The following is a 57,671-nucleotide window of genomic DNA, read 5'->3' on the forward strand; positions in this document are numbered from 1 at the left end:
TATACCGGGATTGTTCTGATATGATTGTACTAATATGTTGTTTGGAGTTGTGCTGTAATTCTTAATAAGATATAATATTGCCCAGGCAAAAGTAGGAGCTCCGGAAACCGCACCATTATCAAATTGTGTAGAGCCATAGAACATATAATATCCGCTGGTGGGTGCTGTAAATTTTCCATTTGTAGTATTGAGTACGTTTCCGGTGTTAATTACCGTTCCGTTAGGATAATTGATTTCTGATACAACATAAGGTCCTGTGGTAGCGGCAAGTGTTTGTCTGGATGTAGTACTCACTGTAGAAAATGGAAAAGTAGATGCCGCTGCCGGTAAACTGTCTGAGCTTGAAAGTAAAACCAGTTCCCATGTTGTTCCCGTGATCGTTCCTTTGCTGATGAAAAAAGCATAATAGCTGGGAGGGACATTAACTGATGCTATTCCTGCACCGCTATGATTATCTATTAATTCACCGGAACTGGCGGCTATTGAAAGCGTAGCCGTTCCTGTATTTTTGAAATGATAGGTCCTTCCCATAAAGTTACCCGAACCATTTACTGCTGCAGGCAGGGTTAAAGTTCCGTTACTGTTACCAGTATATGCTAAGTAATAATCATCAGCATTTACTATTCCACCAGCAGTAACCGATCTGTATGTTGCTGAAAACGAACCATTTACAGTAAGGTTACTGCCTGGGTTTGACGTATTGATCCCAATATTTCCAGCCTGTGAATAGGCTAGGACACAGGTTAAAGTTGTTATTAAACTGAGAAAAGTTGAATGTATATTCATATCAATGTTTTATAGAATTGTTAAATGAACTGATGGATTTATGAGAATTGATAAATCGCTATTTTCAAGGTTTATGAATAGATGATGTACATATTAATTTTGAAATTTCACGAAATCCAGATAAAAAACAGGATTTCCTGCATTAAAACTAACCGGAATTATGCCATTGGTTTTGCCGGCCAGTACAGTGTAGCTTCCTGGTGACGCGAAATATAATACCCGGTTCTGATCCCGGGGAAACATATATGCTGCAGTATTGGATCCGCAGTAACTTCGCCATACATCGCCAATTCCGTTAATATAAAAGAAGTAATCATTACAATCAGAATTAATAGCAACACCACTGCGGATAAAATACCATCCTTTTGCAGGAATAGTAAGTGAAATTCCTGTAGCCAGGCCGCCGCCGCTTGTAGGCGCTGTGAAGGGATTGGTTAAGGTACCTGTATAAGGTGTCCAGTTATTGGCAAAAGCAGTGGTTACCGTAGATGACCAGCTGGCCAGTCCATTAGCATCACTGGTTAGCACATATCCTAATTGCTGAGAACCGTCCCTAATTTGCAAAGCACCATTAGTTGTGCCATTGTCAATAACCATCTTAGCGCTTGCAGCTCCTGTTGGGACGGTATTTGTCCCTACCAATACTTTTCCTGTCCCGTTGACGCTTAGATTATTTCCAGCTGTAGAAATATTTGTCGCCTGGGAAAGTGTGCCCCCAAGGTTTATATTATTACCTGAGATCGTAAGACCATTATTTGCTGTTAAGGACGAACCTGATGAAACCAGTTCCCAGGTAGAACCAGAACCTGTATTCCCAGTACTGATAATCTGCATACTTTGATTGGCCGGTATTGAGACACTCGGATTTCCATTGATTGTTTCTGAAGCTGCAGGATTAAGTGTTATGGTAAAATTGGTGTTATTTTTAATGATGTATATACGTCCCTTAAAATTTCCGGCACCGCTTACAGCAGAGGGAAGATTAAATACAGCATTTGCGAAACCATTATACGAAACATGAAAATCAGTTGCTGCCAAAGTATAAAGCGTGGTATTTACTGAGTTGTAATTTGCAGCCAGGGATCCGTTAATATCTATTGTTGATCCGGGATTTGCTGTATTGATTCCTATATTTCCTGTCTGTGCAAAAGCAATAGAAGCAGCTAGCAATCCTACTACTTGTAATAATGTTGTAAAATGTTTGTGCATTTATTATTTTTTAAGTTGTTTGATAATCTATTAATCCTCTGTTTATAGTATATAGGACATATAAGTATGGTGTAAAATTATAGAAATACTTCTACAGGAAAATTTACAGCATGTAGAATAAAAGAAAGAGCCATGTAGAAAATTTTCTACATGGCTCTTTGTAATTTGATCTTGATCGTACCCTATTTTATTACTATATTAAAGCGGTTTGTTTTAATAATGTAATGAAAAGTTCTATCCATCTGATTTTCAATATCAGGATATATAGGTCTGATAAAGTTTAATAAGCGTTGCCAGATTATTTGTTTTCAATTTATTATGGATTCTTTTTTTATACGTGCTAATCGTGGTCATTTGGATATTCATTGCATTTGAAATTTCTAAATTACCATATCCTTTCACCATCAAAATGAAAATTTCATATTCTCTTTCTGAAAGATTTTTTATGGAATCCAGGGGAGAGTCCTGTAAAAGTTGGTTTACAATAGCTGATGGATAATAATAGCCCTCGGAGAATATTTTTTTTACCGCTTCTGAGATTTCATCAACCTTACTGAGCTTACTGAGATATCCATTGGCGCCTTCTTTTATATATTGAACGGCTATTTCTTCTTCATAAGCAGAAAATATCAGGATTTTTATATCAGGATCAAGCTCTTTAATTTCGGAGATCATTTTTTTATTTTTGCTCTCGGGCATATTGATATCTAAAATAACAAGGTCGTATTTTTGTTTTGAAATTTTATCTATAGCTTCCGGATAATCTTCGGCCTGATGAATAATTATATCTTGTATTCTGGATTCTAAAATTAAACTTGTTCCCGCCAGTACAATATCATGATCATCGGCTATAAGAATATATTTAGTCATTTTTTCTATTTGTTAAAATTAGTTTGAAAGAAGTTCCTTGTTTTGTGTTTTTTTGAAAGACAATTTTACTTTCAATCATCTGGAGTAGCTGGAGTACAAGATGCAGCCCCATACCATATTTTTGAAGCAATAATTTTTCGCTTTCGATATTGTCCTGAAGTCTTGTGTAATATTCTATCTTTTGCTCATCCATGCCAATGCCGGTATCTGTAATCAGCAGAATAATATTTTCATTTTCAATGGTGCTATGTATTGTGATGGTGCCATTTTTCGTGTATTTTACGGAGTTATCCAATAGATTATGAAGAATGGCGGCAAGTATGTTTTTACTGATGCGTGTACATAAATAAGTGTCTACATTATTGATGATTGCTGTATTATTATTATCTGCAATAGGATTAAAAAGTATTATTTTTTCTTCAATAAGCTTGTATAAAGAATAGGATTCGGTTGTATCGGAACGATGACTGTAGATATCTGCATATTCTTTCAAAGTGATGGTAAAATTATACAACTGATCGGATGACTTATAGATAGAAGTAAGTATCTTTTCTGCCCGGTGCTGGCTGAAATCTTTATTTTCCAGCACTTCTTTTGCGGTCAGAGCAATGAATTTTATCGGAGTCGTAATATCATGGCTAATGGTACCTATGAGTTTTTTTTGCTGTTCGATCTCGTTATGGAGCTGTATTTTTGTTGCTTCTAATTTTTCTACCGTGTCGGAAAGGTTCTTTGTGCGAAGGTTAATAATCCCTTCCAGTTCGTAATTTTTCTTTTTAAGAAAGCTTATTCGCCATCTGATCAGAAAATTTAACACCAATAAGAGGGTAGTTATAGCTAATACCTTGAACCACAACGTCTGATAAAAATAAGGCGGAATAATAATATTTATTTTTTTATAGATAAATTTTCCCTCGTCATTAACGAGTATTCTTACCATGAAAGTATAATTTCCGTATCCGAGATTGGAGATATAGAATTTCCTGTCTTTACCTATAAATTGCCATTTTTTTTGAGAAGTATCGTTTAATTTTGCCTCTATAGTAACATTATCAGGGTTTGCATAATAGGGAACATCAATGAATATTTCAGCATGATCTGATTTCTGGTCTACATATAAATTGTTTTTAAAATAAACCTCACGATTATCAATCAGAGCTCTTTCAAGGTATATATTTTTTGGATAATAACTTTTAACTTTAAGCGGATTAAAAAATACCAAACCATTTAGGGAAGGAATGACAAATTCACCATTTTTTAACTTATTGCCGGATACATTACCTCCACCATTGAATTCGTTAGTATTAAAACCAGAATCCTTCGAGTAGCAATAATAATTTACTTTATATTGTTGATCATCAGCATATTTTAAAAGTTGATATTCCAATATTTTATAGAGTCCATTATTGGTAGGGATCCAGAAAAAACCATTCGCATCTTCCAAAATGGTATGCGACGAAGAAATATTGCCATTAATATCGTATGGCATTTTTATCAGTCGGTTATCTCTAAGCAGATAGAAGCCTTTTCCTATGGTTGTTATCCAAAAATGACCGTTTTTTGATTTTATGATATTACGGATGGATAGGTCATTTTTGATCGTTAAATTATATATTTTGTTTGTTTTGAGTGATACTTTGTACAGTCCTTTTATAGTACCAACCAAAATATTATTTGGATCAAGGAAAATAAATTTTGTAGGCTCATCATTAAAAATAATTTTTTTATATATTGAAGAAAATGACTTTCCGTTATATATTGCGAGTATTCCGTAGTATTGATTGGTATTGTTTTTTTTGGGTTTTACAATGAGGGCATAATATTTATTTTCATCGAAAAAAAAATCGGTTAAAAAAAAATCCTTTATCGGGATAGAAGTAGTTTTGGTGTATGAATTTTCTTTTTTATACATTATAGCATCTCCTTCTTTTCGAACGATGATATTTCCTTTTTCATCATACCCCATAAAAAATGAAATAACGTCTTTAAAATGATAGTTTTTCACAAATCCATTTCTGTTGTAAATTTCTCCAAGAGGCGTAATTACCGAAGAGCTGTCATAGGGTAGTGTGGAATAAAATACGGACGGAGATTTAGATGCATAGTTTTTGGAGGTCATGAATTCTGGAAAACTGATAATTTGGAGTCCTTCTGTACTGCTTCCCAAATAAAGTTTCTTGTAAAATTCATCATAATAGATGCTGCTAAGGTTATCCTTCTTTATATGCCCATTCATCTGAATGAGCTTACTTATTTTCAGCTGTCCGTTTTTATAATGGCAGGTATAAAGCGTATTTTCATTAATAATAAAGACCTGGTTATTGATTTGGCTCCAAAAAATTTTACTTTTATGGTCGGTAAGTAATGGAATGTTATAATGATTGACAATTTTTCCTTTTTCTATCTGATTTACTTTCTGATTTTTAAAATCTAAATGAAATAGAGATTCATCAATTACGAAGATCCTGATAATATTATTATAAAATGCGTTTATTGCAAGGGTTTCCTTTTTTTGGGTTTGGGACGGCTTGTATACCAAAGAATTTTCTTTTATATAATACATGCCATGCTGTAGATTCATATAATAGTTGATACCCGGAGCAGCCCCATAGTTGTAATTTGAACAGTATAACAGATAATCAGTATTATTATGGGAAATAAAAATTTTATTGTTTTTGTTATTCTTAAATATTACAGGCTTTTTTTCATGCAAAAGGATGGTATTGCCATAGTCACCATTCGTGAAAATACTGTCCTTTTTAGGAGAACCATAAAAATAGGTGAAACGCTGGCTGTTTAATGGGAAATTCTTATACACTAGAAAATTTACTCCATCATATCTTACCATTCCATTTTCGGTAGTCAACCAAATAAAACCATATTTATCTTTTATAATATCCTTTACACTATTCTGTGGAAGCCCATTATCAGTATTGTATAGCTCCATAATAGGCCTCTGGCTTTGTAAGGTATAAAAAGGGAGTAATAAGAATAATAAAAATATATTTTTATACAAATCTATCAATTTAGCAATACTGCAAAGATATTATGGAATAAATTAAAATTAAAGAGTTATAAATGAATTTTTGTTTTTATTTTTAATTTTTTCTTATAAAATTTTTCTTTCTGTTCAGTGGTTTTTTCACCGTTTCCTTGCCAGAAATGGGATAAGTATTTTATTATAAGTCATTTGAATACAAGATGATGTGCCTGCAATTTATAATATCCCTACTTAATTATTCGCAATTGAAAAATATCGTTGCAAGATCCAATTGGATCAAAATGTAATACAACTGAAGCAAGGAATTGGTAATTAATAATTATACACTCGGTAAAATATACCACAAAAATCACAATTTAATGATTTAGATAGGGGTATGGCATAAAGTTTGAAACCTAAGTTTTACCATCACTAATAATATATTTCATTCTAAAATTTACAATACCTCTCATTACCCCGAGAGGTATTGTTATGTAAATTAGGCGTTCTTAAAAAAATAATATCTTTATCATAAGAAACAAATTTGAACAAACCAACCATTCAATGACCAATGCAAAACAGACGGAAGTATATTCCAATTTATCAATTAAGACGCATCGACTCATTCTCAGACCCATTCATGAGAATGATATTGATGATATTAATAATAATTTTACTCCAAAAGTGACAGAATTTATGCCCTTCAATCCGACTGGTGATAAAAACGAAGTCATTCATTTTGTAGAAAGCTCAAAAAAAGGACTCATTATGAAAACTGATATAGTTTTTGTAATTCTGGATCATAAAGAGCAATTTATAGGATGTTGTGGAATACATAATATAAATCCGGTATCTGTTGAGGTAGGATTATGGCTGAAAGAAGATTCCCAAAGTCAGGGTTTTGGATCAGAGGTCATTATTAGCTTAATTGCATTCATTGAACGATATTTTAGTATTGAATACATCATGTACCCTGTCGACAAAGAGAATGTCAGAAGCAGGAAGATTCCTGAAAAACTTGGTTTTACAGCATTTAAAACTTACACCAAACAAAGAAATGAATCAGCCAATTTGGATATTATAGAATATCGAAAATGCTACACTAAATAATATAATCCAGATGAGATCAGGAAAATCTCATTTGATTGAAAACTGGATCATAATTTTCTTAGTTATAATAAAATCAATAAACACTATAGGTTTTTTCTTATTAGAGGCTTTGTAAACATATATTATACGCATACATTCATGTCATCAGCTTTTAAAACTGATTATCTTGATTTTTCTGGTATAACGAAGGCCTGTAATTCTGACATCTTACCTTCTTTACATTTCCAAACATCACAGTAATGAATGATAGTATGACAGGGACCATGAAATAATTCAGAGGCTGCTGCTTACTTCCAATATCATTGCGGTTTTTGCAGGTACTGTAAGTGTATTGTTAATTTCGAATGCCTTATCTGAAATAATATCTTTTACGTGAATTGAGTTAGGTATGATTTCATTGTATCTGTTAAGATCCAAAGAAACGTCCTCAGTATTTTTATTGAGAACAACCATCACTTTTTGTTGATCATTATACCGAAAATAAACATACACATCATTTTGCTGAGGAGCATAATGTAAAAACTTACCATTGCGTATTGCGGAGTTTGTTTTTCTCCAATTCAGTACTTTTGAAAAATAGTTTTTCGCTTTTTTTTCTTCATCGGTTAATCCTGATTCATTCACTGCATTTTTTGAATCACCTTTCCAGCCTCCGTAAAAATCACTTCTCCGCTGTCCGTCACTTCCTGCTTTATTATTGGTCATGAGAACCTCAGTGCCGTAAAAAAACTGAGGAATACCCCGCATCGTCATGTACATGGCTATCCCAAGTTTCCAATGGGCAAAATTTTTATCGATTCTTGAATAAAACCTGTCTAAATCATGATTGTCAGTGAATATCATCTGATCTGCAGGATGAGGGAAAAGGTAATCCTGCGCCACACTTTGATACACATCGCGCCAGGTTGAAAACCAGCTTTCGGTTCTGTTAAGCGCAGAAACAATATTATCATTAAGAGAAAAATCCATAAGCGTTGGGAGATAACATTCATAGCCGTCTGTATTTATTTTGTCCTTCTGCCAATACGAAGTCTGTGCAGCATTTCTGGACATTTCTTCTCCTGCAATATTCATTTTTGGATATTCTTCCAGAATTGTTTTTGTCCATTTTGCAAGAAAATCTTTATCGGTGTAAGAGAATGTGTCTTCCCTAAGTCCTGATAAACCTGCATATTCTATCCACCAAAGCGTATTTTGAATGAGATACTTTGAGACCAGAGGATTACGCTGGTTAAGATCTGCCATGTGACCGTCAAACCAACCGTCTGTGTATTCCTTTTTGTCAATTTCTGTAGCATATATATCAGTTATGGTGGATTTGAGGTGATTTGTTCTCATTTTTGTATCAGTACAATTCAACCAGTTTTTTTCAGGTGCATCTTTAACAAAATAATATTCTGCACCACAATGATTCAATACTGCATCCCAGATTATTCCGATATTTCTTTTCTTGGCTTCCTGAGCTAATTTTTTAAAATCCGCATTCGTTCCAAACCGCGGATCTATTGTATAGAAATCCGTAGCTGCGTAACCATGATAGGAATAATTGGGTTCATTATTTTCGGTTAATGGGGTGTTCCATATCTGTGTAAATCCAAGAGACTTGATGTAATCCAGATGGTTTATAATTCCCTGGATGTCGCCGCCGTGTCTTTTGTTTTCATCTGTTCTGTCGATTACTTTCTCATTGAGGAAACTAAAGCGGTCATTTTTAGGATCGCCATTGGCAAAACGATCAGGTACGATTAAATATATGGCATCTTTCTGGGTGAAACTTTCCCTGTCGGCACTCCCAGCTTCTCTTTCAAGTAGTGGGAAGTTTTTGGTAATTATCTTTTTGTTATTTTTCAGAAAATCAATGGTTACCGTTCCAGGTTTTGCTGAGGATGTGATCTTCAACGTCAAAAAAAGATAATTTTTATTCTCAACTGTTTCAGTTGTTAAAACCTCAACACCAGAATAAGAAATCGAAGGTTGTAAATCTGAAAGGTCTTTGCCATAAATCAGTAAAGTAATGGTGTTGTATTTCATGCCAATCCACCAGTTTTCCGGTTCAATCCTTTCTATTTTTTGTGAAAAAACAGAAATTGAAAATAAGGATATAGTGATGATTTGAAATAGTTTTTTCATAAACTTCAATTTTTATTAATGAATATCTTTATAAGCTGACCGAACATCCGAATAGTCTTTAATGGCTTTCCAGTATTCATTTGGTGAAGCGGGTTTTGGTACCCATGTGGGGTCTGGAATTGTTTTTAAGGCTTCTGACCAATTCTGCCTGATGAGGGGATAGAATTCTTCATCAATAGTACAATTAGAAAGCTGATTGAGCGGTTTCAGGAAAATGTAGCCATCCATAAAATCTGCTAATCGAAAATCTTTGTATCCCATAGAAAATGAACTGTTGTCTCGGAGATTTCCTAATGGTGTCTTTATTAAGTCAAAACCTGCTGGGTTATTATTGAGCTGACTCATTATTTTTTCTATGCTGCCATTTCCCGGACTTACCAAATAGGGAAGATGGTTGGGATAATTGTATAATGGGCGATGCAAAATAATGGTAAAAACCTCGTCTGGGAATTCTTTATATACAAGATTCCCGAAATAGCCTTCTTCAAACCGGACAAAATTACGGGATGTGTAATCATAGATGGAATGTCTGTATTTTGTAAATGCATGATTTAAGCCTGTAAGAATCAGTATTTTTTCATTTTTTGAAAGGATTTCTTTTTTTACAAGGGATGCTCTAAATATTTCCGTATTGCCTTTATGAAAAACTTTCTGCATGTTTTCCGGTGTTTTCTGTCCCGAGAATGAAGACCAGTCATATTGATAGCTTAGATTGATGACTCTGAATCTTTTGGCGTTTTTGGATAATGTTTTATTCAGGTTCTAGGCTGCTTTATAGAGATCCATATACTCCTTGTATGCCCATCCGGAATGGTAGTCGAACATTATTTTTCTGATTCGGGTTTCATCATATTGCGGTGCCCGGATAAGAGAATCTATTTCTGCCTGGTGCTCAGAAGCTCCGAATTCTACGCCCAGATTATAAATTCCGTTTTGGTACAGTTCGGGAATTATTTGGTTTACAAATTCTACATTTTCGCGTATTCTGTGATCTTCCCCAAGAAAGATAATATTGTGATTCTTGAATTTAGATAAAACATAATCTTTCGGACTTTGATGATGTTGTTTGAGATAACTGACTGACGCCTGAATTTCATTTACCTGTTGTGCATTTGAAAAGTGAAATACAAAAAAGGTGATCATAAAGGGTATTAATTTCATGGCAGATGGATTGGTATTAAGGATGGAAACGCCAACAAAAATATCACGTAAAGTCTTTCTATAAAAGAGTTTGGGACAGACAACTATTTAAACGGTACAGAAAACAAGGAGCTGAAAATGGAATACAGGATGATTGATATAAATAATTTAAATTTGAGAAAAATCTTGAAGATGAATGCGACTTCTTTATTCTGGAACAGAAATTTATTGCTCAAACACATCGCATATTGGATTGCGTTTGTGCTGTTTTGGGGATTTGTCTGGGGGTTGTCTGATTACGATTTCGGAAGAAATATTTTAATCCAGATCAGCTGTCTCCCATCAAGAATGCTATTGGTTTATATCAGTTTATATTTCCTGATTCCAAAGTATTTTATGAAGAAAAGATATTTTGAATTTTTTGTAACCTATATGATGCTTGTCTTATTGATCAGTATTGTCATTCAGCGCCCGGTGATGCTATTCTATGTGCAGCCCACTTACATGCCTACCTGGAATACCAGTAATTTTTTTAGCTCAGCAGAGATTATCAACACAGCACTGGATATCAATATTGCAGCTGTTATCCCATTGGCGTATCAGTTATTACAGACTTTAGAGACGCTGAGGGAAAATAATCACGAACTGGAAGTGGAGAATGGTAAGATTAAAGAAAATAAGGAGATATCTACCATCGATTTAAAAATAGATAAGTCCGTACATAAAGTTTTGGTTAAAGACATTATTTATATTGAAAGCCAAAGAAATCACGTGAAAATAAAACTGGTTAATACAGAATTGGTAGTACGTCACAATATTTCGGCGCTGCAGGAGTTACTTCCTGGAGATACATTTATAAGAGTTCACCGTTCTTACCTTGTCAACAGTACCAAAATTTCCTCATTTTCTCCCGCTAAAATTGAAGTGGAATCAGAAACTATTCCCGTCGGACGATTGTATAAGGAACAAGTGAAAAAAATATTGGGTTATGGCGTATGATATAAATTAATGTTTAAGAAATAAAATCTTGCCTGCTGAGATATTGTTATCTGATAGTAAATAATAGGAGAGAATGCGACAGATGGAGTTGAAGGGTAAATTGTAAAGACAGTTAATCGATCTGTTACCTTAAAATATATGTAATCTGTATCTGTTACCTTGTTACATCAATCCATAATTTTGTAATTAAATACTTAAATTATGAAAATACAAAATAGCACACGTAACGATATAGAGGAAATCTTTAGGCTGTATAAAATCGCTACTGATTTTCAAAAAACAAAATTTATTGTTCATTGGCCAGAATTTGAAAGGAGCCTTGTTGAAACGGAAATAGCAGAAAACCGACAGTGGAAAATTGTTATCAACGGCCAAATTGCCTGTGTCTGGGCAATTACATTTAGCGACCCCCAAATTTGGGAAGAACGAAATAACGATCCGGCAATTTACATTCACCGGATTGCAACAAACCCTGATTTCAGAGGGCAGAATCTTGTTCAAAAAATTGTGGAGTGGTCTAAACAGTACGCATTGGCGAACCATAAAAAGTTCATCCGTCTTGATACTGTTGGCGATAATCCGGGACTGATCTCTTATTATACAAAATGTGGTTTTGATTTTTTGGGATTATCAAAACTGAAAAATACAGAAGGACTTCCTGCGCATTATGATAATGCAACAGTAAGTTTGTTTCAGTTGGGTGTGTGATATTCTAAGTTAAAAATAACGAATGCTTGCAGTGTCAAATAATTGCAATGCTAAAACATTCGGGGGGTAACAAAATAAGCGGCCACAAGTGCTATTACTCCGATTAGAAGCAGTTTAAGATACATTTTTCGATCGAGTGATGTTTTGCTGATAAAATAACAGATCAGCATCCAGATCATCCACACGCTAATACAGGCAAAAAGTGCCAGACCATAAACAAGGCCGGACAAATCGTAGGCTCCGCCACCAGTCTGTCCGCCGGATTGCCCATCATGTAGTACCAAAGTCAAGATGCCAAAAGGAACAATGAGAAAAGCTAATCTTAACATTAATTTTTTAGTGGTTTTACTCATACATAGGTATTATTGATTAAAGATCTGGTGAATATTTTGTAGACTACAATTTATAAAAAAACTTTACACCAAACTTGATTTTAGCAATCGATTGAAAATCAATGAAGTTGCATATTGACTATTCACACATAGCTTTTGGTTTTTCTTATTCCTGGGATAATGAACACGGGCTAGGAAGATGTAATGCAAAGGCAGAACTAAAATCAGTCATCAGCTAACTTTTAATCATTCATTTAAACCTGATTTTGATTATATTCTTCATTGTCTTTACATTAATTTACCATAAATTTGAGAAGATAACTCCTTTAACAAATCCAGCGTATAGGAATTACGGAAACTTAAATTTATATTTTTATAATGAAGAATAACAATACAATAGATCCTATCGAAGCACGCAAACAGCGGATAGCCAGACAAAAGGGGAGCAAGGGTGCATTGTTAGGGATTTTGATTGGTCACGCTATGATCTTTTTGGGTGGCGTATTGATACTCCGTTCCGTATTTGGATTTTTAGAACTGAATATCACAGAATCTGGTGAGCCTCCCTTAGCCATCTTTGGTATGGCTGCTGGACTACCATTTATAATCTTAGGTTTGTTTATACATATTGGTGCCAGCCGCAGATTTACCGGTAAACTATTTTCATTTCCAGGTATTGGACCTGGACCTGTTCTTTTCACGGGGTTTGCTATTGGTGCATGGTGGGGCGCATTATCGTTGCCAGTACAAGGGGCACTATGGCTTATTCCATCGATTTTAACTCTTATTGCCGGATTACTCTGGTTAAGTGGTATATTATTAAGAATCCGCCGTTATGCAAAGTATAATATGCTCACCAGAATGATAAAAGATGGAAAAATAACTGCTGCACTTATTACAGATATACCGGAAATTGATCCTACTTCAGGCGGCCTCATCGGAACCGTTACTGTAAAATTTACCGACATGGCTGGAGTAGATCGCTGGGTACAAAAAACCGGACAGTGGAAACGTGTCGATCTGCCAAAGACAGGAGATGCCGCAACGGTACTTTACGACCCACAACATCCGGAAAACATTTCTACCATCTGGGTGGGGCCTCCGGGCTCTACCACAATAACAGATTTTACTCTTTGGCATTCATAAAATCAGGATGCTCATAACTGCTGCTCCATATAGTTTGAATGTATTAATTTTGTCAAATGAAAGAAAAGGTGATAAGAGTCTTGTCTGAGTTTAATAATGAATTAAAACTTCAGGGGTTTAAAGCATTTCAAATAGAAGATGACAGTAATTCTACACGAACTTATAGCAGAAAAGATTTTTACAAAATCTGTCTAACAACGGGCAAAAGTAAGATCCATTATGCAGATAAGACATTTGAGCAGGAGGGCACAATCCTTTTCTTCGGAAATCCGCATATTCCTTATTCTTGGGAAACCATTTCAACAACATATATTGGTTACACGATACTTTTCTCAGCAGAATTTTTTAAAAATTCTGAGCGTTCCGAAAGTCTTCAGCATTCCTCTTTTTTTAAAATAGGAGGAACACCGGTTTTAAATATCAATGCGGACCAAAGAAATTTTCTCAATACCTTATTTCAGAAGATGATTTCTGAACAGGAAAGTGATTACACATATAAAGATGAGTTGATTAGAAATTATATCAGTCTCATTATCCACGAATCTTTGAAAATGGAACCATCTGAAAATTATGATCAGAATAAAGATGCTGCTTCCAGGCTATCTTCCGTTTTTCTGGAGTTATTGGAAAGACAATTCCCAATTGAGACAACTTCAAATCCACTTCATTTAAGGACGGCGCAACAGTATGCACAGCATTTGAATGTACATACAAACTATCTCAACCGAATGGTGAAAGAAGTCACAGGAAAATCCACCACCACACATATTACTGAACGAGTCATTACAGAAGCAAAAGCTCTTTTGCAGCATACAGACTGGAGTATCTCGGAAATTGCTTATGCTTTAGGATTTGAATATCCTAGCTACTTTAATAATTTCTTTAAAAAAAACACTGGAACCAACCCCAAATCTTTCAGGCCGACAGAGGTTTGAATTTCTTAATTTTCGGTTTGATAATCTTAGTCTTTTCGTCCTAGAAGACTATAAATTTGTACTCGTAAGATTAACAAATTAAATGAATGTCAGATCAACGCAATAACTCAATTTTCAAAGCTTCCCCAAAAGATATTTTTGAGCAGATGCAGAATGGTGAGACAATCATGCCCAATGATCCTCAGTTTGGAAGACTGCAACAGGAAACATACAAGACTATGGGATTATTAACCCAATTGAATAATTCTTCCGATCCTGTAGAAATTAAAGACTTCCTAAATAAGATTTTAGATAAAGAGCTTGAAGCAGTTACTGTGTTTCCTCCAATCTATATAAACTATGGAAAAGGGGTTGTAGTCGGTAAGAACGTATTTATCAATTTCGACTGTACCTTTTTATCGCTGGGAGGAATTACTATTGATGATGATGTATTAATTGGTCCCAAAGTCAGTCTGATCACAGAAAATCATCCACTCGATCCAAAATACCGAAAAGGTCTTGTCGGTAAGTCTATTCACATCAAGAGAAATGCCTGGATTGGTGCCAATGCTACAATTCTGCCAGGCGTTGTCATTGGAGAAAATGCTGTAGTTGCGGCTGGAGCAGTAGTTTCAAAAAACGTTCCTGACAATTCAATTGTGGGCGGTATTCCGGCAAAGATTATTAAGACTATTTAGGGTTAGAATAGGATTTACGCCATATTTTATGATAAGCTGTGGTCTGCACGGTTTATCAGTAAGATTTTAGACAGCATATATGACAGATACGCTGTTAGAACACTGAGTACACACACGATAAGAAAAGAATAGTCATAAAAAATCTTTATAATAATGAAAAACATAAAACTATTTTCAATCATAGGAATGCTTATGCTTACACAGCAGGTATTCAGCCAGAAAAATGTAAAATCAGTAACCATGAACAAAACAGAAGAACATTATACTTTCCAGCTCAGTGATAAAGTCAGCCGTCAAAAAGTAAGCTTCAAAAACCGTTATGGAATTATCCTTTCAGGAGATTTATACCTCCCTAAAAATGCAGGAAGCAAAAAAATGTCTGCTTTGGCCATCAGCGGGCCTTTCGGAGCCGTAAAAGAACAGTCATCAGGTCTGTACGCCAATGAAATGGCACAAAGAGGATTTGCAGTCATTGCATTTGATCCCTCTTATACAGGAGAAAGCAGTGGTGAAACCCGCAGTCTTGCTTCACCTGAAATTAATACTGAAGATTTTAGCGCAGCAGTTGATTTTCTGGGCATTCAAAAGAATATTGATAGAAATAAAATTGGGATCATTGGTATATGCGGTTTTGGTGGCTTTGCCTTGAATGCAGCTGCTGTAGATAAACGGGTAAAAGCTGTAGCTGTTTCTACAATGTATGATATGACACGTGTTATGTCCAAAGGGTATAATGATGCTGTAACGCTTGATCAGCGTACTAAAATATTAGAACAGCTGGGAGAACAGCGCTGGAAAGATGCCGAATCAGGAAGCTTTGCTCCAGGGCCTGTGCTTAATGCTGAGAAGCTAAAAGGAGATGAGCCTCAGTTTGTAAAAGAGTATCATGATTATTACAAAACCGAAAGAGGTTTTCATGAGCGTTCACTGAACTCAACCGGTGCATGGAACGCAACAACTCCTATATCATTTATGAATATGCCTATTATGACCTATATAAAAGAGATTTCACCGAGACCAATCTTAATTATTGCAGGTGAGAAGGCTCACTCCCGCTATTTTAGTGAGGATGCTTTTAAGGCTGCTGCTCAGCCTAAAGAACTCGTAATTGTACCCGGTGCTGTTCATACAGATTTGTACGACAAACTAGATAAAATCCCTTTCGATACATTGGAAAACTTCTTTAAAACTAATTTAAAGTAGAAGAATATGGAAAACTATAAGCAGCATACAAGAAGAAATTTATTCAGTAGAAAGTATTGGCCGGTGTTGGTTTAATGCTTGTCAATCCGTCTGACGTTTTAGGACAAAGTAAATATTTTGTATAGGGTGCCACCTTACCAAAAAGGATTTTGTTTTAAAATGAGGTCTTAGTATATTGCGAACAAATAGATACTTGTAAATGTCCAATTTTGAAGTTTTTTACGATTACATTCAAAAATTGTCAGGAGAAATACTTTCTGAGGATGATAAATTGGTGATTGAGACTTATATGAAACCTAGAAAATTCAGGAGAAAACAATATTTTCTCCAGGAAGGTGATGTGTGTAAATATACCGGATTTATTGTGAAAGGATCTGCCAAAACATTTTCTGTGGATGATGAAGGAAATGAAAATATCCTGAAATTAAGTATAGAGAATTGGTGGCTAGCTGATTTTGAAAGTTTTTATCAATTAACGCCAAGTCAATATAACATAGAAGCAATGGAAGATCTTGAAGTTTTACAAGTGACAAATGCTCAGGTTGAAGAGTTTTTTAAACCTATCGCAGCTTTTTCATCAATGATGGAGGTTATTAAGCAGAATAATGCGATTGCAAATCAAAAACGTGTTCAAGCCGCCATCAGCTACACAGCTGAAGAACGTTATGCAGATTTTGTGAGGAATTATCCTCATTTTCTAATGCGTTTTCCACAAAACGTGATTGCTTCTTATTTAGGTTTGTCTCCTGAAACCCTAAGCAGGCTGAGAAAAAAAAATAATTCAAAATAAAATCTAGCTTTAGTCTATTCTCTACTTTTACTTTAATAATTACCATATCATACTTTTCCTGAAAATAATTCTCATCCCATTCAAAGCCTTGGGTTGACTTTTGTCAAGAGTATTTAATGATTCAGGTCAAGATTGCATTTCTCCCGAGAAAATATCTTTGTACAACAATTCAGAGCAGAATATCTGGAATTTTAAAATGTAAAATTATGAGTAAATTAAAAAACAAAGTTGCGGTTATCACCGGTGGTAACAGCGGTATAGGTCTTGGTATTGCAGAAGCATTAAAAAATGAAGGAGCGGTAGGTGCAATCGTTGGGAGAAATCAGGAAACTTTAGATAGTGCTATAGCGCTTCTTGGAGATAGTTTTATTGCAATTAATGCTGATGTGACCAACATGGACGACCTGGAAAGAATCTTTAAAACAACATCTGAAAAATTTGGCAAAATTGATACCCTTGTCGCCAATGCGGGGGCAGGAACCATGGGAACTGTGGCAAATACTACTGAAGCAGATTATGATAAATTAATGAATTTAAATCTAAAGGCTGTTTATTTCACGGTTCAAAAATCTTTGCCCTATATGAATGATGGTAGTTCCGTTATTCTTATCGGATCAAATGCAGCCCATCGTGCTTATGCTTCCTTCACCCTTTACGGTGCTGCAAAATCTGCTGTAATTTATCTGGCAAAAGGATTTTCCAGTGATCTTTTAGACAGAAAGATCAGAGCTAATGTCATCATACCCGGTACAACGGATACTCCGGCATTTGATAAGTTTATTCCTGCTGAGCAAATAGATGCAGTAAAGCAGCAGTTTGCAGAAGTCGTACCGGCTGGCAGGATTGGAAAGCCATCCGATATAGGGAAAATTGCCGTATTTCTGGCTTCCGAAGATTCTTCATTTATGCTTGGTGCTGAACTGCTTGTAGATGGAGGTATGACTTATTTGGCGAAGTAATTTATGCTCAATGATCTCACCATATCAAAACATGCCAGATAACGATAAAGTTATTTGGCATGTTTTATTTAAATTAATTGTCGTAAAAAATCAATATATCAATAAAGGTATACACCTGAAAAATCGAAAGAACAATAAGATTGGAAAAATGTATTGATCAACTTCAATTGTGTGTTTTTGGATCTTGAGGGAGTTGTCATTAAAGATCTTGGTTTGATATCACAATGATCAGCTTGCTTTCCGAAGGACATCCAGTTGAACAAGATCAGAGGTTCCCTTGTCAAAAAAGCAGATAAAATTCTGCATTTAATAAGAACAGATGTATAAGTTAGGGTCATCATTTTTTAGTTGTATTGGATAGTTTAAGTAAATTGCAATAAATTATTAAACCGATGTCTGATTTTTCAGTGTTTTTCGATTACATAGAAAAAACATCCGGCAAACTGCTTTCAGAAGACGATAAGCGTTTGTTGATGGCTCATTTCAAACCCAGAAAACTTCGAAAAAGGCAATATTTTTTACAGGAAGGAGACGTATGCAAATACATTGGGTTTATTGTGAAAGGATCTGCCAGAACCTTTGCGGTAGATGCTAAAGGAAGTGAGCATATATTGAAGCTGTCTGTGGAAAATTGGTGGCTAGCTGATTTTGAAAGCTTTTACCTCTTGACTCCAAGCCATTTTAATATTGAAGCACTTGAGCAACTTGATATACTACAGACAACTAATGCCGAAATTGAGCAGTTTCTAAAGCATATTCCTGCCTTTTCAACAATGGCGAGTGTAATCAACCAAAATTACACTATTGCAGCTCAAAAAAAAATGCTGGCCTCAAATAGCTATACGGCTGAAGAACGTTACGAGGAACTGATCAGAAGTTATCCTCATTTCCTACAACGGTTTCCGCAAAATATGATCGCTTCATACCTGGGTTTATCGCCAGAAACTTTGAGCAGGATAAAGAAAAACTTTTTAAAATAAATTCTAAATAATATAACTTCTTTTCATGTTAAACATGTAATTTATGATATTACATGGGTGTTTAGATTACACCTATTGGTTGTTCAATTTACTTTCGCACGATCTTAATTTACAATATTACAATTAGTTATCAGGTTAATTTGATTTAAGTCATTATCCAGACTTGACCCAAGTCAAGCTTACTTAATGATGTATGTCAACCAACATTTCATCACAGGATTGCATCTTTGTAAAGTCTTCAGAACAAGAATCTGAAGAATATTAACAAACAAAAAAGTAATGAATAAATTAACAAACAAAGTCGCAATAGTAACTGGTGCGGCAAAAGGAATAGGAGCTTCAATCGCAAAACACTTTGCCCATGAAGGTGCAAAAGTGGTTGTAAATTATGCCTCAAGCAAGGAAGCAGCGGATAGTGTAGTAAAGGAGATAACAGATCATGGCGGAATAGCCATTGCGGTACAGGCCGATGTATCTAATGAAGCCGATGTGAACAGGTTGTTTGAAGAAACTAAAAAAACTTTCGGAACCTTAGATATTTTGGTAAACAACGCGGTTTTTCAACAGTTTTTGCCCATAGAACAAGTGTCGGCAGAAGCTTTTCATAAGCATTTTAACGTCAATGTTTTGGGTTCTGTATTGACTATCCAAGCATCTTTAAAACTGTTTGGAGATAAAGGTGGCAATATCATTAATATCAGTTCAGGTGCAAGCAAATCGCCGATGGCGGGAGTATCGTTATATTCCTCAACAAAAGCAGCATTGGATGCGATAACGATCTCTTTGTCGAAAGAACTGGGGGTAAAAAATGTTCGGATTAATTCTATTTTGCCAGGCGCTACAGAAACAGAAGGTGCCGTGAGTGCTGGTGTTACCAAAGGCAGTGATTATGAAAAAATGTTTGTTGCCAATACACCACTTGGCCGTAGAGGTCAGCCGGAAGATATTGCGAAAGCTGCCGTATTTCTTGCTTCCGATGATGCAGCCTGGATTACAGGAGAGCAAATTAGCGTCTCCGGTGGTATGTTTGGTTTTTAAAATAGATTGAAAGAACTAAAGATATTGGTATATTATACCATAGCATATTTAATTTGTATCAGTCCTCGGTTAATCCAATCTCGAATTCCTTCGGATGAGGTTTACGGGAGGTCATAATTACTTCCTGATCCATGGAATACCGTGGTCGGCGATAAAAAGAAAAGCAGCATTTAGCTGCTTTTCTTCTTTTAAAGACAGGTGTTGAAATCAGAAAAATATTCATAAAAAGTGTTTGTTTATGAATACGTTTGTTGCCATAAGGCATAGTACATAAAAATTCACTGTATCCATCCCACTTTTTTTCTCCATAGGAGATAGTCCGGATTCTCATTCTCGATCTTCTCAATATCTTCAATGGGAGGGATGCGGTCGATTTCTTCAGGAGATAAAATGGGTAAATTATTTTTAATTCTTAACTCATTAATTTGATCCTTGCTGATCACAGGATAAATGGTACCGTCTGAGTTGAGCTGTGTTCCAAATTTCTGTGGTTTCCCTTGGAAAAATTGTATCCTGTCAAAGAGATAGGCCATGCTCTTTAAATCATTGTCATTGCTGTTTTGAAGCATCAGCTGGTAGGCCTCTTTCATCAATTGAGGTTCTGAAATGGCGTGCTGAACGATCAGCCAGGCAGCTTTATTGGCCTCCTTCCCAACTTTTGAGATGGTCGGGAAACCGATCAACCGGATGATCTCTCTCAACTTTTGTGCATTATCCCGATGAACACTTTCCATCTCGGGATGATATCCTCCTGCAAGTTTATTCTCTTTCAATAATCTATCTCTTACTGACAAATCATATTCAGATAATTCTAATAATTGCCTGGAAAAGTTATTTTTCATTAAATGAAATTTTGGTTAGAATAAATTTAACTTGTTTATCAAATATAAGAATTTGCAATTTACATTGATGCGAATAGGATATTGACTATTATTCTATTAAAAAAGAAAAATATTGAGTTTATGATTGACCAATATCAATAAAAATAAGGGAATTTAAGGGACAATCGGCATAACGGCACAACTTTTATTCTATCAATAATATATTAGAAATAAAAAATTACTTTTAGCTAAACAGTTTAAATATATGGATAGAAATATTACAATTTTATTACCGGTCCTTTGCGGCCTCTTGTTTCCTTGTAAAGGGTTAGCTCAAAAAGCACCAAAGGACAGCTATTCTTTATTTAATCCGGTACCACGTTCGCAAATGAGGGAAATGGAAACTGATCGTCCTGATGTTACCGAATCTCCTTACACCGTAGATGCCGGACATTTCCAGTTGGAAACAGATCTGGTCAGAACAATAAAGGAAATAGGCGAATCGTCCGAGACCCATACCGTACTCATCAATCAGATGAACCTAAAGATTGGGATTGCCAATTCTACTGCAATACAGATCGGATTCCAGACGTATGGCAGGCAGAGTGAAAAGGAATATGATTCAGGTTCTAAAACAATTTCGGATGGTCATGGAGATCTTACCTTCAGGATCAAACAAAACCTGATAGGAAATGATGATGGGAGCTTCGCATTGGCATTGCTGCCGTATATCAAGTTTCCGACCTCCAAATATGAGGACAGCAGATTCGAGGGCGGATTAATTGTCCCTATGCAATACAAGCTTCCGGGTGAGTGGAATCTTGGATTACAAGTTGAATTGGACAGGCTTAAAGATCAGGATGAGCAGGCTATGCATACTGAATTCTTACAGACCCTCACAATCAGTCATTCCATTATAAAAGGTATAGAGGGGATTGCGGAAACTTATTATACTTACGATTTCAAGGCTCATCAGTTTTCTAATTATCTTAATGCAGCCATCCAGGTGGATGTGGCGAGAGATTTTAAGCTGGATGCAGGTTTAAACTTTGGTATACAGCATACAGCAGCAAAGCATTATTTTATTGGTGCATCTTACCGCCTTTAAAAGAAGGTATGGAACGCTGCTAGATTTCAGAGCGATCGGTGAAAATATTAGGATTATTCCGGCTGAATAATGACAAACCGTACCAATGGAAATTCATTTTTTATATGGCCACGAATGCGTTGTATGGCTTCAGTGATCTCTTCCGTATCCAAATGATCTTCAAAATCTATGATCAGCATCAAGACAACTTCTTCTGGTGATTGGTAGGTGGATAGTATACTTTTTGTTCTCACTACTGTAGCATCTTTTTCGGCCAGCTTTGCGATTTTTTTCCTTGTTTCAGGGGCTATACCTTCTCCCATCAATAAACTCCTGCTTTCCCTGGCCAGGATAAAAGAGACAAACACAAGTATCAATCCTACGATTATCGAAGCAAGACCGTCTAATTCCGGAATTTGACGCGAGTGACTGATTCCCATCAATATCATGACAACGGTCAGACCGGCCACTGCAGCTCCATCTTCAAAAACAACCAGAAAGCTTGCGGGATCTTTGCTTTTAATGATCGCATCCCACCATTTCAAGCCGTTACGGGTCTTATTGAACTCTCTTATTGCGATAAAAAAAGAGGTTCCCTCGAAAATAAGGGAGAGTACCAGCACAATATAGTTCCAGAAAGGATCTTTCATCAATTCAGGTTCCCGAATGTGTAAAATTCCCTGGTAAATAGATAGGCCACCACCCAGACCAAATATCAGAATAGAAACAACAAAAGACCAGAAATAGAGTTCCTTGCCATATCCAAAAGGATGAGATTCATCTGCAGGCTTCTTACTTCTTTTCAGTCCATATAAAAGTAACAGCTGGTTGGTGGTGTCAACGGTTGAATGGATACCCTCAGAGATCATGGATGAACTGTTTGTAAATGCCCCGGCAATAAACTTTGTTAGTGCAATTAACAGATTAGCGGCAAGTGCGCTATAAATTGATTTACGATTATTGGTCATTTATGATTGGTATGAAAATGAAAGGCGTGAGATTATTTTTATGCGTTAGGCATATAAATATCTTTAGCCAAACTAATGTGATTAAATCATCTAATAAAAATATTGCTTTTAATCGAAAAATGTCAACACTATCAGAAAAACTTTTTGTCTTTGTTTATAATATAATCAAAAAAATAATTTGTTGTTTTTGCCTGTATCTCCTAATATATACAATGAAAAGTATAGCAATGAATAAAAAATACGAAGAAAGTAATGACTGGTAAAATTAACATGTAGAATTAAATATAAAAACGAGACTCACGAGTCTCGTTTTTATATTTTCGGAGGTTGAACAGGGGTGTTATAGTGTTAAATCCCAATGTAAAGGGAAGTTTGTAGCCTCGCCAAGAATCGAACTTGGATCTAAAGTTTAGGAAACTTCTATTCTATCCATTGAACTACGAGGCCGTTTCAATTCTAAAAATACAAATAATTTATCATAAAAAGGGTTTGGGGTATCCGTCGCGCTGTTTTTTAACCCAAAATACCAACAGATTATTTTCTTTTTAAAATCAAAATAAGACAATTCCGTTTTGGCTACATCTTTGTCCATTTTGGCAACTCCCGGCTTTTGTTGAATGCAGACCTTTGCTATGTAAAATGTAAACAACAACAAAAATGAAAACAATTTTTATAACAGGCGCCTCTACAGGATTGGGAAAATCAACGGCTAAATTATTTCAAAGCAGAGGATGGAACGTTATTGCAACCATGCGAAACCCTGAATCTGAAACAGAACTTACTGTATTAGAAAATGTAACCGTTCTTCCTTTGGATGTTACTAATACCGAACAGATCCAGTCCACCGTTACAAAAGCTATTGAAGGGCATGATATCGATGTGGTGTTCAATAATGCAGGATATGGTTTGATCGGGCCACTGGAAGCTTTAAAAGATGAGCAGATTGTAAAACAGCTGGATACTAATTTATTGGGAGTTATCCGTGTGACGCAGGCTTTTATTCCTTATTTCAGAGAAAAAGGAAAAGGAACATTCATTACAACGACTTCAATTGGAGGATTGATTGCGTTTCCGTTAAGTTCTACTTATCATGCTACGAAATGGGCACTGGAAGGCTGGAGCGAAAGTCTTGCATTTGAACTTAATACCTTTGGAATTGATGTTAAAACAGTTTCTCCGGGAGGTATTAAAACAGATTTCGTAAGCCGCTCATTGGATTCAGCATCAAGTCCTGCCTATGATGGAATGGTCAATACTTTATTTTCTAAAATGGAAGGGATGATGGATGCCGCTTCAGCACCGGAAGTGATTGCTGAGGTAGTATACGAAGCTGCTACCGACGGGAAAAATCAATTACGATATGTAGCGGGTGAAGATGCAAAAGCATTGTATGCCCAACGTTTGGAACTTGGTGACGAGGCATTCAGACAACAGTTTGGACAGCAGTTTATGTAATTTTTGAAAAGATCATAAAAAGTAAGCGGGCTGTTTTGCAGTCTGCTTACCTTTTTAATAAAATCCTTACCTTTATAATCATGGAAAAGAAAGAAAATACCCTGTTGAAAATTTCATCCATATCAGAACTGCACCAGTTGCTGCAGCTTCCCAAACCTCTTCATCCCTTGGTAAGCCTGGTGGATAATACAGAACTGACGGTTAATAAAGAACTCCTTAACCGGAATTTTATTTTGAATTTCTATAAAATTTCCTACAAGTTTTCTGAAAACGGTAAAATGGGCTACGGACAGGGATATTATGATTTCAATGAAGGAGGGATGATGTTTACAGCACCCAATCAGATTCTGTCTACCGATGAAGAAGCAGAGTACCATGGCTATACTTTATTAATGCATCCCGATTTTATCAGAAACTACCCTTTGGTGAAAAATATCAAGAAGTATGGATTCTTTTCCTATGATACCAATGAAGCTCTGCATTTGTCCGATAAAGAAAAAAAGATAGTTATCGGGCTCTTAAACAGCATCATGGAAGAATTGAATACTTCTATTGATGAGGTTAGCCAGGATGTTATTATTTCCTATATTGAAGTCCTGCTGAATTACAGCAATAGATTCTACAAACGCCAGTTTATCACCCGAAAAGCGGTAAGCAATGATCTGCTTTCTAAAATGGATTCTGTTTTGGAAAACTATTTTAATCAACAGGAAACATTAAATAACGGTCTTCCTACCGTAGAGTTTTTGGCATCGGCTCTTCATTTATCGCCTCATTATTTAAGCGATATGCTCCGGAATATAACAGGACAGAATGCACAGCAGCATATTCATGAGAAATTAATTGAAAAAGCAAAAGAATATCTCACCACCACCAATTTTTCCGTGGCAGAAGTTGCTTATCAATTGGGATTCGAGCATTCACAGTCTTTCAATAAATTATTTAAAAAGAAAACAAATACCACTCCGTTAAGCTATAAGCAGTCATTTAATTAATAAAAAAAAACTTTCTTTATGCTTTGAATACAAATAAAGTCGGAGAAATATATTTTGCAATACTATTTTTATATAGTTTATCGTTATATTTATCGAATTATTTTTAATTCACTGAAAAAGAATTGACAGATTATAACTTTTAAATGACAAGCAAAATCATCGGAGTGGGTAATTATATCCCATCAAAAACCATTACTAATTTATTTTTTGACGAACATCATTTTATTAATAAAAACGGAGAGTCATTAAAAGAAAGCAATGCAGTTATTGCGAATAAACTGAAAGATATTACAGGCATCGAGGAGAGAAGATATGCTTCCGATCAGCAGGTAACTTCCGATTTAGGTTTAATAGCGGCACAGGCGGCTATACAAGATTCAGGAATTGATCCTGAAACCCTGGATTATATCATATTTGCCCATAACTTTGGCGATGTCCGTGCAGGCACAGTGCAGTCGGATGCTGTTCCAAGTTTGGCTGCAAGAGTAAAACACCTTTTAAGGATCAAAAATAATTTTTGTGTAGCGTACGATGTATTGTTCGGATGTCCCGGATGGATAGAAGGAATGATACAGGCGAATGCATTTATCAGATCTGGTATTGCCAAGCGATGTTTGGTGATCGGTGCAGAAACCCTTTCCAGGGTAGTAGATATCCATGACAGAGACAGCATGATCTATGCAGATGGAGCAGGAGCTGCCATTGTGGAAATGAGCAATGATGGGAGTGGTATAAAATCCCATTTATCAGCTTCCTATACGCTGAATGAAAAAGATTATCTGTATTTCGGGAAATCATATAATAATGAAAAATGTCAGGACACGAAGTACATCAAAATGGATGGCAGGAAAATATACGAATTTGCACTTGTGAATGTTCCGGATGCCATGAAAAAATGTTTTGATGAAAGCGGATATACCATTGACCAGCTGAGTAAGATCATTATCCATCAGGCTAATGAGAAAATGGATGAAGCAATTGTAAAACGTTTTTACCAATTATATGATCTGCCAATGCCTGAAAATATTATGCCGATGGTGATCAGTAAATTAGGAAACAGCAGCGTAGCTACTATTCCGACACTTCTTAAAATGATCCTGGACGGAGAATTACCGGCTCATGAAATCAAAAAAGGAGATATTCTTTTATTCGCTTCCGTAGGAGCAGGAATGAATGTTAATTCATTTGTCTATCAATTCTAAGATCAGATTGAAATCTCTTTAATTACATGTAAACACATTTCTTAAAGAAATTAATAATATGTAACCTCTGTCAGATGCTGGCAGAGGTTTTTTATAATGCACCATTTTCTCAGCAATAGAAGCATTTTGTGAAATATTTGGATTGTTTTTTTTAAATATTTAATCCTTAATATTTTGTTAAGTTTCAATATTTCCCAATTCTTGTTTGGGATAATATAATAAAATCCTTATTTTTATAAGGATGAAATAATGCAGAAGTGTTTTAGAATTCTAGAATATTGATGTATTTTATTGTATACACAAATTTTAATATGATAAAAAATAGATGTGTCCTTTTCCTTTCACTCATCTTACTTTCATGCGGTGGAAAAAAAGAAAAGCCAAAAGAAAATGCTGTACAAAGCTATCAGGTTCTGACCCTGGTTCCCAGACAGGTTACTGTTTACAATGATTTTCCGGCCTCCGTACAAGGAGAAAATGTAGTAGAGATTAAACCTATGGTGTCTGGTTATCTCCAGGATATTTATGTGCCTGAAGGTGCTTCTGTAAAGAAAGGACAGCTATTATTCCGGATTAAAAATCCTCAGTACGAGCAGGATATCATTACGGCCAAAGGAGCCATAAAAATTGCAGAAGCCAACGTGAATACCGCACGGATGAACGTAGAAAAAGCAAGACCTTTGGTAGAACAGGAAATTGTGAGCAAATACCAGCTGAGTTCAGCCTTATATGCATTACAATCCCAGCAGGCCGCCTTATCACAGGCAAAGGCCACTCTTGCCAATGCACAAACCAATCAGGGATACACCTATATCAGAAGTCCGCAGAATGGAACGATCGGGCTTATTCCCTATAAAATAGGAGCTTTGGTAAGCAGTACAGCTACCGATCCGCTTACTACATTATCGAATACCACCAACGTATATGCTTATTTTTCTCTCAGTGAAAAGCAACTGCTGAGTTTTATGAATACTGTGAAAGGAACCACAACGCTTGAAAAATTAAATAATATGCCTCTGGTAACATTGGTATTGGCCGATGGAACAGTTTATCCCGAAAAAGGAAGATTGGAAACTGCCAGTGGAGGAATTAACAGCAGCACGGGGACGGCAACTTTCAAAGCAATATTTAATAATAAATTAGGACTCATTCAAAATGGGGCGAGTGCTACGATCAGGATCCCTGTCAATATGGATAATGCTTTACTGGCTCCGCAGACTGCCATTTATCAGTTGCAGGATAAATCATTTGTATATCAGGTGATGACCGGTAATAAAGTCATGAGCACGGCTGTGATGACTACTCCTACAGATGATGGGAATTTTGTGGTGATCAAAAGCGGAGTGAAAGCAGGTGATAAACTTGTGCTTAACGGGCTTAATATCAGTGATAGTACCGTCATCAAGCAGATACCGGCCAAAGCTGATTCTATCTACAGCACCATGAAAACCAACTCTAATTAATAGGTCATGCTAAAGCTATTTATAAGAAGACCTGTATTGAGTACCGTGATTTCCGTAATCATTGTTGTTCTTGGTATTTTAGGAGTAAGCAGTTTGCCGGTGGCCCAATATCCTGATATTGCACCGCCTACCATTCAAGTGTCCGCTTCGTATCCGGGGGCGAATACAACGACATTAATAAATAGTGTCGTATTTCCTCTTGAACAGCAGATCAATGGGGTAGAAGGAATGACTTATATGACTTCTTCCGCAAGCAATACAGGTTCTGCCAGTATCAGTGTTTATTTTGCAGTAGGAGTAGATCCTAACCAGGCTGCGGTGGATGTACAGAACAGGATAAGTACAGTACTTTCCAAGCTTCCACAGGCGGTAACCCAGGCTGGAGTAACCGTTAGAAAACAGCAGAGCAGTAACGTACTCATTGTAGGATTATACAGTGAACGTCCGCAATACGATCAAAAATTTTTACAGAACTATACTTCAATCAATTTAGTTCCCCAGCTGCAGAGAGCAAAAGGGGTTGGTGGTGCTAACGTATTTGGAGGCGCAATGACTTATGCCATGCGTATCTGGTTGCAACCCGATAAAATGGCTGCGTATGGATTAGTTCCTGCGGATGTCACAACCGCCCTGAATGCCCAAAACTTTAATGCGGCTCCGGGTAAGATTGGCGATAATATGGGACAGGCATTTCAATATGACCTTACGTATTCCGGTACCCTGGCTTCGCTTGATCAATTTCAAAACGTTATTATTAAATCAATAGGAAGCGGACAGTACCTTTATTTGAAAGATATTGCACGGATTGATTTAGGAACGCAGACTTACACCAGTGCCACAGCAATTAACGGGAAACCGGGGGTTGCTATTGCCATCAGTCAGACGCCGGGTTCTAATGCTCAGGAAGTGATTTTAGGAGCTCAGAAAGTAATGGCTGATGCTTCGAAAAATTTTCCGTCAGGAATTAAAATGATTGAGCTTGTTAATATCAATAACTTCCTTAGTGAAAGTATTACCAAAGTGCTTCATACCCTGGTAGAATGTTTTTTACTGGTATTCCTGGTGATTCTTATTTTCCTGCAGGATGTCCGGTCCACGATTATTCATGGGGTTTCGGTTCCTGTATCCATTATCGGGACGTTTTTCTTTTTATATTTATTCGGATACAGTCTTAACCTGCTTACTTTATTTGCACTGGTATTGGCCATCGGTATTGTGGTAGATGATGCGGTAGTGGTGGTAGAAGCGGTACACAGCAAACTGGAACATGGATATACTTCTCCCCGTAAAGCAGCCATTGACGCTATGGGAGAGATTGCCCCCGCTATTGTTTCTATTACCCTTGTAATGGCTTCCGTATTTCTTCCGGTAACTTTCTTAGGAGGTTCAGCAGGTGTGTTTTATAAGCAGTTTGGGATTACATTGGCGATAGCTATTATGATTTCCGCAGTGAATGCGCTTACTTTAAGTCCTGCTCTGGCGGCAATGTTTTTACGGCCTCCCAAACATGAAGAAGAAGGAAGTAAAAAAGGATTCTTTCAAAAGATAAAAAACGGATTCAATTCCAATTATGAAAAACTGATTAATAAATATACAGATTCTGTTGCCTTTCTGATCAGAAGAAAATGGCTCACAGCCATTATTGTATTACTTTTTGGCGGACTCTTTTATATTACCATTAAAAGTGTGGCTTCCAGCTTTGTTCCTTCAGAGGATATGGGGACGATTTTCGTTAATGTAACCCTTCCTCCTGCCTCCACGAAAGAAAGGGTACAGGCTATCAATCAACAGATCGATAAAATTGCCCATACCATTCCGCAAGTACAGGCAACAATGACTACATTGGGACAAAACCAGTTAGGAGGAAGTGGAAGTTCTTATGGGATGCTTATTTTAAGGCTTACCCCCTGGAGTCAGCGCCCTGGTGTTACCGATAAAGATGTCATCAAACAGCTTACGGAAAAAACAAAAAATATACAGGGAGCTTCCATTAATTTTATGCAGCAGCCTACGATCAGCGGCTTCGGAACGAGTGGAGGATTTACCTTTCAGATAGAGGACAGAGGTGGGCATTCCATCAGTGATTTTTATGCAGTCGCACAAAACTTTTTAGCAGCATTGAATAAAAGAGGTGAAATACAATATGCTGCAACAGCATTCAACCCTAATTTTCCACAGTATGAAGTCGATGTTAATATCGCTAAATGTGAAGATAACGGTATCCAGCCTTCAGATATCTTAAGTCTGATGAACGTTTATTATGGAAGTTCCTATGTGAGCAATTTTACCGAATTCGGACAGCAGTATCAGATTATTCTTCAGGCTGATCATCCTTACAGAGGAAATATAGAGCAGATGAATAACATTAAAATACGTACCGGAAGCGGAATAATGAGTCCCATTTCAGAGTATATTACGATGAAAAAGGTGTATGGACCTTCTTCGATATCACGTTTTAATATGTATAATGCGATTTCAGTAAACGGTTCACCCAATATCGGGTACAGTACGGGCCAGTCTATGGAAGCCATCAATGAGGTTGCTGCCAATGTTCTGCCTCCTGGCTACAGTTTTGAATACAGTGGGATAAGCAAGGAAGAGCAAAGTTCGGGATCTCAGGCCAGTATTATATTTTTATTAAGCCTTTGTTTTGTATATCTTTTGCTCAGTGCTTTATATGAAAGCTATATTCTTCCGCTTGCAGTAATTCTTTCGCTGCCTGTAGGACTGAGCGGTATATTTGTGTTTGCAAAATTATTTGGAATAGATAATAATATATATGTACAGATCTGCATGATCATGCTGATAGGATTACTCGCTAAGAATGCCATTTTGATGGTAGAATTTGCTTTAGAAAAAAGACATGAAGGGATGGATCTCCTTGAAAGCGCACTTGCCGGAGCCAAGATCAGAATCCGGCCTATTTTGATGACGTCACTGGCTTTTATTTTCGGTTTGATGCCTTTAATGTTTTCAACGGGTGTTGGGGCTAATGGGAATAAATCCATTGGTATCGGTTCCATCGGTGGAATGCTGTTCGGAACTTTACTCGGAATATTTGTAATCCCCGGACTCTACGTAATTTTTCAAGGATTACAGGAGAAGATCAAAGGAAATAAATATGACGAAAATGACGAGTTGATTGTAGATGAAAAAAAATAATAGTACAGTGGAACGTATGACACATTGGAGAAAACGATATCATTTTTTGGTACAGATTACAGCTTTTTCACTGGTACTGTACAGCTGTGATGTTACGAAGCCTTATGCAAACAAGCAGACTGTTCCTGATCATTTATATGGTGATGCAGCAGCGGATGCGAATGCTAATATGGCTGTACTTTCATGGAAAGAAATTTTTAAAGACCCCTTGCTGCAAGACCTTATTGCTGAAGGTATTGAAAATAATCTGGATCTAAAAACCGCAGCCGCCAATCTTAAAGCTGCAGAAGCCAATTTTGTGCAGAGCAAGCAGGCATTTTTACCTTCACTTTCAGGGAATGCCTCAGCAGGCGCCTACCATCCCTCTGATGCACAGGCTTCCAATACACAGGTGTATCAGTTATATGCACTTTCTTCTTGGCAGGCTGATATCTGGGGCAAACTAAGAAGTACAAAAAGATCCATGTACGCCAGTTATCTTGCGAGTGAAGCGTATCAACAGGCGGTGAAAACCCAGCTTGTTGCCAATATAGCGGTTACCTATTATCAGCTTTTAGCGTATGATGAGCAGCTGAATATTGTTCAGCAGTCTTTAGAAGTGTATTCAAAAGATACCGAAACAATGAAGATCCTGAAGAACAGCGATGTGGTTACAGGTGCTGCTGTAGTACAGAGTGCAGCGAATTATTATGCCGTAAAATCTACTGTTCCGGATATAAAGAATAATATCCGCCAGGCTGAAAATACAATGTCTTTGTTGCTGGGTAGAACTCCGGGACCCGTTAAAAGGGATTCTCTTTTTAATGAGCAGGTGTATAGTGAATTATCGACCGGGCTTCCTGTACAGCTTCTGGCCAACAGACCTGATGTAAAGCAGGCGGAACTGCAGCTGAGAAGCTATTTCGAGCAGGTAAATGTCGCTGAAACTTCTTTTTATCCGGCTCTTACCATAACAGGACAGGCTGGGTTATACGGTACGCAGCTAAAAAACTTTTTCAGTGCAGGAGCTTTTCTAGCTAATATTGTGGGTGGTTTAACACAGCCAATTTTTAATAATGGACTCAACAAACAAAAATTGAAAATAGCACAGGCTAATTACGAAGCCTCCGAATACAATTACAGTAAAGTATTGCTTACCGCAGGACAGGAAGTTTCCAATGCCCTTTATCAATACCAGATGGTAGATGAGAAAGCGCAGTCCCGCCAGGAACAGATTGCCAATCTTGAAAAAGCAGTGCATTTTACCAAGGAATTATTAAAATATACAAGCGACACCAACTATACCGATGTCCTCACTTCAGAACAAAGTCTTTTAAGCGCCAGACAGAGTGCAATTACCGATAAGCTTCAGCAGCTGCAGGCGGTAGTTAATTTGTATGCCGCTTTAGGCGGTGGCTGGAAATAAAAGTTTGAAATTTCCAATGTTCTTGAAGAATACTGTTATCAAAGAACATTGAATTTTCTATCATTAAATTTTTTAGGATCTGGATTTTTATACACATATCCTAAATCTGATTCTAAGTTTTTAGAGGAAATTATTCGTTGGGACTTTTTGTCAGCAGATGATGCGCCGGCCGGAATATTTTTTTGGTAATTGATGACTTCCTGCTTGGTTGGATGTTCCGGTGCAACAACATTGTAGGTTTTGGAGGTGATATTCATGTTGATCATCTTTTCAATGATGAGACAGATATCTTCATAATGAACATGATTCACCGCCTGATCAGGATCTGAAATGGTGTAATTACTGAATACTCTGTTGTCTCCCATAAGTCCGCCTAATCTTAAAATATTGATTTTCGGGTAATTGAACTTCATTAATTTTTCTATTGAAAGAAGGGTAGGTTCCAGATGCTCTTCAATGGTATAACTTTCATCCATAGATATATTCATCTGCGGATAAATACCAATAGAGCTCATCAGAAAAACAGGTTTTTTAAATTCACCGATAAACAGGCTGATATTTTCAAACCGGTTTTTTAACTGGTTAACGGGAGTTCTTTTAGAAAAAGGAACTGTAATGATCAAAGCATCCATTTCCTGGATTGTCTCATTGTTTTTAAGTTCCTCTGTAACCTCATCATCAGAAAACTGAATTGCGACGGAATCTAATCCCATCGCAATCAATTCTGATTTCTTTTCCTCAGAAGTAGTTGTTGTATAAAGCTTATATCCGGACTGCAAATGTTTTGAAATGCGTATTCCCAACCAGCCGCAGCCAATAATTCCTATTTTTTTCACAGTATTCTTTTAAATAAAATCAAGACTTAATTTATTGCTTTCCGAATAATTTTTAGACATTTTATCAGGAAATATGCTGTAGACATCAGCTTCAACGTCATTGCATATATTTTGAAGCAATTCTTCTGCCGAAATTTTTTCTATCTCCAGATCTGCCGACATTGCCGTATCTACATAGCCCGCATACACCCCAAATACTTTTATTCCATTCTGGTGAAATTCCTTTCTGATGCTTTGGGTAAACATATGGGCTGCCGCTTTAGAAGCACAATACGTAGCCAGACGGTCAATCAGGACCAGACTCCCAACGGATAATATATTGATCACTGCAGGATTTGGGTTGCTTTTCAAAATCTTATAAAAAGAATTGGTGAGCCTTACCACGCCTACATAATTAATTTGCATTTCAAATTGAGCACAGTCAGCGGATTTCTCACCCATAAAACCTGATTTCAATTCTACACCTGCATTATTGATCAGAACGGTAACATCCGGACAGGTATTGATGCAGTTTTCAATATCTATGGCATTGGTAACATCGAGTTTAACAGGAAATAGTTTTTCGGGCATTCCCTCAGCAATTTCCTTAAGTGCTTCCAGGTTCAGTCCTGTGATATAGATTTTCTTTGCTTTTCTCTGTATTAATTCCGCGATAAAAGCTCTGCCGATTCCTCCGTCTGCCCCTGTAAGAAAAACGACACTATTCTCTAATATACTCATAAGACAGTTGTATTTATAAAAAGATCAGATATCATCTGCTAATTCCCTCCAGAGATCCTGATTGTGCTCTTTTCGGTGCAAATATAAAAGGATTTATTGTTTCCCGGAGGGAATTATAGATTGATTTTTTAAGTATTATATGGCAAATTTATAGGTCGTATTTGTTTTGTTCTCTTCCTTATTCATATCGGATTCAAAATCAATGGTACAGGTAAGGTTCAATTCGTCTCTGATTCCTTCAAAGAAAGGAATTAATACAGGAAAATCGATGTAACTGTCGAGCTCCAGCTGACTTAAAACCCGTAAATAACGGTCCACCCCCGTAAGTTTTATGGATGTTTCATTAGGTGAAAAGGTGAGAATTTCAAAGGTATATTCCGGGCTTGCATTGTAAATAGCGGAAATAACCACTAAGGCCAGTGCAGTAGTATCAGCAGGGAAATCTTCCAGTTTTGATTTACACTGAATCGCCTTTAAACGGCCCAGATCATAAAAAACTTTTTCTGAAATTTTCTTGATCCCCTGAACACCGTATTCTTCCCCAATGTTTTTCAAGGCCAATCCGTAGAATGCCGAAGTCACATTGGATAAATCCAGCGTAAGTTCATTAACCCCTGCAGGGAAGAAATGATCTTTACATTTTGTTTCAATTTCCTGAGTAAGGTATACATCTTCTCTTCTTAGGACTTGTAAATCCTCTAATAATTTTGTTTTCATGAGTTATGATATTATAATGTTTTTAAGTAAGTTGGGTGATCAGAATCTCCGTTTCTACAATGCTTTTCTGTATATCTGAGATTAAAAATAAAATCCCGTTCCGGATATTTTCAGGTGTTGAATGTTGTGTTATAGATTTTGCTTCTTCGAGACAATGCAACCCGAAAATTCTTGAAATAATCTGTCCGTTGATGACTTTTCTTTCCTGAGTAGTATTGTTATTTAAGGAAGAAATGTCAAAATAAATATGTTCCATACCTTCTTTTGTTTTCTCAAAAGCTGATAAAAATTCTACTATATTGCCGCTGTTACTTTTTTTCATACAGAATTCTGTAATCTGCTGGCTCAGCAGATCATTGGTGCCGTCAAATATGGTATACACCCTGGAGTCGAGCACGGCGAATGCCGCATTATTGCTGGGAGAATGGTATCGATAGCCTTCACCGCCGCAGAGCTGCTGATAATTTAAAGCACTTTCGAGCATTTTATCGGTTGCCAAAACCTTCATACATTGGGCTTCAAAAAAATGATCCATCAAATCTGTTCTCAGATCAACTTTATTTTTCAGAAACAGGAAAAGAGCTTTTGTAATAGCACCGTTAGCTGCTATTTGTTTTAATTTATATTGTACATACCCTACATCCTGCAGGGTGCCGTTGCCCATTTTTCTCGTTTTGGTTTTTTCCTGAACTTCTTTGTGTATCCTTGCAATAAATCCACTTGCCATAGCAGGCATGGTAAGTCGGGAAGCACACAACATATCTGCAGCTCCCAACAATTGGTCTGCGGTGACATTCAGTCTTCTGTAATCAGGAACAAGAGCATTGATTTCATTACGTCCGTAATCGATCGATTTTAAGCCTAATGCATTGTATTCTTCTACATTCTTCCAACCTTCATGGCGTTGGATAATGAAATATCCAAACTCTTTTTCATTGGTTGTACTTTTTGCAGCTATCAGCCACCAATCGGCCGTAGAACTGAATGCCTGCCAATGTTTTTCACCTTTGATGAGATATCCGTTTCCTTTTTTTTCAAAAGTCGTTGTCATTTTGGCGAGGTTGGAGCCACAGTTTGGTTCGGTCAGGGCAAAACCGCCTATCAGCGGTTCTTTACTGAATTGCGGAAGAACTTCATTCTTTACATCATCTGAACCGTATTTTGTGATATTTCTGATAAAAAGTGCGGTAATAATCATTGTATACATTCCTAGAGGAAGGTTGTATGTGGAAATGATTTCAATAAGATCGCATAATTCCTGATGACTATTTCTTCCTCCGAATTCTTCAGGAATCATGGATAACATTATGCCTTTGGTGGTGAGGTGTTTCCAATCTTCTCTTGGAAAAGGGGAATGGGTAAAAGTGGCTGAATTATATTTTTCTTTAACAATAGACTCCAGCCCACTCAGGTAATTTTCTGTACTCAGTTCAGTAACACTTTCCGCAGTAAGTGTTGATTCCATAATATTCAGATTTGTTGGTTATTAATATTACGGCAAAGCTATAAAGCGGAAATAGGAAATCGGTTAACTAAAGTTAATGAGATTCTTTATTTTTTAATCTTCTCTTGATGCGGCTTAAAGATGGATTTTCCAGTCCCAGAAAGGAGGCAATGTGATACTGCGGGATTTTATTAGGAAGTTCAGGATGTTTTTTGATGTAGCCTACGTACCTTTCTTCGGGTTTCAATAATAGATTTTCGGTACGGTAAAGAAGTTTTTTAAATGCATTTTCTGCGATGATTCTGCCTATTTTTTCCCAGCCTTTAGATAGGGAATATAATTTCTCCAGGTCATTAATATGAATATACATAATAGTTGATTCCGTGAGGGATTGAGTATAATAGAGGCAGGGAGTTCTCGTGATTAAACTTCTAAATGCCGTTACAAATTCATTTTCAGAATATAAAAAGACATTATTTTCTTTCTGAAGCGTTTCATCAATATAATAGGTTCTGAAAACCCCGGAAATGACAAATCCCAGGTATTTGCAGATATTCCCATATTCATTAAAATATTCTCCTTTGTGAAATTCATATTTTTTCCAGTAGCTTGATGATAATGTAAGATCAGTTCTGCTGATATTCATTTCTTTTTCCAAATAATTGAAAAGAATTTCTGTTTCCATGTTTTGTTTATAAAATTACGAATTTTATGCTTGTACAAATGATAAAAAAACACCACTATAGATGATGGATATTATGGGATAAATGAGTTGTAAATGGAAGGGATACAGAGAATTCAATTGGAATAACAGGCTAACAAAAGAATCCGCTCTTTAGGAGCGGATTCAATAGATAAGACATCTCATTTTTTTAATTAGACAACAATAAAAAGCACAGCCGACAATGCTGTGCTTAAATTTTTATTTCAAATTTAATTGCAATTTCTGGTCTGAAAAAAGCAAAAAATGATTTCATTTCAGTTCTATTACATAGTAAATTTAGGAATTAATTTAATACGAAGGATGAATTAAATGTTAAAATTCACAAGTTATCCACATTTTTTTGTGGATAACTTGTTGGTTAATGTTGGTCAAGATAACTTAATATAAAATCATTAAGCGTTTTTCTCTCTTCAATACTGCCTTTATCATCCATTTTTCCATGATTAATTGGGGTATTTTGAATCACTATATGATATTTTTTCTGTTCTTCAGCAGTCGGTAAAACGCCTTCATCGGCAGGGTAGTCATTAGACCGTAATGTATAGACTTTCGGAATGGCAGTTCTTGGAAGATACATTCTGCGGTTATCCATCGTGATAATTTTATAAACCAGATTCGGATATTTGTTGGCAAAAAGTGCTGTCATATCACCACCGTTTGAATGTCCTATTAACGTCAGGTGTTTATAATCCAGATCAGGTCTTGTTTTTTTAAGTTCGTTTAAAACAAATAAAATATTTTCAGCGCCGCTTTCCCAGAAAGGCATTCTTACTACTTGCGGTTTTCCTTCTTTCGGAATTAACTGATCGGTAGGTAGCTCATGCTGTATGCTGACGGTAAAATATCCTTTTGAAGCCAGATTTTTTGTCAGATACGAATAGATCATATAATCGCCACCCTGATTAGCTCCATATCCATGACTGAAAATAACAATATGTTGAGATGGATTTTTTGTTACAGGAATATAAAAAGCCACCGGAATCTTGCGCTTTCTGCTTTGATCAAATAGAGTCAGAGTATCTACACGTACTTCATTACTTGCAGTTGTACTGATATTCTTTTTCAATGAGCAGCTGCACAAAGATAAAACAATGGGAAAAATGAATAGAGCGTTATATTTCATACTTTATTTCGGTTAACGGGCGGTTTAAATTGATTAAAAAGAGATTATTTTTCTTTCGAAGATAAAAAATTTTAGGTCTAAAAATGAAAGAGCTGTATTTTAAAATAAATGGCTATATTTGGCTCATTAATATCTCTTTATAAATACTATCCTATCATCAGGCACGTTTCTAACTGCCTGAAATCTTAAGGTTCACATGTTCTGAACCTAATTCAACTATTAAATAAACTGTAAAACCTAATTTGACAATATGTACACGAAGTACTCTTGTTCATTATTGGTAATACATTTTCACAAACAAAAGAGATCATTATGAAAACAAATACAATTGCCGTAATAGGCGGAACAGGAAAATCCGGACACTATCTTGTTCAACATCTTCTGGAAAAAGGACTTTCAATGAAACTATTACTGCGTACTCCTGAAAATTTCACCTTTGAAAATCCTTTAATTGAGGTGATCAAGGGAGATGCAAGAGATTTTGATGCGGTAAGCTGTCTTATTAAAGATTGCAGTGCAGTCATCAGTAAAATAGGACAACCCGTGGGAGAAAAATCAATATTCACAGATGCTACCAATAATGTTATCCGGGCGATGCATTTGCATGGAATCAAAAGATATATTGCCATTACAGGCTTGAATGTAGATACACCTTTTGATCATAAGAATGATAAGGTAAAAGCAGCCACAGACTGGATGTATCAGAATTATCCCAAAACAACGAAGGACAAACAGGATGAATATGAAATTCTTGTCAACAGTGATTTGGACTGGACGCTGGTAAGGCTTCCTTTGATTATCCCGACTTCTGAGCATTGTAAAACAGAAGTTAATCTAACAGATTGTGTAGGGGAAAAGATAAGTGCTGCAGACCTGTCAGTGTTTCTGGTTGCTCAGATTCTTGATGAAACCTATCTTAAAGCAAGTCCGTTTTTGTATAACATCTAAACCCTTGTTTTAAACGAGTAGATTTTAGGAATAAAAAAGAATAGAGAGTCAGTTTTGACTCTCTATTTATATTTAGCTTTCAAGCTTTTCTTTAATGTATTTCGCGGTATGCGATTTTTTATCTTTCGCCAGTTCTTCCGGTGTTCCTGCAAAAACAACTTCGCCGCCATATTTTCCAGCCTCGGGACCAATATCAATAATATGATCTGCCGATTTGATAATATCCGGCTGATGTTCTATAACAATTACGGAATGTCCAAGCTCAATTAAAGCCTGTAATGATTTCAATAATTTTTGAATATCATGGAAATGAAGTCCGGTTGAAGGTTCATCAAAGATAAATAAAGTCTTATCTGTAGTTACCCCTTTTACCAGGAATGAAGCAAGTTTCACTCGCTGTGCTTCTCCACCGGAAAGGGTAGAAGAGCTCTGTCCCAGCTGAAGGTATCCTAAACCAACTTCCTGTAAAGGTCTGAGTTTGGTTACAATTTTCTCCTCATTATTATCTTTAAAAAAGGCCAATGCTTCATCCACGGTCATATGAAGAATGTCGGAAATACTTTTTTCATCAAATTTCACTTCCAGGATTTCATTTTTGAAACGGGTTCCTTTGCATACCTCGCACTCCAGTTCAATATCAGCCATAAACTGCATTGAAACATTGATCACGCCTTCACCTTTACATTCATCACATCTTCCACCGTCAACGTTGAAAGAAAAATGTTTGGGTTTATATCCCATCATTTTAGACATCTTCTGCTTGGCAAAAAGATCTCTGATATCGTCATAGGCTTTAAGATAGGTAACAGGGTTTGAACGGGATGATTTTCCGATAGGATTCTGATCAATCAGTTCAATATGTTTGATGAGCTTTTTAGGAAATTCTACTGAATCATATTCCCCTTTTTTTCCGCCCATTCCCAGCTGAATCTGGATATCATTGGTAAGAATTTCTTTCATTAAAGTAGACTTTCCGCTTCCGGAAACCCCTGAAATAACGACAAGGCTTTCCAAAGGAACATCTACATCGATATTTTTAAGGTTATTTTGTCTTGCTCCTTTAATATGAATCCATTCTTTTGCTTTTCTGCGTTTGGCGGGAACTTCTATTTCCAGCCTTCCGGTAAGGTATTTTGAGGTCAGTGTATCAGCGTCCTTTAATTCCTTATAATCGCCGGCAAACACCAATTCACCACCAAGATAGCCAGCTTCCGGGCCAATGTCTATAATATAATCGGCGGCACGCATGACATCTTCATCATGCTCAACCACAATAACGGTATTTCCTAAATCCCGAAGGTTTTTTAAAACTCCGATCAGGTTTTCTGTATCTCTGGAATGCAGTCCGATGGAAGGTTCATCCAAAATATAAATAGATCCCACCAGAGAACTCCCCAAACTTGTGGCCAGATTAATTCTCTGGCTTTCTCCTCCGGAAAGGGTATTGGATGTTCTGTTTAATGTTAAATATCCCAATCCTACTTTTAATAAAAATTGGATACGGGTGGTAATTTCGTATAAAAGTCTTTTAGCAACTTCCTTATCGTGTTCTGATAACTTTAATCCTTCTATCATTGGGAAAAGCTCATCCAGAGGAAGTTCGATCATCGATTGAATGTTGTGTCCGTCTACTTTCACCCAGCTTGTTTCTTCCCGTAATCTCAATCCTTCACAGGTAGGGCATAGGGTTTTTCCTCTGTAGCGGGAAAGCATAACACGGTACTGAATCTTATAAAGATTTTCTTCAAGCATTTTGAAGAAATTATTGACAGAAGGGAAGCTTTCTTTACCGTCTCCTTTCCATAAAAAGTTTTTCTGCTCTTTGGTAAGCTGATGGTAAGGTTTATGGATAGGGAAGTCACCTGCTTTTTTGATGAATAATTTTTTCCATTCACTCATCGTTTCGCCTTTCCAGGAAGCAATCGCATCTTCAAAAATCGACAGTGCTTTGTTGGGAACCACAAGATCCTCATCAATACCGATTACTTTACCGTAGCCTTCGCAGGTAGGACAAGCCCCGTAAGGATTGTTAAAGCTGAAAAAATGAACGTTAGGCTCAAGGAATTCCATCCCGTCCAGTTCAAATTTATTCGAAAATTCTTTAACAACTCCTGTATCTGCATCTTTAAGTGAACAATACCCGTGACCTTCATAAAAGGCCATCTGAATAGAGTCTGCCAACCTTTGAAGAAAATTTTCATCTTCTTCGTAAGAAAAACGGTCGATCACCAGGTTGATGGTCATTCCTTTTTCAGGAGTGAATCCAAAGCTTTCCAAATCTTCGATTCCTGCAAGGTTTCCATTGATTTCAAGTCGGGTAAATCCGGCAAGTTTCAGAACGTTAAGTGCTTCATTAAAATTAGCAGCATCATATTCTAAAGGTGCCGTTAATATAAATGAAGTATTTTTTTTGGAAGATTTAATAAAATCCACGACATCAGAAACCGAATCTTTCTTCACCTCTTCTCCGGAAACGGGAGAAAAAGTTTTTCCAACTCTTGCAAATAAAAGCTTCATGTAGTCGTAAATCTCTGTTGATGTTCCGACCGTAGAACGGGGGTTTGAAGAAATTACTTTCTGCTGAATGGCAATGGAAGGTGCCAGACCTTTAATATCGTCAACTTTTGGTTTTTCAAGCTTACCTAAGAATTGACGTGCGTAAGAGCTTAAACTCTCAACATATCTTCTCTGTCCTTCTGCATAAATAGTGTCGAAGGCCAAAGAAGATTTTCCGCTTCCGGAAACTCCTGTAATCACGATCAATTTATTTTTCGGGATCAGGACATCGATATGCTTCAGGTTGTTCAGGTGTGCGTTTTTTACGAAAACCTGTTTTTTTATATCTATTTCTATTGTTTTAGCCATGTTTTATTTATTCATAAAAAGTATACACCACTTCAAGGCTTCTTATTTTTATCGTAAAATTAAGACCCACAAAATTACGAAATTTTAGTGAAAATTTTATCTTTAAAATAGGGATGTGTACAACATCTGATCCATTCTGAAATGCAGATGTATAAATGTAGAATTAATGAGGGCTGGGAAGGGAAGGAGGGTGATAAATATCTACCATTCATCCCGTTGTATTTTTCATATCAAAAATAGAATTTGTGAAAAATGCAATTTTTTTATCTTTTTTCATTTTTCTATTGTTTTATATTTTAAAATTATTTAAAATTGTATTCATAAATATGTAATATAGAAATGAGAAAATTATTCAGAGATCTAGTTACACATTTAATGAGAAAAAGATAAAGATTACTTCCCAAAAAACAAGAGATGCAGTGCCTGGTGTACTGCATCTTTTTTTATGACAACTATCATTTGCCTATTTTAAGTAACGATGCTACTTTTGGGAAATCTTAACGAAATCTTAAAAAGTAAAATAAAGACATGATAAAAAAGCTGGGAACCGCTGTTTTTCTTGGAACCATATTGACCATTCAGGCGCAGGAAAAAACAACAGACATAGAAAGTATTGAATTTCAGGGTAAATTCATTTCTACGCCTTATAAAAGTGCGAACCAGAATATTACAGTCATCACCAAAGAAGATATTGTCAATTCTCCGGCGAACAGTATCGATGAAATTCTTCAGCAGGTTCCGGGAATGGATATCAGAAGGAGAGGAGCGAATGGAGTGCAGAGTGATATTGGTTTCAGAGGAAGCTCTTTTGAACAGGTATTACTCCTGTTAAACGGAATCAGAATGAATGATTCCCAGACCGGACACAATTCATTGAACATTCCGGTGGATCTTGATGATGTTGAGAAAATTGAGATTATAAAAGGACCTGCGGCAAGAAGATTCGGACAGAATGCATATGCCGGGGTTATCAATATTATTACTAAAATTAATCCGGGAAAGCATGTGAAGATCAGTGCCGATGGCGGAGATTATGAGACCTATGGTTTCGGATTTAATGCTCAGCTGGGAAATGAAAAATTTTCCAATTCACTTCAGGCGAATTCCTCAACTTCGCAGGGATACATGTACAATACAGATTACGAGATCAGAAATGTATTTTATCAGAGTAGATTAAGTATAAAGAATGGAGATTTAAAGTTGCAGGCAGGTTTTTCAGAGAAAAAATTCGGAGCCAATGGTTTTTATGCTTCCAAAACTGCAATAGATCAATATGAAGAAACCCAGGCTTCTATTGTGAGTGTCGCGCATCAGCAGACTTTCGGGAACCTGAAACTGAGTTCAAATGTGTACTGGAGAAGAGGACAGGATATGTATGTTTATCAAAGACAGAATCCCGATTTCTACAGAAATATGCACATTGGAAATAATGCCGGTGGGGAAGTTAATTCCAGCTACCAATGGGGATTAGGAATAACCGGAGTTGGTGTTGAGCTAAGAAAAGAATTTTTAGCAAGTAATAATTTAGGAGAAAGAAACCGTTTTGTATCCCAGGTTTTCTTTGAACACCATTTTTCGCTGCTGGATAAAAAATTGAATATCAGTCCGGGAATTTCATGGGCCAATTATTCGAAAGAAGGAAATTTCTTCTATCCTGGTTTGGATGTAGGATATAATTTCAATCAAAATAATAAAGTATACGGAAATGTTGCTAAAGTTCACCGTGTTCCCACTTTTACAGATCTGTATTATGTAAGCATGACAGAGCATGGAAATCCCAATCTGCTTCCTGAAAATGCGATTTCATCGGAAATTGGGTATCAGTTCCAAAACAGCAGAATTCTGGCCAAGATCAGTGGTTTTATGAGGAATTCGAATAACTCTATCGACTGGGTGAAAAATGCCGCAAATGATCCAGTGTGGTATGCCCAGAACGTCGGAAAAATAGATACCAAAGGAATTGAAGCTGAAGTGAATCATAGGGTATTGGACTGGCTGAAATATTCTGTAGGATATACGTATCTGGACAGTAAGTTTAAAGAGTCTAACGGCTTTGTTTCACGATATATTCTGGACAACCTGAAGCATCAGCTGGTTACTAAACTGGAGACGAAATTTTTGAAATATTTCACCAATGAATTGGTCTACCGGTACAATGAAAGGGTCAATTTAGGAACTTACAATCTTCTTGATGAAAAGCTTAGTTTTTCCAAGAAAGATTTTTCGGTATATGTGTTAATCAACAATATTACCAATACGCAATACACGGAAGCTTTTGGAGTGGCAATGCCGCAAAGATGGTTTCATATAGGGTTTTCCTATAACATCAATATTAAGTAGATGTTACGTTGATATTAATAAAAGTTAATATTAACAAATTGTTAAATAAATTAGATTTGCAAAAAATTTTTATGAAACTTTTTTTAAGCCTGAGTTTAGTTTTCAGTATGTGTTTTTTTAAAGCGCAGGATCACATTTCCAGCTTCAATGCCGTGACTCTGACTTATAAGTTTCATCCCAAATTTTTCCTGTATGGGGAAGGCCAGCTTCGTGGTAATGAAGATTACACGTATCCTGATTACTACGAGATAAAAGGAGGAGTAGGATATAATCTTACCAAAAATCACAAACCATTTGTAGGTCTTGGAAGATATGTTAACTATAAAAATCATGATTTAAGCAAAGAGGAATTCAGAATCTGGCTTCAGGATGTGATTGATCTGAAAAAAGGAATCGTAAAATTTGAAAACCGTTTTCGTATTGAAAAAAGCTGGTTTTATGAGCCGAATACTGATAAAACTTCTCAGAGAATGCGTTACCGTTACCGGCTGAATGTAAGTGTCCCTTTAAATTCAAAAACTATTCAAAAAGGAACTGTATTTGCGAATGGTTATGACGAAATATTCCTTGTAAGCCCAATGAAGCCCACTTTTGCAAGAAACAGGGTGTATGCCGGATTTGGATATCAGATCGACGATTATTTCGGAGTTCTTACAGGATATCTTTGGCAGCGTGAATTTGATGCTGCAGGAAACAGAAACCTACATTTTATCTATCTTGCTTTAAACATCAATATAGACGGAACAAAACATCCTGTAAAAACCTATGATTTCCCTGGGGCAGATTAATATTTTTCAGTCAGATAGCGATACGCTTTCAAATATTTATTAAATCTTTTAATATCTTTCGGAGTCAGCTCACGGTTGACTCTTCGCAGATCCATATTATCACGCAGGTCATTCAGTTTTACGGCAACGGAAAGAGGTGATCTCTCAGTTCTTCTGATAAATTCATCATAATCTTCTTCCGGATCATATTTGGTAAGACAGCTTACTGCAAAAATGATATTTTCAGGGAAGCCTTCGCTTCTTAGAAATTCAAGACTGAATTCTTCAGGATGGTCTTCTACCACATCGTGTAAAACTCCAACGATTTTTTCATCCATTGTTTTTCCGTAGTCCATTACGCGCATTACATGGGCAATGTAAGGGGCATGGTATTTATCAGTTTGTCCTTTATGTGCCTTATCGGCTATTTTTATTGCTCTGTGGAGCATTTCTTCTTTTGTCATTCCAAGGGAAAATAGGATACAAAAATAAAAAATGTGAGAAATAATAAAGCATTTTTTTAAGAAATTATTTTTACATGTTCTTACCGCTCTGTTTACTTGATAAATAAGTAGCTAAACTTTTGTATTTTGAATATTATTTGGTCTGCAAAACGAATGTTTATCAGGAAAATTCAGTGAACTACAATAATTAAAAATTGTAGTAGTGTTAAAGAAATCTTAAAAAATATGATTAAAATCATAAAAAATGTCTATTGTATTGATATAAAAGAAATTATTTTTGTCACTCAAAATTTAAAACACATTTATGAAAAAATTATTTTTAACCGGGGCGATTGCCTTTTTCGGGTTAGCTAGTGCTCAAAAAAACACATTATTAGTAGGCGGTAACATCGCATACAGCTCTACCAAAAATACAGATGCACTCAACAATTCAGGTACTACAAACAAGTTCGAATTTTCTCCGACAGTAGGATATCAGTTTGCCGATCATTGGACTGCAGGGGTTAACGCTTCTTTTGGTACGAACAAAATATCGGATGCTTATAAAGTGAATACGGACAAAATAGGAGGGTTTGTAAGATATGCCCAGCCTTTTAACGATACATTTGCCATATATGGCGACCTAGGGATTGGATATCAGGGTCAGAAAGCTACCCAAACGATACTGAATCAGGATTTTGTTTCTAAGGCTAATGGGATGTATGTACAGTTCACACCGGCTTTATTCATCAATTTTAAGAACAGTTTCGGACTAAACTTTAATATCGGGGGAATTGGATATAACAATTTGAACGATAAGAATTCTGATGCAAAAACCAGCACATTCGATTTTTCTTTTGGTAAATCCATTAACATTGGTATTTCAAAAAATTTCGGACTTAGAAAATAAGGAATGGTACTTTATAAAAAACGAGCTGTCTCAACCGGGGCAGCTCGTTTTTTTTCTTTCTCCCTGAATTGTATGACGTTAGCTCAAATTCATAAAAGTTTTTAAAAATTGTAGAGAGGCTCGAAGAAATGAAGTATTTTTATACAGCCTGGAATAGCTGATCTGATGGGCTATTTTACAAATTTTTAAACAAAAAAAAAGAAATTGCTGAATTATGGAAATTAGGAATTTAAAAGGTACTTCGGTCGAAGAATTGGTTGCTGTTTTTAATCGGTCATTTTCAGATTATATTGTGCCTTTCAGATTAACTGTTGAGCAATTGAAATCTAAAATTATAGCGGAAGATATCAAACCTGAATTATCTCTGGGTGTTTTTGAATCTGGTAAAATCATAGGATTTATGCTTCATGGCTTAAGAAATAATACAGCTGTACCAACAGTTTATAATGCCGGAACCGGAGTAATACCCGAATACAGAGGAAAAGGATTAGTCGGTGCAATGTATGAAGAATTGCTTCCGCACTTACAGGAGTTACATATTAAAAAGATGATTCTTGAAGTAATACAGGAAAATAAACCCGCTGTTAGAGCCTATGAAAAAATAGGGTATACCGTTTCGAGGAAACTGGACTGTTTTTCAGGAAAACTGGATATTCTGAAATCCAATAAAGAAGTGACGGTACAATCGGTTTCTGAATTTCAGTGGGATACATTTATGTCTTTCTGGGATATACTTCCATCCTGGCAAAATACGGTTCAGACGATAGAAAATGGTAAAAGTCTATACACTACCGCTGTAGCATATAGGGATAATGTACCTGTAGGATATGTCATTTTCAATGCGGAATCAGGAAAGATCCATCAGTTTGCAGTGTCTGCTGACTACCGTAGAATGGGAATTGGCAGCAGCTTATTTGAATGGATTAATACAGCGAGAAAAGGTCAGGAGGTGTATGTCTATAACGTAGACCATGATTCTGATTCTTCCCTGGGATTTTTACAGAAAATCGGGCTTTCAGAAAAAGTAGTACAGTTTGAAATGAGTAAAGAGATTTAATAATAATCAACTCAATTTTTTACCATCAACAATATAAAAAAGCGTCTCATTTGAGACGCTTTTGAAATCAAATATATATAAAAGACTAATAAGCTCCTTTTTCTACATAGTGAGCGGCAATTTTTTCAGTTAAGGCCACTACATTCGGATGGTTGGTATATTTTGTGAACCTTCTTAATCCGGAAAGCATCATTCTCTGTTCGTCACCCTCAGCGAAAGAAATAATTCCTTCTTTAGCGGCCACATTGATTTTCTCTACTGCTTTATAAAGGTTCAATTGAGCCATTGCTGCTTCCACAGAATCCTGAGAGAAGTGTTTTTCTGCTCTTAATACTGCTGATTCTGCCATGTAGATCTGGTTAAGAATTTCAGAAGCATTCAATAATAGATGCTGCTGTTTTTCAATATCCATCATGAATTTTTGAAGGGCTGCACCGGAAACCATTAAAAATACTTTTTTAAGGTTCGCGATAATTGCCTTTTCTTCACTCATAAACGCTGAATAATCCGGAACTTCAAATGATGGGATCCCGATCAGTTCTTTGCTGATAGCCATTGCAGGAGAAAGAAGGTCTAATTCTCCTTTCATTGCTCTTTTTATTAGCATTCCAACCGCAAGAAGTCTGTTGATTTCATTTGTTCCTTCATAGATTCTTCCAATTCTTGCATCTCTCCATGCAGCTTCCATTGGAGTGTCTTCTGAGAATCCCATTCCACCATAGATTTGGATTCCTTCATCGGCTGTATTTTGAGTAAGATCAGAAACAAAAACTTTCAGAATAGAAGCCTCTACCGCGAATTCTTCAACTCCTTTTAGTTCAGCCTGTTGATGATCCATTCCGCCGGAAACCAATTCTTCAATTTTGTCTTCAACATTTTTTGCTAAACGATAAGAACCAGCTTCACTTACAAAAACCCCAGTTGACATTTCTGCCAATTTCTTTCTGATTGCACCGAAAGTTGAGATTGAAACGCCAAACTGTTTTCTCTCGTTTGAATATTGAATCGAGTGATTTAGGATTCTTCTTTGTCCGTCAAGGTTTGCTGCAGCTAATTTAATTCTGCCAACATTCAATGCATTCAAAGCGATTTTGAAACCATTGTTTCTTTCACCCAACATATTCTCTACAGGAACTTTCATATCATTGAAGAAAACCTGACGAGTAGAAGATGAACGAATACCTAATTTATGCTCTTCTTCACCAAATGTTAAACTGTTTGGATCTTCTAATTCTGAACGGTTTATGACAAAACCTGTGATATTTTTATCATCATCAATTTTAGCAAACAAAGTGAAAGTATCTGCAAAACCTGCATTTGAAATCCACATTTTTTGCCCGTTGATGATGTAATGTTTTCCATCTTCGGATAATTTTGCTCTTGTTTTTCCTGAGTTTGCATCAGAACCAGCATCCGGTTCAGTCAAACAATACGCTCCGAATTTTGTACCTGTAGCTAAATCCGGAAGATATTTCTTTTTTAATTCTTCACTTCCGTAAAGAAGAGTTGGTAGTGTTCCGATTCCGGTATGGGCTCCATAAGCTGTTGCTAATGAGCCGTTTCCTCCTGAAACATAATCACAAGCCAGCATTGTGCTCACAAATCCCATTCCAAGGCCGCCATATTCTTCAGGAACGGTAATTCCTAACAATCCCATTTCGCCTAATTTGCGCATTGTTTCTTCTGTCAATGCATAGTCTTTTTTCTCGAAACGATCGTGGTGCGGAATAACTTCTCTATCAATAAATTCTTTCGCAGAATCACGAAGCATTTTTTGCTCTTCACTCAATTCTTCAAGAGTGAAAATTTCATTTACAGGGATTTCCTTGATCAGGAATTCTCCTCCTTTTAATGTAGCCATATGTTTTTTTGTTTTTTAATTTTGAGATTATTCAATTATTTTAAACATACTTGGATATTCCAAAGAATATTTAAGGTTAATTTTTTGCTTTATTATATATTTCTTATCTGGATTATTGAGTTCAAACTCGAACTCTTGATCATTAATTTTATAATGTAAATATGCAACAGGTTTTTTGCTATATCTTAGCGGAATACTGTCTGTTTTAGATATAATACCTTCAATGGTTTTTGTTTGTGAAGAATCTAAAAAATGATTTTTTCTTTTTTCAGATAATTCCAGCGAAATAAAAACTGTACTGAAAATTAAAATTAGAATTGTAATAATAAATAAAGAACTTAAAATAACATATCTAATTTTTTTCCAAGGATTAAAAAAGAAGTTCCCAGGATCTTCACCAGCTATTCTTTCATATACAGGCAATGTTAATCCTATATAACTAAATAATAACAAAAGAATGAATATAACAGAAATGCTGTAACTTTTATAATCATAATTATAACCAAAGAAATAAATTATTAATATTATTGAAAGGATAATAAATATGGAAATCTTTTTACCTGTTGACATTTATTTATAAATCTAAAGCAATTCAAAAATTGAAGCTGCTCCCTGTCCTGTTCCCACGCACATAGAAACCATTCCGTACTTGTTTCCACGTCTTCTCATTTCGTCAAGAAGCTGAACGGTTAATTTGGTTCCTGTACATCCAAGCGGGTGACCAAGAGCGATTGCTCCTCCGTTGACATTTAAAATATCAGGGTTTAAACCTAATTCTTTTTTGATTGCCACTGACTGAGAGGCAAATGCTTCATTTAATTCGATTAATTCAATATCTTTTAGTTCTAAACCAGCCTGTTTTAAAGCTTTTGGAATCGCATAAATCGGTCCCATTCCCATAATTCTTGGTTCAAGACCTGCAGCAGCATATGCTACTAATCTGGCTTCCGGCTCGAGTCCTAATTCTTTCACCATTTCTTCGCTCATTACCATTACAAAAGCTGCTCCGTCACTCATTTGAGAAGAGTTTCCGGCTGTTACGCTTCCTCCATTGGCAAATACAGGTCTTAATTTTGCTAAACCTTCTAAGCTTGTATCTTTTCTTGGACCTTCATCTACTGAGAAATCAAACTTTTTAGTCTGCATTTTCTGATTCTCATCCAGGAAATTATATTCTACAGGAATCGAAACGATCTGGTTGGCAAATTTACCCTCAGCATTAGCTTTTAAAGCCTTCATGTGAGATTCAAAAGCGAACTGATCCTGTTCCTCTCTTGTAATATTATATTGTTTTGCAACTTCTTCGGCAGTGTAACCCATTCCCCAATAATAATCAGGGTTTGTTTTTGCAATTTCCGTTTCAGGTACCGGTTTATAACCCCCCATCGGAATATAAGACATTGATTCTGTACCTCCTGCAATAATACAATCAGCCATTCCTGCCTGAATTTTTGCAGAAGCAATTGCAATCGCCTCACTTCCTGATGCACAATATCTGTTTACTGTAACTCCGGGAACTTTGTCTGTATTTAAACCCATTAAAGAAATTAAACGGGCAACGTTTAAGCCTTGTTCAGCTTCAGGCATTGCATTTCCTACAATAAGGTCATCGATTCTGTTTTTGTCTAATTGCGGGAGTTCAGCCATTAATTTTTCAATTACGGTTGCCGCCATTACATCGGGACGAGTAAAGCGAACAGAACCTTTAGGTGCTTTTCCTACCGCTGTTCTAAATCCTTTTACTATATATGCTTGTTTCATTTTATGTAAAATGTATTATGTACAATGTAAAATGTACAGTGTACGTTAGTTAGAATAATTTTGTTTTAACCTAATTATCATATTTTGGATATGTCTGATGTCGCTCATTAGTGATTCAAAGTCATCTTTATTGATGAAATCCAGATCATTAGCAATAATGACCTGTGTTTCAAATTCAAAAGAAGAACCTAATGCGATGTTTAAGAATTGGCAAAACTGAGGATTGGTATCTCTTCCTGCTCCTTCAGCAATATTAGAAGGTATTGAATAAAGACTTCTTCTTGACTGTGATGTCAATCCAAATAATTCGTCTTTAGGGAAATTCTTAGAAATAATATAATACTCCTTACAAAGTAGAATAGATTTTTTCCAGACTTCCAATTCTCTAAAATTATGCATGCCAATACTTTTTACACTATACAACCGACATTATACAAATTAATTCCTCAATGGTTTTCCGTTTTGTAACATATATTGAATTCTCTCCAATGTTTTTCTTTCCCCACACAGCTGTAGGAACGTTTCTCTTTCAAGATTCAATAAATATTGTTCAGTTACGACGGTTGGTTCAGAAAGATTTCCTCCGACCATTACATTGGCCAGTTTATCGGCAATTTTCTTGTCGTGTTCAGAAATGAATTTTCCGGTTAACATTTGGTCTGTTCCTACATAGAACATTCCTAATGCGTCCTTACCTAATACTTTTACTTTCTGTTCGATAGGCTGTGTATATCCTTGTTCCGCTAACAGTTTTGCTATTTTTTTAGCTTCTGCAATCTGTCTGTTTTTGCTTACAGAAACGATGTCTTTTCCTTTTTCAAGAATTCCCATATCGTATGCTTCGTATGCTGAAGTGGCTACTTTTCCCATTGCGATATTCATGAAGGCTTCACGAAGTCTGTTGTTTTTCACATCATCACTGTGGAATTCTCTGGAAGTTCTCAATGTTAATTCTTTTGTTCCACCACCACCAGGGATTACTCCAACTCCGGTTTCTACTAATCCGATGTACGTTTCTGCTGCAGCAACCACTCTGTCTGCGTGCATAGTCATTTCGCAACCACCACCAAGAGTCATTCCGTGAGGAGCTACGACTACTGGAATAGAGGAGTAACGTACTCTCATCATTGATTTCTGAAAGTAAGCAATCGCCATATTCAAATCGTCCCAATCCTGCTCAATCGCCATCATAAGGATCATTGCTAAATTGGCACCTACAGAGAAGTTTGTTCCCTGATTTCCGATCACTAAACCGTCATATTCTTTTTCAGCTAAATCGATGGCTCTGTTTAATCCGTCAAGCACTTCGCCTCCAAGAGAGTTCATTTTAGAACGGATCTCAAAGTTGATGATTCCGTCTCCAAGATCTTCTATGGAAGCTCCGGAATTGCTCCAAAGTGTTTTGTTTTTTCTGATATTATCTAAAATAATGAAGGCATCCTGTCCCGGAATTTTGTTGTATTCGCCGGAATTTTTATCAACATAAGTGCTTTGCCCTTCATCATTAACTTTATAGAATGTTTCTACATTTTTAACCCAATCTGAAACTTCATAACCTGCATCTTTGGCTAATTCAATACCTTTTTGAACGCCAACTGCATCCCATATTTCAAACGGACCGTTTTCCCATCCAAAACCTGCTCTCATGGCATCATCAATTTTATAGATGTCGTCAGAGATTTCAGGAACTTTATGAGAAACATAGGCGAATAGGGCGCCCAAGGATTTTCTGTATAATTCTCCGGCTTTATCTTTTCCGCCGATCAACACTTTAAATCTGTCGATAGGCTTATCAATTGTTTTTGTTAATTCTAACGTAGGAAATGAAGATTTCCCCTGAAGTTCATATTCTAAAGTCTCAAGGTTTAATCCATGAATTTCAGATTTTCCATCTGCCGTTTTCACTTTTTTATAGAATCCCTGCTGCGTTTTAGACCCCAGCCACTTATTATCCATCATTTTCTGGATATAATCAGGAAGAGCAAAAACATCATTGAAATCATTGGCTTCAGCACCGCTTTGACGTACACCGTTGGCAACCATCACCAAAGTATCTAAACCTACCACATCCGCTGTTCTGAACGTTGCTGATTTAGGACGTCCGATAACAGGACCTGTTAATTTATCAACATCAGAAACATTCAATCCTAATTTCTGAACGTTATGAAGAAGATCCATAATAGAGAAAACCCCAATTCTGTTGGCAATAAATGCAGGGGTATCTTTTGCTAAAACAGTCGTTTTACCTAAAAACTTAGCGCCATAAGTCATATAGAAATCTATAATCTCAGGATCCGTATCATTAGTTGGAATAATCTCTAAAAGAGGAAGGTATCGTACCGGATTGAAAAAGTGAGTTCCTGCAAAATATTTTTTGAAATCATCACTTCTTCCTTCTGTTAAAAAGTGAATAGGAATTCCTGAGGTATTAGAAGAAATCAAGGTACCCGGTTTTCTGAACTGTTCAATTTTTTCGTACACTGATTTTTTGATGTCCAGTCTTTCCACTACTACTTCAATAATCCAGTCTGTATTTTTTATCTTTTGTAAGTCATCATCAAAGTTTCCCACTTTGATTCTATCTGCAAATTTTGGAGAATAGAGCAGTGCGGGGCTTGCTTTTTTCAGTTTTTCAAAGTTTTCGGCAGCGATTCGGTTTCTTACTGCTTTGTCATCTTTGGTCAAACCTTTTTTTTGTTCTGCTTCGGTCAGTTCAAAAGGAACGATGTCAAGCAGCAATACTTCTACGCCAATATTGGCAAAGTGTGCTGCAATCCCGCTTCCCATAATTCCTGAGCCAAGAACCGTTACATGTTTGATTCTTCTTTTCATATGTAAATTTTTATTATTTCTAAAATCATAGATAACCTTGCGGCTTCTTTATAATTTATTTTCTGTTGTTCAATAATTCGTTGGCAATTTTCATGATTTCATGCATTACATCCTTAAATACTTCTATTTTTTCAGGTGCAATTTTTTCCATCACTTTCTTATTGAAATTGACGACAACTTCTTTGGACATGTTCCTTGAATTCAATCCCTTATCTGTAAGCTTGATGATCACTTCTCTTTTATCAGTGGTCGTCTTTTCTTTATAGATATATCCGTTGTCTTCCAATAATTTTATGATCCGTGTTAAAGAAGTAGGCTCAATGGCCATTTTAGGTCCCAGATTGGTACTTCTGGTTCCTTCTTTAGGATCGATCTTTAGGAGGGTAAGAGCCTGAACGGCCGTAGAATCATGCTCTTGGGCAAGTTCTGTGTACATTTTAGAAACAGCTAACCAGGTCTGTTTTAATACTAAATCTACATTTTCAATTTTATCTTTGTTATGATCCATCATTTTTCCTGAAATGGTTTTACCCAAATTTAGTAAATATTATGCATGCATAGTATTTATTAACGTTAAATTTTGTTAATAACCTGATATGTAGATGGTTAAATTGTATGATTAGCATAATACTATGCATGCATAGTATATCGATACATCAATGAAAACTAAGTATTAATGAATGTTTCTGATGAAATCAACGATATCTTCAAAAGATTCGCATTGATGTTTCGTGCTTTCCTTAGAGATTGTCCAAAATAGATCCTGGAACTCAAAATGGAAAGAAGAAAGGTCTTTTTGGAAGTTTTTTTGTAACAAAGAATAGAGCATTTCCTTATAAAAATCAGGAGCTGTAATTTTAGGTGGAATAAAATTTTCATTTACCTGAAATAAAGAAGCATTCGTGAGTTCATCATGTTGCAGCAGGACATCTTCAACAATTCCTGAGTGTAAATAGCCGTCTTTTACATACCAAATCTTATCTGCAAATTCTTTTGCCAGCCGCCAGTCATGGGAAGAAAACAAAATGAGTTTTTGCTGCTCTTTTGCTAATTTTCTAAGGGTTTTGAGAATGATTATTTTATTCTTTTCATCAAGATGTGTGGTTGGTTCGTCCAGAATGATAATAGGAGAGTTTTGTGTTAATGCTCTTCCTATAAATGCTTTCTGAAGATTCCCATCGGATAGATTTTTAAGAAGAGTATGTTTATATCGACTTAAATCCAGCTCTTCAATAATAGCAGACACTTCATCCCGGTCTTCTTTTTTTAATTCAAAATAAAAAGGATAGTAAATGTATTTGCCCAATGAAATGAGATCTTCAACGGTATAATTCTGAGGAACAACAGATTTTGAGAAAACAATAGCAATATGTTCAGCGATCTCTTTTACAGAAAGGTTTTTTATGCTTTTATGATCAATAAAAATCTCACCATTCAATAACGGAATCTGATGCAAAATAGATTTAATCAGCGTTGTTTTTCCTACTCCGTTATTCCCGATCAACAAGCATACATCTCCTAAATTCAAGCCTGCCTCAGCATTTGAAATTAGAGTTGTATCATAACCGATGTTAGCTTGTTTGATTTGTAGATGCATTGTTGTTGTTTTATCGCAAAGTCCTATTTTTAAGGGGGCAAGAAAATTCAAGATTTTCAGCAAGATTTAGTTAAAGTATATAATCAATACTTATATTTTGCTAAATTAATGTTTTTAAATTATAGATTATTAACAATCCTTGTTACTCCGTTTTTAAAAACATCAGATTGAAAGTTGAGTAATAAACCTAGTTTGCAGTTTGTCATTTTCAAGTAAGTTAGAAGTTGGGCTTTATGAATAGAATTGATATATTCAACAGTTTTTATTTCTAGTATTAATTTATTTTCTATAATTATATCCAGTCTGAAAGCATTTTGAATTCTTAGTTCTTCATAAATAATAGGAAGTAGTTTCTGTTTTTCTACAAATAATCCAGTTTTAACTAATTCATAAAACATGCATTCTTCATAAACATGCTCAAATAATCCTGGACCTAACTTTTTATGGATTTTTAAACCTGTTTCAAAAACAATTTTTGATAATTCATTTTCTGTCATTTGTGTGGTGTTTTTTTTGTAATTATTTAGTTTTTAACGCAAAGACGCAAATCTTTCACTTTGTATACTGCTTTTAAGGCGCAAGAAAATCAAAGATTTTCAGCAAGCATCGTGTTAAATGATTACATAATAAATATACATTTTAAATTTTATCGGCGATAAAATCCTTGCGCCTTAATAACATAAAAAGATAAAATAAAATTGCGTCTTTGCGATTCACCAACAAGTGCATTTTCAAAGCATCATACTTTATTCTGCTTCAAAAGCATCATGAGAATTACAGGGATTCCAAAAATAGAGCTAATTACATTCAAAGGTATTTGAGTTTTTTCTGCAATAGTGGAAAATAGCAACATAATCAACATTCCCAGCAGCATATTCAGGATCCATTGCTGCCAAAGCTTTGCGGGATTATAAATGAGTCTGCAAAAATGAGGTACAATAATTCCAATAAATAGGATAGGTCCTAAAAATGCCGTAATAGAAGCAGAAAGCAGGGAAGAGGCAATGATGATCAGAAGTTTTAAGTGTTGTAAATTCACTCCTAAACTTTGAGCATACGAACTTCCCAATGAATTGCCAATTAAGGGTTTTATGGTTTTAAAACAGATAAACATACCTATGGACACTAAAATAAATAATAAGAAAATCTGATTTCTCGTCACCATATTATTCGCTCCGAAAGACCATAAAATGTAGTTTTTCAAACTTTGATTCTCGGCATAAAACTGAAGCAGGGAAACAATAGCTCCTGCAAATGCCGAAACAAGAAACCCGAAAATAATAAGATATGATTTATCCTGAAATTTATTAGACATGGATAGCAGGATGAGCATCAGTGCAAAACTTCCGGCAATGGCTGATAAACTCAGGAAACTGTTCTGAAGAAATTCAGGAAGAAGGAAATCATGTGAAAAAAAAATATAAAAAGCGACGGATAAACTGGCTACAGAAGTAATTCCCAGAATGTCCGGTCCGGCTAATGGATTTTGAAAATACTCTTGCATTAAAAATCCCGATGTTGGAATTGAAATTCCCGCCAGAAGCATAACTAAAATACGATTGACCCGAATTTCAGCGATCTGGCTATGGTTTGAATTTTGAAAAAAATCCTGAATGTGTAAACTCAAAAACCCTGTGTTCATATTCATAACCGCGGCAATAATAATTGCGATTAAAGAAAATAAACACAGGATTTTAAATTTTTTTGACATTATTTTGAATAAACGATGTAGGTTCTATTTTAAAAGAGAAGCGATCTTGGAATTTAAGGTCTCTTCTGTCATCATTCCCAAAAATTCATCGGTTGTATTGCCTTTTCTCATATACGTGAAAGGTATGGAGCCACCGTCCCATTGCTTAAAGTTCTTTGCAAAGAAGGTATGATCCAGTTTTTTACCGTCTAATAACACGATATTATGAGCAAGTCCGTTTTCATCGGCAAATTTTTTCACAGCACCGGACCAGTCTGATTTTTCATCCAGATTCACGAAAGTAAATTTTACGGGTTTTCCTTTCAGTTCCGCCATTTTATTCTTAAAATGAGGGATTTCTTTCATACAAGGTCCGCACCAGGTTGCAAAAAAATTAGTAACATATAACGTGTCATTATTTTTAGCTAAATACTGGCCTAGTTTTTCATAAGAAATTTCAGGAGAAACAAAGGCACTTGATTCTGA

Annotated in this window: 51 protein-coding genes and 1 tRNA gene (2 of these 52 running past the window's edge); 23 read left to right on the top strand and 29 right to left on the bottom strand. The window is 36.1% G+C overall.

The features are described 5' to 3' along the window. The 4 genes from IW15_RS18925 to IW15_RS18940 all read right to left on the bottom strand — a co-directional run. On the bottom strand, positions 1-786 hold the 5' portion of the coding sequence (locus IW15_RS18925) for a hypothetical protein (RefSeq protein WP_034714575.1). Its footprint begins 141 nt before the window's first position; only the first 786 of its 927 coding nucleotides appear in the window; the start codon lies at positions 784-786; the stop codon falls past the left edge of the window. A 93-nt stretch (positions 787-879) separates the two neighbouring features. Further along, complete coding sequence (locus tag IW15_RS18930) at positions 880-1,995, bottom strand: hypothetical protein (RefSeq protein WP_034714579.1); 1,116 nt, start codon at positions 1,993-1,995, stop codon at positions 880-882. Between the two features lie 255 nt (positions 1,996-2,250). After that, positions 2,251-2,865 (bottom strand): response regulator, encoded by a 615-nt coding sequence (locus IW15_RS18935; RefSeq protein ID WP_034714581.1) that lies wholly within the window; start codon positions 2,863-2,865, stop codon positions 2,251-2,253. Continuing rightward, complete coding sequence (locus tag IW15_RS18940) at positions 2,858-5,812, bottom strand: sensor histidine kinase (RefSeq protein ID WP_228384399.1); 2,955 nt, start codon at positions 5,810-5,812, stop codon at positions 2,858-2,860. The genes IW15_RS18935 and IW15_RS18940 overlap by 8 nt, the downstream gene beginning before the upstream one ends. A 597-nt stretch (positions 5,813-6,409) precedes the next feature. Here IW15_RS18940 and IW15_RS18945 point away from each other — a divergent pair. Then, positions 6,410-6,955 carry a GNAT family N-acetyltransferase gene (locus tag IW15_RS18945; RefSeq protein WP_034714583.1) on the top strand — a complete coding sequence of 182 codons (546 nt, stop codon included), beginning with the start codon at positions 6,410-6,412 and terminating at the stop codon, positions 6,953-6,955. A 273-nt stretch (positions 6,956-7,228) separates the two neighbouring features. Here IW15_RS18945 and IW15_RS18950 read toward each other — a convergent pair whose 3' ends face one another. From IW15_RS18950 to IW15_RS22185, 3 genes are all read right to left on the bottom strand, one after another. After that, positions 7,229-9,085, bottom strand: coding sequence for a glycoside hydrolase family 13 protein (locus IW15_RS18950; protein WP_034714584.1), 1,857 nt, complete (start codon positions 9,083-9,085; stop codon positions 7,229-7,231). Between the two features lie 15 nt (positions 9,086-9,100). After that, positions 9,101-9,742 carry a hypothetical protein gene (locus IW15_RS22180; RefSeq protein WP_051882218.1) on the bottom strand — a complete coding sequence of 214 codons (642 nt, stop codon included), beginning with the start codon at positions 9,740-9,742 and terminating at the stop codon, positions 9,101-9,103. 105 nt (positions 9,743-9,847) lie between these two features. Continuing rightward, positions 9,848-10,246: a ChaN family lipoprotein gene (locus IW15_RS22185; protein ID WP_051882220.1), complete on the bottom strand. Its 399-nt coding sequence runs from the start codon at positions 10,244-10,246 to the stop codon at positions 9,848-9,850. A gap of 171 nt (positions 10,247-10,417) precedes the next feature. Here IW15_RS22185 and IW15_RS22190 point away from each other — a divergent pair, with 171 nt between their 5' ends. Together IW15_RS22190 and IW15_RS18965 are read left to right on the top strand one after the other, a co-directional pair. Continuing rightward, the gene (locus IW15_RS22190; protein WP_165585226.1) at positions 10,418-11,224 is read left to right on the top strand and encodes a LytR/AlgR family response regulator transcription factor; all 807 of its coding nucleotides are present in this window, start codon (positions 10,418-10,420) and stop codon (positions 11,222-11,224) included. Between the two features lie 201 nt (positions 11,225-11,425). Further along, positions 11,426-11,932, top strand: coding sequence for a GNAT family N-acetyltransferase (locus IW15_RS18965; RefSeq protein ID WP_034714587.1), 507 nt, complete (start codon positions 11,426-11,428; stop codon positions 11,930-11,932). Positions 11,933-11,982: 50 nt separating this feature from the next. Here the strand turns inward: IW15_RS18965 and IW15_RS18970 are convergent, their stop codons facing one another. After that, positions 11,983-12,285 carry a hypothetical protein gene (locus IW15_RS18970; RefSeq protein WP_034714588.1) on the bottom strand — a complete coding sequence of 101 codons (303 nt, stop codon included), beginning with the start codon at positions 12,283-12,285 and terminating at the stop codon, positions 11,983-11,985. 357 nt (positions 12,286-12,642) lie between these two features. Here IW15_RS18970 and IW15_RS18975 point away from each other — a divergent pair, with 357 nt between their 5' ends. From IW15_RS18975 to IW15_RS19010, 8 genes are all read left to right on the top strand, one after another. Beyond that, on the top strand, positions 12,643-13,410 hold the full coding sequence (locus IW15_RS18975; RefSeq protein WP_034714590.1) for a hypothetical protein: 768 nt from the start codon (positions 12,643-12,645) through the stop codon (positions 13,408-13,410). 56 nt (positions 13,411-13,466) lie between these two features. After that, positions 13,467-14,345, top strand: coding sequence for an AraC family transcriptional regulator (locus tag IW15_RS18980; protein WP_034714592.1), 879 nt, complete (start codon positions 13,467-13,469; stop codon positions 14,343-14,345). A gap of 86 nt (positions 14,346-14,431) precedes the next feature. Then, positions 14,432-15,022, top strand: coding sequence for a DapH/DapD/GlmU-related protein (locus IW15_RS18985; protein ID WP_051882225.1), 591 nt, complete (start codon positions 14,432-14,434; stop codon positions 15,020-15,022). A gap of 240 nt (positions 15,023-15,262) precedes the next feature. Beyond that, positions 15,263-16,225, top strand: a complete 963-nt coding sequence (locus IW15_RS18990; RefSeq protein WP_394331251.1) for an alpha/beta hydrolase — start codon at positions 15,263-15,265, stop codon at positions 16,223-16,225. Positions 16,226-16,424: 199 nt separating this feature from the next. Next, positions 16,425-17,015, top strand: coding sequence for a Crp/Fnr family transcriptional regulator (locus IW15_RS18995; protein WP_034714596.1), 591 nt, complete (start codon positions 16,425-16,427; stop codon positions 17,013-17,015). 206 nt (positions 17,016-17,221) lie between these two features. Continuing rightward, entirely contained in the window at positions 17,222-17,974 is a 753-nt protein-coding gene (locus tag IW15_RS19000; protein ID WP_034714774.1) for an SDR family NAD(P)-dependent oxidoreductase, read from the top strand. 392 nt (positions 17,975-18,366) lie between these two features. After that, positions 18,367-18,954, top strand: a complete 588-nt coding sequence (locus tag IW15_RS19005; protein ID WP_034714598.1) for a Crp/Fnr family transcriptional regulator — start codon at positions 18,367-18,369, stop codon at positions 18,952-18,954. Positions 18,955-19,233: 279 nt separating this feature from the next. Further along, the gene (locus tag IW15_RS19010; RefSeq protein WP_034714600.1) at positions 19,234-19,992 is read left to right on the top strand and encodes an SDR family NAD(P)-dependent oxidoreductase; all 759 of its coding nucleotides are present in this window, start codon (positions 19,234-19,236) and stop codon (positions 19,990-19,992) included. A 278-nt stretch (positions 19,993-20,270) separates the two neighbouring features. Here the strand turns inward: IW15_RS19010 and IW15_RS19020 are convergent, their stop codons facing one another. Then, positions 20,271-20,834: a DUF6624 domain-containing protein gene (locus IW15_RS19020; RefSeq protein WP_034714604.1), complete on the bottom strand. Its 564-nt coding sequence runs from the start codon at positions 20,832-20,834 to the stop codon at positions 20,271-20,273. Positions 20,835-21,078: 244 nt separating this feature from the next. Here IW15_RS19020 and IW15_RS19025 point away from each other — a divergent pair, with 244 nt between their 5' ends. Further along, positions 21,079-21,921, top strand: a complete 843-nt coding sequence (locus IW15_RS19025) for a transporter (RefSeq protein ID WP_034714605.1) — start codon at positions 21,079-21,081, stop codon at positions 21,919-21,921. Positions 21,922-21,974: 53 nt separating this feature from the next. On the opposite strand, the gene IW15_RS19030 is transcribed toward IW15_RS19025, so the two are convergent. Next, positions 21,975-22,868, bottom strand: coding sequence for a cation diffusion facilitator family transporter (locus IW15_RS19030; RefSeq protein ID WP_034714607.1), 894 nt, complete (start codon positions 22,866-22,868; stop codon positions 21,975-21,977). 375 nt (positions 22,869-23,243) lie between these two features. Then, positions 23,244-23,315 (bottom strand) — tRNA-Arg (locus tag IW15_RS19040). Positions 23,316-23,525: 210 nt separating this feature from the next. On the opposite strand from IW15_RS19040, the gene IW15_RS19045 reads away from it, so the two are divergent. From IW15_RS19045 to IW15_RS19070, 6 genes are all read left to right on the top strand, one after another. After that, the gene (locus IW15_RS19045; protein ID WP_034714611.1) at positions 23,526-24,323 is read left to right on the top strand and encodes an SDR family oxidoreductase; all 798 of its coding nucleotides are present in this window, start codon (positions 23,526-23,528) and stop codon (positions 24,321-24,323) included. A gap of 80 nt (positions 24,324-24,403) precedes the next feature. Next, entirely contained in the window at positions 24,404-25,318 is a 915-nt protein-coding gene (locus tag IW15_RS19050; RefSeq protein ID WP_034714613.1) for a helix-turn-helix domain-containing protein, read from the top strand. A 143-nt stretch (positions 25,319-25,461) separates the two neighbouring features. Next, on the top strand, positions 25,462-26,520 hold the full coding sequence (locus IW15_RS19055) for a 3-oxoacyl-ACP synthase III family protein (protein ID WP_034714614.1): 1,059 nt from the start codon (positions 25,462-25,464) through the stop codon (positions 26,518-26,520). Between the two features lie 311 nt (positions 26,521-26,831). Continuing rightward, the gene (locus IW15_RS19060; protein WP_034714776.1) at positions 26,832-27,983 is read left to right on the top strand and encodes an efflux RND transporter periplasmic adaptor subunit; all 1,152 of its coding nucleotides are present in this window, start codon (positions 26,832-26,834) and stop codon (positions 27,981-27,983) included. Between the two features lie 6 nt (positions 27,984-27,989). Next, positions 27,990-31,145 carry an efflux RND transporter permease subunit gene (locus IW15_RS19065; RefSeq protein ID WP_034714616.1) on the top strand — a complete coding sequence of 1,052 codons (3,156 nt, stop codon included), beginning with the start codon at positions 27,990-27,992 and terminating at the stop codon, positions 31,143-31,145. 16 nt (positions 31,146-31,161) lie between these two features. Further along, the gene (locus tag IW15_RS19070; protein ID WP_034714778.1) at positions 31,162-32,550 is read left to right on the top strand and encodes an efflux transporter outer membrane subunit; all 1,389 of its coding nucleotides are present in this window, start codon (positions 31,162-31,164) and stop codon (positions 32,548-32,550) included. Between the two features lie 38 nt (positions 32,551-32,588). Here IW15_RS19070 and IW15_RS19075 read toward each other — a convergent pair whose 3' ends face one another. The 6 genes from IW15_RS19075 to IW15_RS19100 form a co-directional block, all read right to left on the bottom strand. Beyond that, positions 32,589-33,386 carry a Rossmann-fold NAD(P)-binding domain-containing protein gene (locus IW15_RS19075; protein ID WP_034714618.1) on the bottom strand — a complete coding sequence of 266 codons (798 nt, stop codon included), beginning with the start codon at positions 33,384-33,386 and terminating at the stop codon, positions 32,589-32,591. Positions 33,387-33,395: 9 nt separating this feature from the next. Next, on the bottom strand, positions 33,396-34,106 hold the full coding sequence (locus IW15_RS19080; RefSeq protein WP_051882229.1) for an SDR family NAD(P)-dependent oxidoreductase: 711 nt from the start codon (positions 34,104-34,106) through the stop codon (positions 33,396-33,398). 135 nt (positions 34,107-34,241) lie between these two features. Continuing rightward, positions 34,242-34,823, bottom strand: coding sequence for a hypothetical protein (locus IW15_RS19085; protein WP_051882231.1), 582 nt, complete (start codon positions 34,821-34,823; stop codon positions 34,242-34,244). A gap of 22 nt (positions 34,824-34,845) precedes the next feature. After that, complete coding sequence (locus IW15_RS19090) at positions 34,846-36,288, bottom strand: acyl-CoA dehydrogenase family protein (RefSeq protein WP_034714620.1); 1,443 nt, start codon at positions 36,286-36,288, stop codon at positions 34,846-34,848. Between the two features lie 73 nt (positions 36,289-36,361). Beyond that, positions 36,362-36,952: a Crp/Fnr family transcriptional regulator gene (locus IW15_RS19095; RefSeq protein WP_034714621.1), complete on the bottom strand. Its 591-nt coding sequence runs from the start codon at positions 36,950-36,952 to the stop codon at positions 36,362-36,364. A gap of 397 nt (positions 36,953-37,349) precedes the next feature. Further along, positions 37,350-38,114, bottom strand: coding sequence for an alpha/beta hydrolase family protein (locus IW15_RS19100; RefSeq protein ID WP_034714624.1), 765 nt, complete (start codon positions 38,112-38,114; stop codon positions 37,350-37,352). A gap of 312 nt (positions 38,115-38,426) precedes the next feature. On the opposite strand from IW15_RS19100, the gene IW15_RS19105 reads away from it, so the two are divergent. Next, on the top strand, positions 38,427-39,062 hold the full coding sequence (locus IW15_RS19105) for an NAD(P)-dependent oxidoreductase (protein ID WP_034714626.1): 636 nt from the start codon (positions 38,427-38,429) through the stop codon (positions 39,060-39,062). A 72-nt stretch (positions 39,063-39,134) separates the two neighbouring features. On the opposite strand, the gene uvrA is transcribed toward IW15_RS19105, so the two are convergent. After that, positions 39,135-41,927 (bottom strand): excinuclease ABC subunit UvrA, encoded by a 2,793-nt coding sequence (uvrA, locus tag IW15_RS19110; protein WP_034714628.1) that lies wholly within the window; start codon positions 41,925-41,927, stop codon positions 39,135-39,137. Positions 41,928-42,455: 528 nt separating this feature from the next. Here uvrA and IW15_RS19115 point away from each other — a divergent pair. Together IW15_RS19115 and IW15_RS19120 are read left to right on the top strand one after the other, a co-directional pair. After that, entirely contained in the window at positions 42,456-44,267 is a 1,812-nt protein-coding gene (locus IW15_RS19115) for a TonB-dependent receptor plug domain-containing protein (protein WP_034714631.1), read from the top strand. A 71-nt stretch (positions 44,268-44,338) separates the two neighbouring features. Beyond that, positions 44,339-45,055 (top strand): DUF2490 domain-containing protein, encoded by a 717-nt coding sequence (locus IW15_RS19120; RefSeq protein ID WP_034714633.1) that lies wholly within the window; start codon positions 44,339-44,341, stop codon positions 45,053-45,055. Here the strand turns inward: IW15_RS19120 and IW15_RS19125 are convergent. After that, positions 45,052-45,498: a phosphohydrolase gene (locus tag IW15_RS19125; RefSeq protein ID WP_084681496.1), complete on the bottom strand. Its 447-nt coding sequence runs from the start codon at positions 45,496-45,498 to the stop codon at positions 45,052-45,054. The genes IW15_RS19120 and IW15_RS19125 overlap by 4 nt on opposite strands. A gap of 304 nt (positions 45,499-45,802) precedes the next feature. Here IW15_RS19125 and IW15_RS19130 point away from each other — a divergent pair, with 304 nt between their 5' ends. Together IW15_RS19130 and IW15_RS19135 are read left to right on the top strand one after the other, a co-directional pair. Continuing rightward, positions 45,803-46,387 carry an outer membrane beta-barrel protein gene (locus tag IW15_RS19130; RefSeq protein ID WP_034714635.1) on the top strand — a complete coding sequence of 195 codons (585 nt, stop codon included), beginning with the start codon at positions 45,803-45,805 and terminating at the stop codon, positions 46,385-46,387. 214 nt (positions 46,388-46,601) lie between these two features. Beyond that, positions 46,602-47,444: a GNAT family N-acetyltransferase gene (locus IW15_RS19135; RefSeq protein WP_034714637.1), complete on the top strand. Its 843-nt coding sequence runs from the start codon at positions 46,602-46,604 to the stop codon at positions 47,442-47,444. An 85-nt stretch (positions 47,445-47,529) separates the two neighbouring features. On the opposite strand, the gene IW15_RS19140 is transcribed toward IW15_RS19135, so the two are convergent. The 10 genes from IW15_RS19140 to IW15_RS19185 all read right to left on the bottom strand — a co-directional run. Further along, complete coding sequence (locus tag IW15_RS19140; protein ID WP_034714639.1) at positions 47,530-49,305, bottom strand: acyl-CoA dehydrogenase family protein; 1,776 nt, start codon at positions 49,303-49,305, stop codon at positions 47,530-47,532. Positions 49,306-49,332: 27 nt separating this feature from the next. Next, positions 49,333-49,875, bottom strand: a complete 543-nt coding sequence (locus tag IW15_RS19145; protein ID WP_034714641.1) for a hypothetical protein — start codon at positions 49,873-49,875, stop codon at positions 49,333-49,335. 12 nt (positions 49,876-49,887) lie between these two features. Beyond that, complete coding sequence (locus tag IW15_RS19150; RefSeq protein WP_034714643.1) at positions 49,888-51,066, bottom strand: acetyl-CoA C-acyltransferase; 1,179 nt, start codon at positions 51,064-51,066, stop codon at positions 49,888-49,890. Positions 51,067-51,111: 45 nt separating this feature from the next. Then, complete coding sequence (locus IW15_RS19155) at positions 51,112-51,465, bottom strand: four helix bundle protein (RefSeq protein WP_034714645.1); 354 nt, start codon at positions 51,463-51,465, stop codon at positions 51,112-51,114. 39 nt (positions 51,466-51,504) lie between these two features. Then, on the bottom strand, positions 51,505-53,898 hold the full coding sequence (locus IW15_RS19160; RefSeq protein ID WP_034714647.1) for a 3-hydroxyacyl-CoA dehydrogenase/enoyl-CoA hydratase family protein: 2,394 nt from the start codon (positions 53,896-53,898) through the stop codon (positions 51,505-51,507). 55 nt (positions 53,899-53,953) lie between these two features. Further along, complete coding sequence (locus IW15_RS19165; protein ID WP_034714785.1) at positions 53,954-54,406, bottom strand: MarR family winged helix-turn-helix transcriptional regulator; 453 nt, start codon at positions 54,404-54,406, stop codon at positions 53,954-53,956. 165 nt (positions 54,407-54,571) lie between these two features. Continuing rightward, positions 54,572-55,495, bottom strand: a complete 924-nt coding sequence (locus tag IW15_RS19170; protein WP_034714648.1) for an ABC transporter ATP-binding protein — start codon at positions 55,493-55,495, stop codon at positions 54,572-54,574. A gap of 119 nt (positions 55,496-55,614) precedes the next feature. Beyond that, positions 55,615-55,992 carry a GxxExxY protein gene (locus tag IW15_RS19175; protein WP_034714650.1) on the bottom strand — a complete coding sequence of 126 codons (378 nt, stop codon included), beginning with the start codon at positions 55,990-55,992 and terminating at the stop codon, positions 55,615-55,617. A gap of 242 nt (positions 55,993-56,234) precedes the next feature. Continuing rightward, positions 56,235-57,206, bottom strand: coding sequence for a FecCD family ABC transporter permease (locus tag IW15_RS19180; RefSeq protein ID WP_034714652.1), 972 nt, complete (start codon positions 57,204-57,206; stop codon positions 56,235-56,237). Between the two features lie 24 nt (positions 57,207-57,230). Further along, a protein-coding gene (locus IW15_RS19185) for a thioredoxin domain-containing protein (protein ID WP_034714654.1) crosses the window boundary here: on the bottom strand, positions 57,231-57,671 show its 3' portion. 123 nt of this gene lie beyond the right edge of the window; 441 of the gene's 564 nt are visible here — the last part of the coding sequence; its start codon lies beyond the right edge, outside the window; its stop codon occupies positions 57,231-57,233.

This window comes from Chryseobacterium soli, from assembly GCF_000737705.1.
GTDB lineage: Bacteria > Bacteroidota > Bacteroidia > Flavobacteriales > Weeksellaceae > Chryseobacterium > Chryseobacterium soli.

Coding starts and splice junctions, on each gene's coding strand:
- IW15_RS19050 (WP_034714613.1), top strand. CDS start 24,404: ATGGAAAAGAAAGAAAATACCCTGTTGAAAATTTCATCCATATCAGAA.
- IW15_RS18930 (WP_034714579.1), bottom strand. CDS start 1,995: ATGCACAAACATTTTACAACATTATTACAAGTAGTAGGATTGCTAGCT.
- IW15_RS19025 (WP_034714605.1), top strand. CDS start 21,079: ATGGATAGAAATATTACAATTTTATTACCGGTCCTTTGCGGCCTCTTG.
- IW15_RS19070 (WP_034714778.1), top strand. CDS start 31,162: ATGACACATTGGAGAAAACGATATCATTTTTTGGTACAGATTACAGCT.
- IW15_RS19150 (WP_034714643.1), bottom strand. CDS start 51,066: ATGAAACAAGCATATATAGTAAAAGGATTTAGAACAGCGGTAGGAAAA.
- IW15_RS19100 (WP_034714624.1), bottom strand. CDS start 38,114: ATGAAATATAACGCTCTATTCATTTTTCCCATTGTTTTATCTTTGTGC.
- IW15_RS18945 (WP_034714583.1), top strand. CDS start 6,410: ATGACCAATGCAAAACAGACGGAAGTATATTCCAATTTATCAATTAAG.
- IW15_RS19105 (WP_034714626.1), top strand. CDS start 38,427: ATGAAAACAAATACAATTGCCGTAATAGGCGGAACAGGAAAATCCGGA.
- IW15_RS19085 (WP_051882231.1), bottom strand. CDS start 34,823: ATGAAAACAAAATTATTAGAGGATTTACAAGTCCTAAGAAGAGAAGAT.
- IW15_RS19120 (WP_034714633.1), top strand. CDS start 44,339: ATGAAACTTTTTTTAAGCCTGAGTTTAGTTTTCAGTATGTGTTTTTTT.
- IW15_RS19020 (WP_034714604.1), bottom strand. CDS start 20,834: ATGAAAAATAACTTTTCCAGGCAATTATTAGAATTATCTGAATATGAT.
- IW15_RS18935 (WP_034714581.1), bottom strand. CDS start 2,865: ATGACTAAATATATTCTTATAGCCGATGATCATGATATTGTACTGGCG.
- uvrA (WP_034714628.1), bottom strand. CDS start 41,927: ATGGCTAAAACAATAGAAATAGATATAAAAAAACAGGTTTTCGTAAAA.
- IW15_RS19165 (WP_034714785.1), bottom strand. CDS start 54,406: ATGGATCATAACAAAGATAAAATTGAAAATGTAGATTTAGTATTAAAA.
- IW15_RS19130 (WP_034714635.1), top strand. CDS start 45,803: ATGAAAAAATTATTTTTAACCGGGGCGATTGCCTTTTTCGGGTTAGCT.
- IW15_RS19175 (WP_034714650.1), bottom strand. CDS start 55,992: ATGACAGAAAATGAATTATCAAAAATTGTTTTTGAAACAGGTTTAAAA.
- IW15_RS18950 (WP_034714584.1), bottom strand. CDS start 9,085: ATGAAAAAACTATTTCAAATCATCACTATATCCTTATTTTCAATTTCT.
- IW15_RS19135 (WP_034714637.1), top strand. CDS start 46,602: ATGGAAATTAGGAATTTAAAAGGTACTTCGGTCGAAGAATTGGTTGCT.
- IW15_RS19000 (WP_034714774.1), top strand. CDS start 17,222: ATGAGTAAATTAAAAAACAAAGTTGCGGTTATCACCGGTGGTAACAGC.
- IW15_RS19125 (WP_084681496.1), bottom strand. CDS start 45,498: ATGACAAAAGAAGAAATGCTCCACAGAGCAATAAAAATAGCCGATAAG.
- IW15_RS19095 (WP_034714621.1), bottom strand. CDS start 36,952: ATGGAAACAGAAATTCTTTTCAATTATTTGGAAAAAGAAATGAATATC.
- IW15_RS19045 (WP_034714611.1), top strand. CDS start 23,526: ATGAAAACAATTTTTATAACAGGCGCCTCTACAGGATTGGGAAAATCA.
- IW15_RS22180 (WP_051882218.1), bottom strand. CDS start 9,742: ATGCAGAAAGTTTTTCATAAAGGCAATACGGAAATATTTAGAGCATCC.
- IW15_RS19145 (WP_034714641.1), bottom strand. CDS start 49,875: ATGTCAACAGGTAAAAAGATTTCCATATTTATTATCCTTTCAATAATA.
- IW15_RS18965 (WP_034714587.1), top strand. CDS start 11,426: ATGAAAATACAAAATAGCACACGTAACGATATAGAGGAAATCTTTAGG.
- IW15_RS19055 (WP_034714614.1), top strand. CDS start 25,462: ATGACAAGCAAAATCATCGGAGTGGGTAATTATATCCCATCAAAAACC.
- IW15_RS19155 (WP_034714645.1), bottom strand. CDS start 51,465: ATGCATAATTTTAGAGAATTGGAAGTCTGGAAAAAATCTATTCTACTT.
- IW15_RS18980 (WP_034714592.1), top strand. CDS start 13,467: ATGAAAGAAAAGGTGATAAGAGTCTTGTCTGAGTTTAATAATGAATTA.
- IW15_RS18985 (WP_051882225.1), top strand. CDS start 14,432: ATGTCAGATCAACGCAATAACTCAATTTTCAAAGCTTCCCCAAAAGAT.
- IW15_RS19060 (WP_034714776.1), top strand. CDS start 26,832: ATGATAAAAAATAGATGTGTCCTTTTCCTTTCACTCATCTTACTTTCA.
- IW15_RS19065 (WP_034714616.1), top strand. CDS start 27,990: ATGCTAAAGCTATTTATAAGAAGACCTGTATTGAGTACCGTGATTTCC.
- IW15_RS19010 (WP_034714600.1), top strand. CDS start 19,234: ATGAATAAATTAACAAACAAAGTCGCAATAGTAACTGGTGCGGCAAAA.
- IW15_RS19180 (WP_034714652.1), bottom strand. CDS start 57,206: ATGTCAAAAAAATTTAAAATCCTGTGTTTATTTTCTTTAATCGCAATT.
- IW15_RS19080 (WP_051882229.1), bottom strand. CDS start 34,106: ATGAGTATATTAGAGAATAGTGTCGTTTTTCTTACAGGGGCAGACGGA.
- IW15_RS18970 (WP_034714588.1), bottom strand. CDS start 12,285: ATGAGTAAAACCACTAAAAAATTAATGTTAAGATTAGCTTTTCTCATT.
- IW15_RS22190 (WP_165585226.1), top strand. CDS start 10,418: ATGAATGCGACTTCTTTATTCTGGAACAGAAATTTATTGCTCAAACAC.
- IW15_RS18975 (WP_034714590.1), top strand. CDS start 12,643: ATGAAGAATAACAATACAATAGATCCTATCGAAGCACGCAAACAGCGG.
- IW15_RS22185 (WP_051882220.1), bottom strand. CDS start 10,246: ATGAAATTAATACCCTTTATGATCACCTTTTTTGTATTTCACTTTTCA.
- IW15_RS19115 (WP_034714631.1), top strand. CDS start 42,456: ATGATAAAAAAGCTGGGAACCGCTGTTTTTCTTGGAACCATATTGACC.
- IW15_RS19140 (WP_034714639.1), bottom strand. CDS start 49,305: ATGGCTACATTAAAAGGAGGAGAATTCCTGATCAAGGAAATCCCTGTA.
- IW15_RS19090 (WP_034714620.1), bottom strand. CDS start 36,288: ATGGAATCAACACTTACTGCGGAAAGTGTTACTGAACTGAGTACAGAA.
- IW15_RS19170 (WP_034714648.1), bottom strand. CDS start 55,495: ATGCATCTACAAATCAAACAAGCTAACATCGGTTATGATACAACTCTA.
- IW15_RS18995 (WP_034714596.1), top strand. CDS start 16,425: ATGTCCAATTTTGAAGTTTTTTACGATTACATTCAAAAATTGTCAGGA.
- IW15_RS19005 (WP_034714598.1), top strand. CDS start 18,367: ATGTCTGATTTTTCAGTGTTTTTCGATTACATAGAAAAAACATCCGGC.
- IW15_RS18940 (WP_228384399.1), bottom strand. CDS start 5,812: ATGGAGCTATACAATACTGATAATGGGCTTCCACAGAATAGTGTAAAG.
- IW15_RS19160 (WP_034714647.1), bottom strand. CDS start 53,898: ATGAAAAGAAGAATCAAACATGTAACGGTTCTTGGCTCAGGAATTATG.
- IW15_RS18990 (WP_394331251.1), top strand. CDS start 15,263: ATGAACAAAACAGAAGAACATTATACTTTCCAGCTCAGTGATAAAGTC.
- IW15_RS19030 (WP_034714607.1), bottom strand. CDS start 22,868: ATGACCAATAATCGTAAATCAATTTATAGCGCACTTGCCGCTAATCTG.